The organism is Mycobacterium sp. NGS33 (assembly GCF_059812885.1).
The window spans coordinates 849,758-905,124 of record NZ_JCALDN010000001.1 but is presented as its reverse complement, the minus strand read 5'-3'; the positions used below and the strand labels follow the sequence as shown (position 1 = coordinate 905,124).

Below are 55,367 nucleotides of genomic sequence, written 5' to 3'. Positions count from 1 at the left end.
GCTGTTCTGCGCAGTGCGCAACTACCACGACATCGAACCCAAGGCCGCCGCGTTCCTGGGCGGCAACGGCTACTCGCTCAACAGCCACACCCAGGCGCTGTCCGGATTGGGGCTGATCGCCAACCCCCTGTCGCTGGTCGCGGTCGCCGCGCTCACGCTGGGGCTGGGCGCCGCGGCCGGCCTGGTCGGTGGCGCGCCGAACCCCTACGTCTGGCCGGAGAACCTGCCACGGGTCAACGCGCGCGGCGGGCCCGGCGGTGCGCCGGGTTGCTGGCAACCGCTCACCCACGACCTGTGGCCCGCGCCGGAACTGGTGATGGACTCCGGCAACAGCATCGCGCCGTACAACCACCTGGACACCGGGTCGCCGTATGCGATCGAGTACGTCTGGGGCCGCCAGGTAGGGGATAACACGATCAACCCATGAAAATCACCGGAACTCTTGTCAAGCTCAGCATCTTCTCGGTGGTGCTGCTGATCTTCACTGTGATGATCATCGTGGTGTTCGGTCAGATGCGCTTCGACCGCACCAGCAAGTACTCCGCGGAGTTCAGCAACGTCAGCGGCCTGCGCGCGGGCCAGTTCGTTCGCGCCTCCGGGGTCGAGGTCGGCAAGGTCGACACGGTGGAGCTGGTCGACGGCGGCAAGCGGGCACGGGTGAAATTCAACGTCGACCGCTCGATCCCGCTGTACCAGTCGACGACCGCCCAGATCCGTTACCTCGACCTGATCGGTAACCGCTACCTGGAGCTCAAGCGCGGTCAGGGCGAAGGCGCCGACAAGGTGCTGCCGCCCGGCGGGTTCATCCCGCTCGCGCGCACCCAGCCGGCGCTCGACCTCGACGCCCTGATCGGTGGGTTCAAGCCGTTGTTCCGGGCGCTGGACCCGCAGAAGGTCAACGGCATCGCGACCGCACTGGTGACCGTCTTCCAGGGTCAGGGTGGCACCATCAACGACGTCCTCGACCAGACCGCGCAACTGACCAGCCAGCTCGGTGAGCGCGACCAGGCGATCGGCGAGGTCATCAAAAACCTGAACACGGTGCTGGACACGACCGTGCGCCACCGGCAGCAGTTCGACCAGACCATCAACAACCTGGAGGTGTTGATCACCGGTCTGAAGGATCACGGCGACCAACTGGCCGGGGGGACCGCACACATCAGCAACGCCGCGGGCACGCTCGCCGACCTGCTGGCCGAGGACCGCGGGTTGCTGCACAAGACGATCAACTACCTGGACGCCGTCCAGCAGCCGCTGATCGACCAGCAGGACCAACTGCAGGACTATCTCAAGAAGGTGCCGACCGCGTTGAACATGATCGGGCGCGCCATCGGGTCCTACGGGGACTTCGTGAACTTCTACGCCTGTGACATCACCCTGAAGATCAACGGTTTGCAGGCCGGCGGCCCGGTCCGCACGGTCCGGCTGTTCCAGCAGCCCACGGGTAGGTGCACGCCGCAATGAGAACACTCGAACCCCCGAACCGCGTCCGCATCGGCCTGATGGGCATCGTCGTGACGGTGCTCGTGATCGGCGTCGGCCAAAGCTTCACCAGCGTGCCGATGTTGATGGCCAAACCGCATTACTACGGGCAGTTCAGCGACACCGGCGGCCTGAGCAAGGGCGACAAGGTGCGCATCGCCGGCGTGGACGTCGGCAAGGTGGAGGGGATCAAGATCGACGGCGATCACATCGTGGTCCAGTTCAACGCCGGCACCGCGACGTTCGGCACCGAGAGCCGGATCGCGGTCAAGACCGACACCATCCTCGGCAAGAAGGTCCTCGATCTCGAGGCCCGCGGCAGCCAGCCGCTGCGGCCCGGCGCGACGCTGCCGATCGGCCAGAGCACCACGCCCTACCAGATCTACGACGCCTTCTTCGACGTCACCAAGGCCGCCCAGGGCTGGGACATCGACACCGTCAAGCAATCGCTGCACGTCCTGTCGCAGACCATCGACCAGACCTACCCGCACCTGAGCCCGGCGCTCGAAGGGGTGGCCAAGTTCTCCGACACCATCGGCAAGCGCGACGAAGAGGTCAAGCACCTGCTCGCCCAGGCCAACCAGGTCGCCGGCATCCTCGGTGATCGCAGCGACCAGATCGACCGGGCGCTGGTCAACGCCAAGACGCTGCTGGCCGCCTTCAACGAACGCGGCCAGGCCATCAACGCCCTGCTGGGCAACGTCGCGGCATTCTCCGAACAGGTGAAGGGCCTGATCAACGACAACCCGAACCTGAACCACGTGCTCGAGCAGCTGCGCACCGTCAGCGACATCCTGGTGCAGCGCAAAGACGACCTGGCCAACGGTTTCACCGAGGTCGGCAAGTTCCTGCCGTCGCTGAACGAGGCCATCGCCTCGGGGCCGTTCTTCAAGGTGGTTCTGCACAACCTGGCGCTGTACCAGATTTCGCAGCCGTGGGTGGACGCAGCCTTCAAGAAGCGCGGCATCGATCCGGAGAACTTCTGGCGCAGCGCGGGGCTGCCGGCCTACCGGTTCCCCGACCCCAACGGCACGCGGTTCCCCAACGGTGCGCCGCCGCCGGCGCCGCCGGTGCTCGAGGGCACGCCCGATCACCCGGGTCCGGCCGTCCCGCCGGGATCGCCGTGCTCGTACACGCCGGCCAATCCGGGCGGCAACGTCACCGTCGGCGACGAGGGTCTGCCGCGGCCGTGGAACCCGTTGCCCTGTGCGGGCGCGACGACAGGCCCGTTCGGAGGGCCGGGCTTCCCGGCTCCGGTCGACGTGATGACGTCGCCGCCCAACCCCGCCGGCCTGCCGCCCACGCCGGGCATCCCGATCGCGGGCCGGCCGGGCGACCCGCCGCCCGACGTGCCGGGCACCCCGGTGCCGTTGCCGGCGCAGGCGCCCCCGGGTGCGCGCACCGAGAACCTGGCGCCGGCCGGACCGACGCCACCACCGTCGACGTTCGCGCCGGGCTTCCCGCCGGGGCCGGCCGCGCCACCCGGACCGGGCAACCAGCTGCCGGCACCGTTCATCAACCCGGGCGGATCCGGAGGTAGCGGTGCAGCGGGGGGAGGTAGCCAGAATTGAGCACCATCTTTGACATCCGCAGCATTCGGCTCCCGAGGCTGACCCGGGCTTCGGTGATCATCGGGTCGCTGGTCATCGTGTTGGCCCTCGTCGTCGGATTCGTCGGCTGGCGGCTGTACGAGAAGCTGACCAACAACACCGTGGTGGCCTATTTCCCGGCGGCGAATGCGCTGTATCCCGGGGACAAGGTGCAGATCATGGGGCTGCGGGTGGGCGCGATCGACAAGATCGAACCCAGCGGCAACAAGATGAAGGTCACCTTCCACTACGAGAACAAGTACCGGGTTCCGGCCAATGCCTCGGCGGTGATCCTCAACCCGACCCTGGTCGCGTCGCGGGCCATCCAGCTCGAGCCGGCCTACAAGGGCGGTCCGGTGCTGGCCGACAACGCGGTGATCCCCGAAGAGCGCACCCAGGTGCCGGTGGAGTGGGACCAGCTGCGCAACAGCATCACCAACATCATCTCCAAGCTGGGTCCCACGCCCGAGCAGCCGACCGGCCCGTTCGGTGAGGTCATCGAGTCGTTCGCCAACGGGCTGGCCGGCAAGGGCAAGCAGATCAACACCACGCTGACCAACCTGTCGCAGGCGTTGACCGCCCTGAACGAGGGGCGCGGCGACTTCTTCGCGGTGGTGCGCAGCCTGGCGCTGTTCGTCAACGCGCTGCACCAGGACGACCAGCAGTTCGTGGCGCTCAACCAGAACCTGGCGGATTTCACCACCCGGCTGGCGCACAACGACAACGACCTGGCCAACGCGATTCAGCAGTTCGACAGCCTGCTCACCACCGTGCGTCCCTGGCTGGACCAGAACCGCGGCGTGCTGACCCAGGACATCAACAACCTCGAGACCGCGACGAACGCTCTGCTGCAACCGGATCCGTTGAACGGCGTGGAGACCGCGCTGCACGTGCTGCCGACGGCCGCGGCGAACATCAACCAGATCTATCACCCGTCGCACGGTTCACTGGTCGCCATCACGGCAATCACCAACTTCGCCAACCCGATGCAGTTCATCTGCAGCGCGATTCAGGCCGGCAGCCGGTTGGGCTACCAGGAGTCGGCCGAGCTGTGCGCGCAGTACCTCTCGCCGATCCTGGATGCGATCAAGTTCAACTACCCGCCGTTCGGCCTGAACCTGTTCAGCACGGCGGAGACGCTGCCCAAGGAAATCGCCTACTCGGAGGACCGGCTGCACCCGCCGAACGGCTACAAGGACACCACCGTCCCGGGCATCTGGGTGCCGGACACCCCGACGTCGCACCGCAACACCCAGCCGGGCTGGATCGTGGCCCCGGGTATGCAGGGTCAGCAGGTCGGCCCCATCACCGCGGGCCTGATGACCCCCGAATCGCTGTCCGAACTGATGGGTGGCCCCAACATCGAACCCGTCCAGTCGAACCTGCAGACCCCGCCGGGTCCGCCGAACGCCTATGACGAAAACCCGATCGTGCCGCCCATCGGGCTGAACGCTCCCGTGCCGATCCAGCCGCCGCCGCCCGGGCCGGACGTGGTCCCCGGTCCGGTCGCGCCGACGCCGGCTCCGGTGTCCGCGCCCGCGCCGAACGCGGGCGGGCCGCCGGTACCCGCTGACTTTGGAGGTGGCCAGTGAGGGGCGCGACGAGCGCGTTTCGCGCGAGGAGCAAGCCGAACAATCGGCCCGTGAGGGGCGCGACGAGCGCGTTTCGCGCGAGGAGCAAGCCGAACAATCGGCCCGTGATTGCGCGCCGGATCCGCCATCGGACCTGGCAAGGGTTGACCTTGCTGGTGGCCGCGATGGTGTTGAGCTCGTGCGGGTGGAAGGGCATTTCCAACGTCGCGATTCCGGGTGGTCCCGGCAGCGGGTCGAAATCCATGACCCTCTACGTGCAGGTGCCCGACACCCTGGCGATCAACGGCAACAGCAAGGTGATGGTCGCCGACGTGTTCGTCGGCTCGATCAAAGCCATCAACCTGAAGAACTGGATCGCCACCCTGACGCTCGGCGTGGACAAGAACGTCAAGTTGCCGAAGAACGCCACCGCCAGGATCGGCCAGACGTCGCTGCTGGGTTCCCAGCACGTCGAGCTCGCCGCGCCCCCGAACCCGTCGCCCGAACTCCTCAAGAGCGGCGACACCATCCCGCTGAAGAACTCCACCTCGTATCCCACCACCGAGCAGACCCTGGCCAGCCTGTCGCTGATCCTGCGCGGCGGCGGCATCCCCAACCTGGAGGTGCTGCAGAACGAGGTCTACAACATCTTCAACGGGCGCGGTGAACAGATCCGGGCTCTGCTCGGCAAGCTGGACACCTTCACCAACCAGCTCAACGCGCAGCGCGACGACATCACGCACGCCATCGACTCGACCAACCGGCTGCTGACCTACGTGGGCGGCCGGGCCGACGTCCTGGATCGCGTGCTCACCGACATCCCGCCGCTGATCAAGCATTTCGCCGACACCAAGAACCTGCTGATCAACGCCGTCGACTCGGTGGGACGGCTCAGCCAGGCCGCCGACCAGTACCTGTCGGAGGCGCGCGGGCCGCTGCACACCGATCTGCAGGCGCTGCAGTGCCCGCTGAAGGAGCTCGGCCGGGCCTCGCCGTACCTGCTCGGCGCGCTGAAGCTGATCCTCACCCAGCCGTTCGACATCGACACGGTCCCGAAGATCTTCCGCGGCGACTACCTCAACATCTCGCTGACGCTCGACCTGACCTACAGCGCGGTCGACAACGCGTTCCTCACCGGGACCGGATTGTCGGGAGCCCTGCGGGCACTCGAGCAGTCGTTCGGGCGCGACCCGGAGACGATGATCCCCGACGTGCGCTACACGCCCAACCCGAATGACGCACCGGGTGGACCGCTGGTGGAAAGGGGGGACAGGAATTGCTGACTCCCTTCATCCGACGCCAGCTGATCGCCTTCGGGATCCTGACCGTCATCTCGCTGCTCGTGCTCGGCATCTACTACCTGCAGATCCCGAGCCTGATGGGCGTCGGGCGCTACACGCTGAAGGCCGACCTGCCCGCCTCGGGCGGGCTGTATCCCACGGCCAATGTCACCTACCGCGGCATCACCATCGGCAAGGTCACCGACGTCGAACCGACCGAGCGCGGCGCCCAGGCGACCATGAGCATCGACAGTCGCTACAAGATCCCGATCGATGCCACGGCCAACGTGCACTCGGTCTCGGCCGTCGGTGAGCAGTACCTGGACCTGACCTCGAGCGGCAGCATGGCCAGCAGGTATCTGGCCGACGGGCAGACCATCACCAAGGGCACCGTGCCCGCCGAGATCGGGCCGGCCCTGGACACGGCCAACCGCGGACTGTCGGTGCTGCCCAAGGAGAAGATCGGCCAGCTGCTCGACGAGACGGCGCAGTCCGTCGGCGGATTGGGCCCCAACCTGCAGCGGTTGGTCGACGCCACGCAGGCGATCGTCGGCGACTTCAAGAACCAGATCACCGACGTCAACGACATCATCCAGAACTCCGGCCCGGTGCTGGACAGCCAGGTGGAATCCGGCGACAACATCGAGCGCTGGGCGCGCAACCTGAACAGGCTGGGCGCGCAGTCCGCGCGGGAGGACCAGCACCTGAGAAGCCTGCTGCGCCAGGCGGCGCCGACGGCCGATCAGGTCAACTCGGTGTTCAGCGACGTCAAGGATTCGCTGCCGCAGACCCTGGCCAATCTCGAGGTCGTCTTCGACCTGCTCAAGCGCTACCACACCGGCGTCGAGCAGGTCCTGGTGTTCCTACCGCAGGGCGCGTCGATCGCCCAGACGGTGGGGGCGCCGTTCCCGAACATGGCCGCACTGGACCTGGCGCTGTCGATCAACCAGCCGCCGCCGTGTTTGACCGGCTTCATTCCGGCGTCGGAGTGGCGGTCCCCGGCCGACACCAGCATGCAGCCGCTGCCCACCGGCACGTACTGCAAGATCCCGATGGAAACACCGGCGAACAGCGTGCGCGGTTCGCGCAACATTCCCTGCACCGACATTCCGGGCAAACGGGCGGCGACGCCGCGGGAGTGCCGCGACCCCAAGCCGTATGTGCCGGCCGGCACCAACCCCTGGTACGGCGACCCGAACCAGATCCTGACCTGCCCCGCGCCCGCGGCGCGCTGTGATCAGCCGGTGAAGCCGGGCATGGTAATCCCCGCGCCGTCGGTGGACAACGGACTCAACCCGGCGCCCTCGGACCGGGTGTCGGGCACACCCCCGCCCACCAGCGACCCGTTGTCCCGGCCGGGGTCGGGTACCGTGCAGTGCAATGGCCAGCAGCCGAACCCCTGTGTCTACAAACCCAGCGGGCCTCCCTCGGCGATCTACAGTCCCCAAAGCGGTGAACTGGTAGGGCCAGACGGAGTTAAATACTCCGTCGAAAACTCGACCAGAACAGGAGACGATGGATGGAAGGAGATGCTGGCACCGGCCGGCTGAACCCCATCGACACGGACGATTCGTTGACCACCCACGACAAGAACGAGGACTCGACGGCACCCGAGAACGGAGCCGAGCCGACCGGTCCGCAGGACGCCTCCGAGGATCTGGCCGACTCCACCGACGATGCCGCCGGCGACGTCGACGCCGGCCAACCCGAGCCCGACGGCGCGGCCGAGGATGAAACGGCGGCCGGCGAGTCCGTCGCGGCCGCCCAGCGTGGGCCGTCCCGGGTGGGCCGGGGGTGGCTGGCCGCGATCGCCGCGGTGCTGCTGCTGTGCGCGGTCGGCGTCGGCTTCGGCGGCTACCTCGCGCTGCACTACCACCACCAGAGCCAGCAGATCGCCCGCAACAACGCGCTGGCGCTGAAGGCGGCGGTGGAATGCGTCTCCGCGACCCAGGCGCCGGACACCAACGCGATGACCGCGAGCGAGCAGAAGATCGTCGACTGCGGCACCGACGCCTTCCGCTCGCAGGCGTTGCTCTACACCAGCATGATGGTGCAGGCGTATCAGGCCGCGAACATCCACGTTCAGGTGTCGGATGTCCGGGCGGCGGTCGAGCGCAACAACCCCGACGGGTCGATCGACATCCTCGTCGCGCTGCGGGTCAAGGTGGCCAGCGACCAGAACCAGAGCGAGGCCGGCTACCGGCTGCGCGTGAAGATGGCGTTTGCCGAGGGGCAGTACAAGATATCCAAGCTCGACCAGGTGACGAAGTGACGGTGGTGGTCGAACAGACTGCGCCCCCGGCGATCCAGGAGTCACCACGGGAAGCCTTGGCGCCCTGGCATTCTCGCGTCGGCGCGTTCGCGGTCGACGCGGTGGCGGGCCTCGCGGTCATCCTCACGATGGCCGTGGTGCTGCGCACCGTGCCGGCACAGAGTGTGTGGTGGTGGCTGAGCATTTCCGTCCTCGGCGTCGTCACCCTGCTGGTGCTGGCCAACCGGCTGCTGCTGCCGGCGATCACCGGCTGGAGCCTGGGCCGCGCCCTGGCGGGCGTCGCGGTGACGCGCCCCACCGGAGACGCTCCGGGCCCGTGGACCCTGCTGCTGCGCGACATCGCCCACCTGCTCGACACCGCGTCGGTGGTGGGATGGCTTTGGCCCCTGTGGGATTCGCGCCGACGCACCTTCGCCGACATCCTGTTGCGCACCGAGGTCAGGCGCCGCCCACCGGACGCGTCGCCGCCCCACATCCGGCGGTGGAGCGCGGCCGCGGTGCTGAGCGCGGCGGTGTTGTGCCTGGCCGGGGCAGCGATGAGCTTTTTCGGGGCGTACTGGCCGGACCGGGCGACCGACCAGACCCGCGCCCAGCTCGCGACGCAGGGGCCCAAAATGGTGGCCGAGATGCTGACCTACGACCCCAAGTCGCTGCACGACGACTTCGCCCGGGCGCTGTCGCTGGCCACCGACAAGTACCGGCCCCAGCTGTCGGCCCAGCAGGATCTGGTGCAAAAGGGGCACCCGGTCATCAACGAGTACTGGGTGACCAACAGCTCGATCGAATCGGCCGCACCGTCGCGGGCGACGATGTTGATCTTCATGCAGGGACGGCGCGGCACCGGGCCCGAACAGCGCTACATCAGCGCGACGGTGCGGGTCGCGTTCGCCAAGGACAGCGGAAACGCTTGGCGGGTAGACGATCTGACCGTGCTGACCAAGCCGAGACAGCCGGGGAGCGGCAAGTGAGTCCCCGCCGCAGGTTTGCGCCGGGCGAGCGGCCATTGCTGATGGCGCGCCCGGTCGAGGCGCGCCGCCCATGGCTGATGCCGCTGGCCGGCACGGTCGCCGCGGCGCTCATGGTCGTGGCGATCACCGCCTGCACGCTGATGCTCGTCGCGCACGAATCCCGGGCCAGGGCCGCGTCGAAGGACCGCGAGGTGCTCACCTACGTGACGGGGTTCATGACGCAGTTCACCTCCATCGATCCCTTTCACGCCAACGACTATGTGAACCGGATCCTGGCGCAGGCGACCGGGGACTTCGCCAAGCAGTACGAGAAGAACGCCAACGAGATCCTGCTGCAGGTCGCCCGCGCCGAACCGGCCACCGGCAACGTGCTGGACGCCGGCCTGGAGCGATGGAACGACGACGGCAGCGCCAATGTCATGGTCGCGACGGCGATCACCACCAAGTCGCCGGACGCGAAACAGGTGGTGGAGAACGCCAATCGGTGGGCGGCCACCGCGACGCGGGAAGGGAAGCAGTGGAAGATCAGCAACCTGCAGCAGGTGATGTGACCGCCGAGGAGAAGCCGGGCGCCCCGCACAACGACGCGACCGGCGCGGCAGCGGACGCCGTACCGGAGCGGCACGACGAAGAGCTCGATGCCGCAACCGAATCCGCCGCCGCCGACGACGCTACCGAATCGGACGGCGCCGACGACGAGGCCACCGCCGAGGGCGCGGAGCGGGTGGCGGACGCGCCGCAGGGGGCCGCCGCACGCAAGAAGCGGCGGGCCGGAAAGGCCTGGGCCGTCGTGGCCACCCTCGCCGCCCTGGTGTTCGTCGGCTCCGCCGCGTTCGCCGGCGCGATGCTGCAGCCGTATCTGGCCGACCGGGCCACCGCCGCAACGAAACTGAACGTCGCGCGGACCGCCGCCAACGCGATCACCACGCTGTGGACGTACACGCCGGAAAACATGGACACCCTGGCCGATCGCGCATCCCGGTATCTCAGCGGCGATTTCGAGGCGCAGTACCGCAAATTCGTCGACGCCATCGTGGCCCCCAACAAGCAGGCCAAGGTCACCAACCACACCGACGTGACGGGCGCCGCGGTCGAAACGCTCGACGACTCCACCGCCGTGGTCATCGTCTACACCAATACGACCTCCACCAGCCCACTGACCAAGAACGTCCCGTCGCTGAAGTATTTGTCCTACCGGCTGTTCCTGAAGCGTTCCAACAACCGTTGGCTGGTGACCAGGATGACGACGATCACATCGCTGGATCTGACGCCCAAGGTCTAGCGGCGAGGAGACCGGGCGCATGGCTGTCACGTCACCGGTATCCGAGCGCTGGACCGTAGCGGCGTTGCTGCTCTTGACCTTCGCCACCGGGTTGGCCGACTCGATCAGCATTCTGGTTCTGGGTCACGTGTTCGTCGCCAACATGACCGGCAACGTGATCTTCCTCGGATTCTGGCTGGCCCCAAGGACTATCGTCGACCTGACCGCCGTCGCGGTCGCCATGCCGACCTTCATCTGCACCACGATCGCCAGCGGCCGATTGTCCCGGTATTTCGGCTCGCGCACGCGAACGTGGATCACCACGGTGCTGACGATCGAGATCGCGCTGCTGCTGACACTGGCGGTCCTGGCGGGCGCGGGAGTGCTGCGCTATCAGGCGACCTCGAAGCTGATCATGATCGGCATGCTCGCGGTGACGTTCGGCTTACAACACTCCAGCGCGCGCCAGTTCGGCATTCAAGAGCTCTCCACAACGGTGCTCACCTCGACGATCGTCAGCTTCGGGCTGGACAGCCGACTGGCCGGGGGCACCGGCGAACGGCAACGGCTGCGCGTCGGCGTGGTCGCCACCATGTGCGCCGGCGCCCTCGTCGGCGCGACGATGTCGAGGTACGTCATCGCCCCGGTGTTCGTGGTCACCGCGGGGGTGATCGCCACCAGCCTGCTGATCTTCCGCTTCGGACCGCCGGCCGCGAAACCCGCCCTCCCCGTTGCTAGTTGAATGCCAGCCAGCTCGGCAGCGCCCGCTCGTGTGAATCGCAGAGGACCTGCCGGGTGTCGCACGATCCCCGCGGCGATCCGGCGCCGGCCCACATGCCCCCGGTGTCGCGGCGCAGCACGATCGCCGACGAGCCGCCGCCGTCGAGCAGCACGGCGTTGTCACTGCCCAGCCCGCGGAACAGGTCCTGCATGTTGTCCGGGGTGTAGTTGCCGCCCTCGAAGACGTACATCTCGTCCTTTTGCCTGGAGTAGGCCAACGCCGTTCGGGCCGCGCTGGGACCGCCGTCGTGCAGCTGCCCGGTGTTGCCCGGCGCCAACAGCCCGATGCCCGAGACCGCGACGAACTTCTCGTTCTTGTTGAGCAGGTCGGCGACCACCGGGGTCGCGGCGTCGTAGTCGCTCTTTGTCCTGGGCCACACCACGTATGGCGCGCCACCGGACGGCAGGATCATCGTCGACAGTGCGCTCCAGCTTTCACCGCCACCGGAGAGACCCTGCTTACCGGGGTAGGCGACGGTGCCGGTGACCGCCTGGTTGGCGCGACCCTGGCCCTGAGTGTTGTCGACGAAGGCGCCCAGCGGTGAGCTGCAACCGGTCTGGCGCCACGAGCCGCCCTTTTGTCCGCGGACGTCGAAGAAGTTGGCGTTGATGGCGATGGTCGGCTGGCCCATGCGTTGCCACGCCTGCAGCGGTGCGTAGAGCTCCGAGGCCTGCCAGAGACCCTCGCCGGTGCGCGCCCCGGGGTTGTTCTCGCAGCGGGCCTGATCGCCGCGGTGCGTGTCGACCAGCAGGTGCGGGGACAGCCGTCCCGCCGCGTTCTTGATGATCATTAGATGGCCGCCGTTGTTCATCTCGTACCAGCTGCCCCCGGCGTTGAGCATCGGCGCGGGATGGCCGGGGCCGAAGTTGTAGACCAGATAGGAACCACGGGTGCTGCCGATGGCATTGGCGAGCAGATCGCGGCCGTCGGCGGCCCGGGCGAGGGGCTGTCCGGAGGTGACCGCGAGGGTGAAGCAGGCAACGAGGGCGGCGCACGACGCTGCCAGCCGGCGGAAGCTGGCGCGTCGGGTCAGCACGATAGCCCTTTCCGCCCGAAACTAATGCAACTCAAACATCATCAGCCTCATTAGTCACACTGTCAACAAGGTCACGGCGGGGTGACGATGGGGCCACGCGCGAATTACGCTTGCTCGCTTGAGCTTTCGTGCTCGTCGGCGGCGGGCCCGGTGGCTGTCGGCCCGGGGGCGGCCGGCTCGGCGTGTTTGCCGCGGCGGGCCTGGTGCTGCGACTGGTGTTCCTGGGCGATGGCCAGTTCGACCGCGCCCGGGATCCGGTGGAAGCCCTTGCGGTCATAGAGGTGAGTGACGATGCCGCCCAGCAGCAGGCCGATGATGAGGCCGATCGTCGTCATGGTCAGCGACTGCGTCAGCCCGGCGTCGCCGCGGCCGCCGAAGTACAGCAGCGACCGGGCACCGAGGAAGACCTGATGCATCGGTTCGAATTCGGCCAGCCAGCGGAAGAACGACGGTGTCGCCTCCAACGGCACCGTGGCGCCGGCCGACGGCAGCCCGAGGATCACGAAGATGAGCAAGCTGACCAGCATTCCGGCCGTGCCCAGCACCGAGAGCAACGAACTGGAGGTGATGCCCACCGCGGCGATCGCGAAGACGCCGAACGCCCAGAGTCGCCAGCTGTGATTGATGGGCATGCCGAGCCCGTCGGCGATCGCCAGATACACCGCCGAGGTGAGCAGCCCCAGCAGCACCATCATGACCCACTTCAGCAGCAGCGTCTGGAATCTGGAGATCTTGACCTGCTCGGCGAACCGGTACACCGGACCGAATTCGGCAGGCACGTAACCGAGCAGCGCGTCCACCAGCGTGCTCACCACGATGCTGCCGGTGAATCCGGCCAGCAACAGCAACAGCGCGTAGTAGAAGGCGGACAGGCCGTTGCCGGTGCCGTTCGGCAGCGGGTTGTACACGTTCGACTGGATGTCGATGGGTGCACTCAGACCCACCTGGGTCGCCCCGGCCAGCGGCGCACCACCGGTCTGCGCGGCCACCTCCGCCATAACCCGTTGCCCGGCAATCCCGTTGGCGATCCCCATCGCCGTGTTGAGGGTTTGGCCGGCGATGCTCGCGCCGAGCGTGCCGGCCCTCGGATTGGTGGAGACCGTGATCGACGGGCGGTCCGCGCGGGCCGGCGACACCGCGCTGGTGGCGAAGTCCCGCAACCTCGACGAGAAGCTCGGCGGTATCAGCACCTGGCCGTACACACGGCCGGTATCCATTTGGTGCCTGGCCTCGCCACGGGAGAGCACACGGACGTCGAACTTGTTCTTGTCCAACCCATTGACCAGCCGGTCGGCGATCTGTGCGCCGCCGGGTCCGGCGTCCTCGTTAACCACCGCGATGGGGAAATGATGCAGGTTGGCCGCCGGGTTCAAGATGCCGCCGAGATAGAGCGCGCACAACGCCGACATCAGCGCCACGGTGATCACCAGGGGGGCCGCCCAGAATCGCACGGTGCGGACCGCCTTGATGTTCCGGTCGGGGTTGGGCGCCGCGTGCTGCGGGTGCGAGTGAGGCATGCCGACTCCTGTTCTGTCGTGCCCACTGTATGGGCTGGCGCGCCGACCCTCTATGGCCTCAGTCACCCAGCTTCGCGTGCATCTCCCAGATCAGCAGCTCCGCCGGTTCGCTCGCGGTCACGCGCCGGCCGTCGGCGTCGGTGAAACGCACCGCATCGCCCTCGCCGACCGCCCCGATCCCCTCCACGCCGACCCGACCTCGAGCCACGAAGAGATGCAGGTAAGGGGCGCGCGGAAGGTTCACCGCTGCGCCGGCCGGCAACCGGGTGCCGTGCAGCGCGGCATTGCGGTTGTGCAGGGTGATCGCGGCGTCGTGCGCGGGCCGCCCCGAGGCGATGGTCACGAGATTGCCCGCCATCAGCTTCTCGTCGATCTCGTGCTGTTGATAGCTCGGATCGATGCCGGCCTCATCCGGCACGACCCACATCTGCACGAAGTGAACCGGCTCGCCGGGGGAGTCGTTGCGCTCCGAGTGCAGGATCCCGCCGCCGGCGGACATGCGTTGCGCCAGACCGGGATAGATCACGCCGTGATTGCCGGCCGAGTCGTGATGCGACAGCTCGCCGCGCAGCACCCAGGTCACGATCTCCATGTCCCGGTGCGGGTGGGTGTCGAATCCCGTTCCGGGCGCGACGATGTCGTCGTTGTTCACCAGCAACAGCCCGAAGTGCGTGTTGTCCGGGTCGTAGTGGTCGCCGAAGGAGAAGGAGTGCCGCGACGTCAGCCATCCGGTGGTGGTGACCGCCCGGCTTGCGGCGCTCCTGATCTCCGTGACCGCGGTCATGATCCCAGCCTAATGTTGCGCCGTGTCAGGTCACCGCGTCGGCGAGCAATCCCTGGGCGTGCCGAAGCGCGGCATCGAGCTCCGGCATGCTCAATCCGGTCGAGTGGCCCAGGTGAATCTCGATCTGGTACTCCGGCTGCCCGTCGTGGGCGAATATCGGAAGGACGACGAATTCGGTTGTGGCGAGCTCTGTTTCGAGCGAGTCGGTGACCGATTGCAGGGTCACCATCGTCATCAAGGTGGTGAGCTGACGGGTGACTTGGGCCGTGGGCTCCAGCGAGGCCAGCACGTCGGCCAGTCGAGTGTGCAACGACCGGTGGGTGTCGTCGAACCGCCACGCGCCGTATCCGCGAGCGCGAATATCGGCCAGCACCCGCTGGTGCTCGGCGATCTCGGTCCGGGTCAGCCGGGGCAGCACGCGGTGCAGCCACGCCTGGACGAAGTCGTCGTCACGCCAGGCCATGGCCACCAGACCGAACGGCGGGTCGATGGGAAAGCGCTGCCCGACGGCATGCTCGCCGTCGGTGCCGTGGCCGACCGCGTCGACGGTGGTCAGATGACGGGGCCCGATTTTGGACATCGAACAGCCCGCCCCGAGCGTGTCGTGCAGGAAACGCAGCGCGTCGCGCCCGCGGTCCAGCAGCGGAAACTGTTGGCGCAGCCCATGGACCAGTCCGAACAACCCGCTGCCCAGCACGTAGCGGCGATCGCCCCGCCGCGCGACCCAGCCCCGCCGATCCAGCTCGGCCAGCACCAGCGCGCAGGTCGAGGTGCTGATGGTGCACCGCTTCGCCAACTCGGCCGAGGCCAGGCCGTGGGGTGACTTCGCCAGCGCGGCAAGCACATCCATCACCCGCGCGGTGGGCGGCGACTTGGCGCCCGAGTCGCCGCGCGCCGCGGCCATTGACGTATCCACCGCCACCTCCCTACGATCCGTCCAAAATGCAAGGATAGACGTCCTAATATTAGGAGATAGTCGTGTTGAAGGTGGGAGTGTGGGGGCCCGGTTCGATGGGCGTGGTCGCCCTGCGCGGGGTGATCGACCATCCGGAGCTGCAACTGGTCGACCTCGTCGTGCACAGCGACGCGAAAGCCGGCCGCGACGCCGGGGAGTTGTGTGGCGTCGCGCCGGTCGGGGTGCGGGCCACCCAGGATCCGGCCGCCCTGCTGGCCGGTGACGCCGACGCGGTGGTGTACGCGGCCGGCGCCAATCTGCGGCCGCTGGAGGCCGTCGCGGACATGGTGTCGATCCTGCGGGCGGGCAAGAACGTGGTGTCGTGTTCGGTGGTGCCGCTGGTCTTTCCCGACGCCGTCGACACCGCCTTCACCGATCCGCTGCGGGAGGCCGCGATCGAGGGCGGCGTCTCGTTCTTCACCACCGGCATCGACTCCGGGTTCGCCAATGACGTTCTGCCGCTCGCTCTTACCGGCGTGTCCCGGGCGATCGAGTCGGTGCGGGTGACCGAGATGTTCAATTACGCGACGTACCCGGACCGCTCCGCAGTCTATGAGATCCTCGGCTTCGGCCAGCAGCCGGACTACCCCGCCTTCGCGGCCCAACCGGGGATCTTCACCTTCGGCTGGGGGCCGGTGCTCCACCAGCTGGCCGCCGGGCTGGGCGTCAAAATCGACAACATCGAGGAGAGCAACGAGCGCGTGCCGGCCGGCGAGTCCTTCGACACGCCCACCGGTCACATCGCGGCCGGGACGATCGCCGCGATGCGCTCGACGCTGACCGGGTACGTGGACGGGAGACCGACCTTCGTGCTCGACCACGTGACCCGCATGCGTGATGACATCGCCCCCGACTGGCCGCAGCCACACATCAGCATTCCACCGAAGGACCTCGGCTACGGGCAGGCGTCCGGACGCGGCCTGTACCGGGTGGAGATCGAGGGTTCCCCGAGCATGCGCTGTGAATTCGAGATGGCCGAGGATGCGGACCACGACCTGGGTGCCCGCATCGCCGGCTCGTCGCGGATGGTCAACGCGATCCCCGCGGTGTGCGCGGCGCCGCCCGGTCTGCTGTCCGCGCTGGACCTGCCGCTGATCACCGGCACCGGCCTGGTGCGCCCGGTGCCGGGACCGTCGCCGGACAGCCGGCTGTTCTAGCCCGGCAATCGGATCTAGCCCGGCTCGCCGGGATACGTTGCGGCGGCGAGCTGCAGGATCTCGCTGCGATCGGCCGCCAGGATGAACCCGGAGCCGATCGCCGCGTCGAGCGCCGCGGTGAAGCTTTCCAGGTATTGCGCGCGGCCACCGGGGTAGAGCCGCCGAATTGTGTTGGCGTCGAAGGGTTCCCCGGAACCGAAGATCGCCGACATCGCGCTCTCCTGGCCGCCCAGGCCCGACGTCCTTGCGGTCGGCACGTCCACCCACGGGGTTCTGATGCCACCGCGGGCGAGCCCGTTACCGTCCAGGACGGGTTGGGGCCCCGCGCTTTCGCGAACCTCGAGCGGGTCGGCGCGTGGGGCCGGCTCGCCGGTGGCCACCCAGGCGTTCAGCGCCGCGACGGCCGCCTGGACCACATAGTGGTGCTGGGGGCCGAAGTTGATGTAGTGCGCGAGTTGCTGGCCCATCAACCTGTCGGTCGGCGCGTAGCCGGCCACGATGGCCTCCAGCGGTGCCGAGCCGCTGTCGATGAACGCCACCTGGATCGTGTAGTTGTCGGCGTGGGCGGCACCGGCGATCTCCCACACCCGCAGCCTGTCGTTGTCGGGCTGTCTGGCGAAGTAGTAGCCGTCGCGCGGCCCGCCGAAGACGTCGGTTTCGGTGACGACCGTCAGTAGCGGAACTCGCAGATCGGGACGGAACGGAACCGCCTGCCGCGCACCAGATTCGGTGAAGATCGAGCTGCCGTCCAGCGGCGCGGCCGGACCGAACCGGGAATGGACGAGGAAGCCGTCGTAGCTCGAGGTCAGCGGGTCGACGGCGTTGATGTAGGTGGTGAGGAACATCGCGGATTGCGATTCGCCCACCGCGATGAGGCGCCGGGCGGGCAGGTCGCGCAGGATCGCGCCGTGCTTACCACTTCTGAGCAGCCCGCCCACCTGGGCGAAGATGTCGTAGGAGAACGCGTCGCCGGGGTGGCGCAGGGACGCGTAACGTTGGGGGTCTTGGCTTTTCAGCGACATGTCCGCGCCGAGCAGGCTTTCGCCGCCCTCGACACCCACCCGCTGGGCCGACACGGCGACGTAGGCGTAGCCGGCGCGCAGGATTTCGCGGTGCGCCATCATCCACACCGCGGCGGCGTCGATACCGCCGCTGACGTTGAGCCACTCGACGAGCACCGTGCCGTTGAACCGGGACGGATCGGACGGTGTCAGCGCCACGATGCGCGTCGTGTAATCGCTCGAGCCCGAAGGGGTTACGTCCCCGCTGCCGTCGGGGCCCGGCTCGCCCACCGGGGCATAGGAGGACGCCGTGGCGGAGACGAAGAACTCCTCGACGGCGTAGCCCACGTCGGCGAGGTCGAAAGCGCTCAGCAGCAGCGCCGGCTTCCCGGGGGCGAGCGTCACCGAGGTGGCGTTCGTCATGCAGCGGTCCCGCTAGCTTTCGCCCGCGGGCAGCGAACTGGGCAGCCCGAATTTCGCGAACAGGGTGTCGTCGAGGAAGGCCACCACGTGGGATACCTTGCCGCCCTGCACGTCCAGCACGTGCAGCTGGAAGGGGACATGCACGTCGCCGGCGCGCATGTACATGGCCGCGGCGAGTTGGCCGTTGGCGATCAGCGGCAGCATGCGCATGTCGCCGCTGCCCTCCGCCGGGCACTGCTGATGGATGAGGGTGACGATGTCCGCCGCGCCCTGGTACCAGCCGGTGTAGGGCGGCATCTCCCAGACGGCCTCGGCGGTGAACAGCTCGACGAGCCGGTCGATGTCATAGGTCTCGAACGCGGCGATGTAGCGCGCCAGCAGGTCCTGGGCTTCGGGCGAATCCGGCTGCGCCAGTGGGTCTTCGGAGCTGGGCCCGACGGCCTCCAGCTGGGACCGGGCGCGCTGCAGCAGGCTGTTGACGGCGGTCGTGGTGGTGCCGACCGCCTCGGCCACTTCGGCCGAGCGCCACCCCAACACGTCACGCAACAGCAGCACCGCGCGCTGGCGCGGCGGAAGATATTGCAGCGCAGCGACAAACGCCAGCCGCACCGACTCGCGCGAGCCGACGACGACCGACGGGTCGGCCGGGTGCTCGGTCAGCGACGGCAGCGGCTCCAGCCACGGCACCTCGCGCCGCTCCACCAGCTCGGCGGCCGGGTCCGAGCTGGGCGCGCCCAAGCCCACCGGCAACGGCCTGCGCTGACGTCCCTCCAGCGCGCTCAGGCAGGTGTTGGTGGCGATGCGATGCAGCCAGGTCCGCATCGAGGACTTGCCCTCGAAACGGTCGTACGCCTTCCAGGCCCGCAGCAAGGTCTCTTGCACCAGGTCCTCGGCGTCGTGCAGGGATCCGGTCATTCGGTAGCAGTGGGTCAGCAGTTCGCGCCGATACGGTTCGGCGTGCGCCGAGAAATCCCCGTCGGCCACCGGGTCACCTTCAGAGTTCTGCGCGAGAAGGCTCATCCGCAAGAGCCTACGCAGTGTCGGGGGCCACGGCCCACCCCAGCAGCCATTACGCTGCCCGTAATGACTAGGAGCCCCGGAGCGAACCGCACCGAACGCAGTTTCGACGGGTACGGCGGCGTGCGCATCGTCTACGACGTCTGGACACCCGAGACCGCGCCGCACGCCGTCGTGGTGCTGTCCCACGGCCTCGGGGAGTACGCCCGCCGCTACGACCACGTCGCCCGGCGCTTCGGCGAGGCGGGCCTGGTCACCTACGCGCTGGACCATCGCGGGCACGGCCGCTCGGGCGGCAAGCGGGTGCTGGTGCGCGACATCCACGAGTACACCGCCGACTTCGACACCCTTGTCGGGACGGCCACGAGGGAACACCACGGCCTCAAGTGCGTCGTGCTGGGGCACAGCATGGGCGGCGGAATCGTGTTCGCCTACGGCGTCGAACGCCCCGACAACTACGACCTGATGGTGTTGTCGGGTCCCGCGGTCGCCGCCCAGGATCAGGTGTCGCCGCTGCTGGCGCTGGCCGCCAAGGTGCTCGGCGCCGTCGTGCCCGGGTTGCCGGCCCAAGACCTCGACGTCGACGCCATCTCCCGGGATCCCGCGGTGGTGGCCGCCTACAAAGAGGATCCGCTGGTGTACCACGGCAAGGTGCCGGCCGGCATCGGCCGCGCGCTGCTGCAGGTCGGCGAGACGATGCCGCAGCGGGCACCGGCCCTGACCGCGCCGCTGCTGGTCGTGCACGGGGAGAAGGACCGGCTGATCTCCGTGGCCGGCAGCCGCCGCCTGGTGGAGTGCGTGGGGTCCACCGACGTCGAGCTGAAAATCTATCCGGGGCTCTACCACGAGGTTTTCAACGAGCCCGAGCGCCAGCAGGTCCTCGACGACGTGGTCTCCTGGATCACCGCCCGGCTGTGAGGCGGGGCGTGTCGGATCGCTTGAGTAGTTTGGCGCCATGACTCGCGCCGACGACGATGCAGAGTGCAGCGATGGGGAGAAGTGGCGCCATGACTGACGACAAGATGCTGTCGCGCATCGCCGCGCTGCTGCGTCAGGCCGAAGGCACCGACAACAGCCACGAAGCCGAGGCGTTCATGTCCGCCGCGCAGCGGCTCGCGACGGCCGCGTCCATCGACCTCGCGGTGGCCCGCTCGCATTCGGCCCAGCGGTCGGCGGCGCAGACGCCGACGCAGCGCACCATCACCATCGGGGCGGCGGGCACCAAGGGCCTACGCACCTACGTGCAGCTGTTCGTGCTGATCGCCGCGGCCAACGACGTGCGCTGCGACGTGGCCTCGAATTCGACGTTCGTCTACGCCTACGGGTTCGTCGAGGACATCGACGCCAGCCACGCCCTGTATGCCAGCCTGGTGGTCCAGATGGTCCGGGCATCGGACGCCTACCTGGCCTCGGGCGCGCACCGTCCCACGCCGACGATCACCGCCCGGCTCAACTTTCAGCTGGCCTTCGGGGCGCGGGTCGGCCAGCGGCTGACCGAGGCCCGCGACCAGGCCCGCCAGGAAGCCACCAAGGATCGTCGCCGATCGCCGGGCACCGCTATCGCCCTGCGGGACAAGGAAATCGAGTTGGTGGACTACTACCGGGGCGCGTCGAAGGCGCGCGGCACCTGGCAGGCCAGCCGGGCGTCGGCGGGATATTCGTCGGCGGCGCGGCGCGCGGGTGACCGGGCCGGCAAGCGAGCGCGGCTCGGCAACAGCCCCGAACTGCCCGGGGCGCGGAGCGCGCTGAGCGGGTGACGGCGGGGAACTCCCCACGGCGGGATTCTCAACGCTCCAAGGTTTATGCGGCCGAGGAGTTCGTCCGGACGCTGTTCGACCGTGCCGCCCAGCACGGCTCACCCGTGGTGGACTTCTTCGGTACGCAATTGACGCTGCCGCCGGAGGGACGGTTCGGTTCGGTGGAAGCCGCGCAGCGCTACGTGAACGACGTGCTGGCGCTCGCGGCGGTGCGGCAACGGTGGCCGGGGGTAGCGCCGCTGCGGGTGCGTCCGCGGCGGGCCGCCACCGCCGCGCACTACGAAAACCGCGATGGCACAGGCGTTATCGCGGTGCCCGACCGTGACACCGCAGACTGGGCGCTGCGCGAGCTGGTGGTGCTGCACGAAGTGGCGCATCATTTGTGCCAGGCCGAGCCGCCGCACGGCCCCGAGTTCGTGGCGACGATCTGTGAGTTGACGGAGCTGGTGATGGGACCCGAGCTGGGGCACGTGCTGCGCGTCGTCTACGCCAAACAGGGCGTGCGGTGAACCCCGATCCCGACGCGCGGGCGCGCGAGGTCGAAGCCCGGATGACCGACGACGAGCGCTTCGCGCTGCTGGTCTCGGTGATGGGGGCCGGCGACATGTGGCCGGTGCGCGACGAGCGCATCCCCGCGGACGCGCCGATGAGCGCGGGATACGTGCCGGGCGTTCCCCGCCTCGGTGTGCCCGCCTTGCTGATGAGCGATGCCGGGCTGGGCGTCACCAACCCCGGCTACCGGCCGGGCGACACGGCCACCGCGCTGCCCGCCGGGCTGGCGCTGGCCGCCACCTTCGACCCGCCGCTGGCCCGGGCCGCCGGCGAAGTGATCGGTAGCGAAGCGCGCAGCCGCGGGTTCAACGTGCAACTGGCCGGCGCGATGAACCTGGCCCGCGACCCGCGCAACGGCCGCAACTTCGAATACCTCTCCGAGGACCCGCTGCTGACCGCCACCATCGCCGCCGAGTCGATCCGCGGCATCCAGCACCACGGCGTCATCTCGACCGTCAAGCATTACTCGCTGAACTGCAACGAAACCAATCGGCACTTCCTGAACGCCGTCATCGATCCCGACGCGCACCGCGAATCCGACCTGCTGGCCTTCGAGTTGGCGATCGAGCGCGCGCAACCCGGCGCCGTGATGACCGCCTACAACAAGGTCAACGGTGACTACGCCGCGGCCAACGCCGCTCTGATCAACGACGTGCTGAAAGGCGCCTGGGCATACCGCGGCTGGGTCATGTCGGATTGGGGTGCCACGCCGAGTTGGGAGTGCGCCCTGGCGGGTCTCGACCAGGAGTGCGGCGCACAGATCGACGCGCTGTTGTGGCAGGCCGAGTCCTTCGGCGCGCCGCTGCGCGACGCCTACGCCGACGGCAGGCTGCCCAGGCAGCGCCTGTCGGACATGGTGCGCCGCATCCTGCGGTCGGTGTACGCCGTCGGAGTCGAGCACACCGATCCGGCCCCGACACCGGATCTGTCGGCGCACAACGACATTGCGCTGCGCATAGCGCGACAGGGAACAGTGCTGCTGGCCAACCGCGGGTTGCTACCGGTGGCCGCCGGGTCGAGCGCGCGCATCGCCGTCATCGGCGGGTATGCGCACGTGGGTGTGCCGGCCGGCTTCGGTTCGAGCACCGTCGTCCCCGCGGGCGGCTACGCGGGCGTGGTACCCATCGGCGGCTCGGGCCTCGAGGCCGGGCTGCGCAACCTGTACCTGCTGCCGTCAAGTCCGCTGGACGAGTTGCGAAAGCAGTTGCCGCACGTCCAGATCGAATTCGATCCCGGGATCAGCCCGGCCGAGGCGGTGCGTGCGGCGCGAGCGGCCGACATCGCGATCGTGTTCGCCGTGCGCGCCGAGGGCGAGGGCTTCGATCTGGCCGACCTCTCGCTGCCGTGGGGTCAGGACGAGCTGATCGCGGCGGTGTCGGGCGCCAACCCGAACACCGTGGTGGTGCTACAGACGGGCAATCCGGTAACCATGCCATGGCTCGGTTCGGTGAATGCCGTTGTGCAAGCATGGTTCCCGGGCCAGGCCGGCGCCCGGGCCATCGCGGAGATCCTGAGCGGCACGGTGAACCCGTCGGGTCGGCTGCCGATCACCTTCCCGGCCGATCTCGCCCAGACACCGCGCCCGCGGCTGCCCGACGCCGGCGAACCGTGGGGGACACCGACCACGATCGACTACGTGGAAGGAGCCGACGTCGGTTACCGCTGGTTTGCCCGATGCGGCCACCAGCCGATGTTCGCCTTCGGGCATGGCTTGTCCTACACCAGCTTTGACTACCGCGACCTGGTGCTCGACGGCGAGCAGACCATCACCGCCACTTTCCTGGTCGTCAACGTCGGGGACCGCGCCGGCGCCGATGTACCGCAGCTCTACCTGACGGCCGCGGCCGGTGAACCGTGCCTACGGCTGCTGGGTTTTCAGCGTGTCGAGCTCGAGCCCGGTGCGACGCGGCGAGTGACCATCGAGGCGGATCCGCGCCTGCTCGCCCGCTATGACGGCGGCGTCGGGAGCTGGCGGATCGACCCGGGCGCCTACACGGCGGCGGTGGGCGCGTCGGCGACCGCGATGCGGCTGCGCGCCACGGTCGAGCTGAGCGGCCGTACGTTCGGGCGCTAAGTCTTGCGGGTTGTGCGCCCGAACGTACGACCGACCCGACGGATTACTTGACGGGGGTCAGCGCGTCGCCGCACGTGCAGCGGTAGGGCTCACCCGAACCCGAGCAGTGGCAGGGGACTTCGATGCGGACGCGACAGCCGCAGCCTTCGTGACCGCACGTCAGCTCGGTTCCGGCCTCGTATGTTGCCATTTGTCTCACCCTTTTCTCTGTGTGGTGACTCGTGCGGTGCGGGTCGACCGCACCCCCACTATATACCCCCCATGGGTATACGGTAAATGGCCGCGACCGGTGCGATACCACGCCGGCACCCGGTGCCGGCGCCGTCGGGCGCGGCTAGCGTGGGCGTGATGACCGAGAAACCAACCCCCCACGACGTCGACGCCTTCTTGGACACCACGGTGGTCGACGACGATCCGTCCTTGACCGCGGCCCTGGAGGCCAGCAGCGCCGCCGGATTGCCCCCGATTGCGGTGTCGGTGCAGCAGGGAAAGTTCTTGAGCCTGCTCGCCGGTGCCATCGGTGCCCGCAACATTCTCGAGCTCGGGACGCTGGGCGGCTTCAGCACCATCTGGCTGGCGCGCGGTGCCGGCCCGCAGGGGCGGGTGGTGACCCTCGAATACGAGCCCAAGCATGCGGAGGTGGCGCGGGCCAACCTGGACCGGGCCGGCCTGGCCGACCGGGTGGAGGTGATCGTCGGGGCCGCGCTGGACACGCTGCCGACGGTGACGGGCCCCTTCGACCTGATCTTCATCGACGCCGACAAAGAGAACTATCCCGCCTACCTCGACTGGGCGGTGCGGCTCGCCCGTCCCGGCGCGATCATCGTGGCGGACAACGTGGTTCGGCAGGGCCAGATCCTAGATCCGGAGGCCAACGCCCAAGCGCGCGCGGTGCGCCAAACCCTGCAGGCGATGGGCGAGGATCCGCGGCTGGACACGGCCGTGATCCAGACCGTGGGCGCCAAACAGTGGGACGGCTTCGCGTTCGCCGTGGTGCGATAGGGCGTCAGCGGGGGTTCAGGTCGGCGACGGCCTGCTCGGCGGAGGTGAGTTCGCCGATCCGCAAGGCGGTTTCGCCGGCGTACAGGGCCGCGCTGTCCAGCCAGGAATCGGGCACGCCGGCCACCGGCGCCAGCGGTGTGAACAACGGTAGGGCCGGCGTCTGGAGCCGCATCAGTGACCCGGCGTCGCAATAGCCCAACACCGACAGCGGTCGGCTGGCCGCGTTCAGGGCGGCGGGAAGCATCCTGGCCTTCCCGTCGTCGCCGCACCAGCGGCGGGTGGCCGCGTTGGGCACGACACGGTGGCGCAAGGGCCAGCTCAGGCCGAACAGATTGGTTTCGATCGTCCTGTCCGCCTGCAGGATTCGGCGCTGATACTCGCGGCTCGCGTTGGCCTCGTGCGTCAGCAGGAATCGGGTACCGGCGATGACGCCGCTGGCACCGGCGTCCAGCGCGGCGCGCGTGTCGGCGGCGGTGGCGATGCCCCCGGCCACCAACACCGGACGCGTGGCCGCCGCGCCGAGGGCCAGCGGCAGGAACTCCAAAGCCGGCATGGTCCCGACGAGGTGGCCGCCGGCCTCGCGTCCCTGGGCAATCAAACCGTCGGCGCCACAAGCGATCGCGGCCCGGGCCGCCGCCTCGGTACCCACCATCACGAAGACGAAGATCCCCGCATCGCGCAGGTGCTCGATGAGCCCCCGCTTTTCGCCGAACGCCACCACGACGGCGTCCACCCGGGCGTCGACGCAGACCGCGACGTGCCGGCGATGAACGAAGGGCATCAACAGGTTCACCGCGACGGCGCGGCCCGGGGCCCGTTCTCGCACTTCATCTATCGACGCCCGTAGCCGGCGGGGGGTGTCGATTCCCAGTGCGCCCAGTCCACCCGCCCGGGCGACGGCGCCCGCCAGTGCCGCGCCCGCCAGCCCGCCACCCATGCCGGCCTGCCCGATCGGCACGTCCAGGCGCAGCCGGTCCGCGATGTCCATGACTCAAGACGCTACGCGGACCACCGAAAATGTCCTACCGTCCGGCGTTGCCGTGGCGTCAGTTTTCGTTGCTGGCCAACGGCGTGCGGGCGTAATCTGGACAGCAGATGGATGGGTGCGACAACGCCCAAAAGGCTTGCCGCATAACAGAAAGGTCACAAAATGAGTACAGTCCATTCATCAATCGATCACCACCCCGATTTGTTGGCTCTTCGCGCGCGCTACGAACGCGTCGCCGAGTCGATGAGTGCCCATGTCACGTTCGGTCTGGTCCTGCTGACGGGCCTGTACGTGGCGGCATCGCCGTGGATCGTCGGGTTCAGCGCGACGGGATCGCTTGCCACGTCCGACCTGATCGTCGGCATCGCGGCGGCGTTCTTGGCCTACGGGTTCGCGACGACGCTGGATCGCGCGCACGGTATGACCTGGACGCTGCCGGTGTTGGGCGTGTGGGTCATCGTCTCGACGTGGATCCTGCCGCACGTCACGCTGACCACCGGCATGACGTGGTCGAATGTCGTTGCGGGCGCGTTGTTGACGTTCCTGGGTCTCAACGCGACCTACTTCGGCATGCGCACCCGCGCGGCGGGCACGCACGCGTAGCCCCGAACCCGGTTAGGCGCCAGGGCAATTCGCCGGCCCCGGGCCGACTCCAAGCGGCCCGGGACGGCGATCAGCCGCAGACCGCGCCGATTGCGGCCGAGCTGACCAGCTTCACGTACTTGGCCAGCACGCCGGTCTTGTAGCGCGGCTCCGGCGGGGTGAAACCCTTGCGCCGGGCGTCGAATTCGGCCGGATCGGCCAGCACGTCGAGCACGTGGTTGGCCACGTCCAGCCGGATCCGGTCGCCGTCGCGCAGGAAGGCGATCGGCCCGGCGTCGACCGCCTCGGGCGCAATGTGGCCGACGCACAGGCCGGTGGTCCCGCCGGAGAACCGGCCGTCGGTCAGCAACAGCACGTCTTTGCCCAGACCGGCGCCCTTGATGGCGCCGGTGATGGCCAGCATCTCGCGCATGCCGGGGCCGCCCTTGGGGCCTTCGTAGCGGATCACCACCGCGTCGCCCTTGGTGATGGTGCCGTCCTCCAGGGCGTCCAGCGCGGCGCGTTCGCCGTCGAAAACCCTTGCGGTGCCCTCGAACACGTCGGATTCGAAGCCGGCCGACTTGACCACCGCACCCTCGGGTGCCAGCGATCCGCGCAGGATGGTGATCCCGCCGGTCGGGTGGATGGGGTTGCTCAGCGCGCGCAGCACCTTGCCGTCGGGGTCGGGCGGGGCGATCTCGGCCAGGTTCTCGGCCACCGTCGCGCCGGTCACCGTCAGGCAGTCGCCGCGCAGCAGCCCGGCGTCCAGCAGCGCCTTCATCACCACGGGCACGCCGCCGATGTGGTCGACGTGCGACATGACGTGGCGGCCGAACGGCTTGACGTCGGCCAGGTGGGGGACCTTCGACCCGATCCGGCTGAAGTCGTCGAGCGACAGCTCGACGCCGGCCTCGTGGGCGATGGCCAGCAGGTGCAGCACCGCGTTGGTCGAGCCGCCGAACGCCATCACCACCGCGATGGCGTTCTCGAACGCCTCCTTGGTCAGGATGTCGCGGGCGGTGATGCCGCGCCGCAGCAGTTCGACGACGGCCGCCCCGCTGCGCCGGGCGAACCCGTCGCGGCGGCGGTCGGTCGCCGGGGGCGCGGCGCTGCCCGGCAACGACATCCCGAGCGCCTCGGCGGCGCTGGCCATGGTGTTGGCCGTGTACATGCCGCCGCACGCCCCCTCACCGGGGCAGATCGCCCGCTCGATGGCGTCGACGTCCTCACGCGGCATCAGGCCCCGGGCGCACGCGCCCACCGCCTCGAACGCGTCGATGATGGTGACCTCGCGCTCGCTGCCGTCGGAGAGCTTGGCGACCCCGGGCAGGATGGAGCCGGCGTAGAGGAACACCGACGCCAGGTCCAGCCGCGCGGCAGCCATCAGCATCCCGGGCAGGGACTTGTCGCAGCCGGCCAGCAGCACCGAGCCGTCGAGGCGCTCGGCCTGCATCACCGTCTCGACGCTGTCGGCAATCACCTCGCGCGACACCAGCGAGAAGTGCATGCCCTCGTGGCCCATCGAGATGCCGTCGGACACCGAGATGGTGCCGAACTCGAGCGGATATCCACCGGCCGAGAACACGCCCTCCTTGACGGCCTTGGCGAGCCGGTCCAGGGAGAGGTTGCACGGGGTGATCTCGTTCCAGGACGACGCGACCCCGATCTGCGGCTTGGCGAAGTCCTCGTCTCCCATGCCTACGGCCCGCAGCATGCCCCGGGCGGCGGCCTTCTCCAGGCCGTCGGTGACGTCACGACTACGCGGCTTGATGTCGGCGGTTGCGGCCGAATCGGTGGTGGGCATTGTTCGAGTATGCGCTGGCCAGTCGCGATCCCAACTTCCGGGGTGATACCCCGATGGGGTATAAGCTGGAGTTCGGCGCGACGCCGCCGCCGGGCGGCCGACTGAGCAGGGGTGCAGATGACGAACGACCACGGGTACTCGCAGCAGAAGGACAACTACGCCAAGCGGCTGCGGCGCATCGAGGGCCAGGTCCGCGGCATCGCCCGGATGATCGAGGAAGACAAGTACTGCATCGACGTCCTCACCCAGGTCAGCGCCGTCAACAGCGCCCTGCGCTCGGTCGCCCTGAATTTGCTGGACGAGCACCTGAACCACTGTGTCACCCGCGCCGTCGCCGAGGGCGGCGACGACGCGCAAGCCAAGCTCGACGAGGCGTCGGCCGCGATCGCGCGGTTGGTTCGTTCCTGATTGGTGACGTAGTTGAGACCTGTCTATCGGCCCTGATTCAGGGGCGGGCGTAGTTGCGGTCCGTACGGTAAGGCAGTGTGATCGCATTAGGCGCGACAACCCAGGAAGTGGGTAGTCCGGCCGATACCGAAGCCATGACTGCCGAAACCAATGCCGTTGCGCGAACGTGGACCCCACGGATCGCGGCTCAGTTGGCTGTGCTGGCGGCCGCGGCCTTCACCTACGTCACCGCCGAGATCCTGCCGGTGGGCGCGCTGCCGGCCATCGCCCGCGACCTGCACGTCAGTTTGTTTGCGGTGGGCACGCTGCTGACCTGGTACGCCTTCGTGGCGGCGCTGACGACGTTTCCGCTGGTGCGCTGGACCGCGCATTGGCCCCGTCGGCGCGCGCTCATGCTCAGCCTGACCTGCCTGACCGCCTCGCAGGTCATCTCGGCGCTGGCCCCCAACTTCGCGGTGCTGGCGGCCGGGCGGGTGCTCTGCGCGATCACCCACGGCCTGCTGTGGGCGGTCATCGCCCCGATCGCCACCCGGCTGGTGCCGCCCAGCCATGCCGGGCGCGCGACCATGTCGATCTACGTCGGCACCAGCCTCGCGCTGGTGGTGGGGAGCCCGCTGACCGCGGCGTTGAGCCTGATGTGGGGCTGGCGCCTGGCCGTCGTCTGCGTCACCATCGCGGCCGCCGGCGTCACGATGGCAGCCCGCGCGATGCTGCCGGAGATGGTGCTGACCTCCGACCAGCTCGCCCACGTCGGTCCGCGGTCGCGACACCACCGCAACCCCCGGCTGATCCTGGTCAGCGTGCTGGCGATGATCGCCGTCACCGGCCATTTCGTCTCCTACACCTACATCGTCGAGATCATCCGCAACGTGCTCGGCGTGCGCGGGCCGAACCTCGCCTTCGTGCTGGCCGCCTACGGGCTGGCCGGGCTGCTGTCGTTGCCGCTGGTGGCGCGCCCGCTGGACCACCGGCCCAAAAGCGCGATCATCCTGTGCATCACAGGGTTGACGGCGGCCTTCGTGGCGCTGACCGGGCTGGCGATCGGGGGCAGGACCGGCGTGGCCACCGCCCTGATCGGGACCGCCGCGATCGTGCTATGGGGCGCGATGGCCACCGCGGTCTCGCCGATGATGCAGTCCGCAGCGATGCGCAACGGGGCCGACGACCCCGACGGCGCGTCGGGGCTCTACGTCACCGCGTTCCAGGTCGGCATCATGGCGGGCTCGCTGGCCGGTGGCCTGCTCTTCGAGCGCAGCGTCACGATGATGCTCACCGCTTCGGCGGCCCTGATGGCCGTCGCGCTGGCCGGAATCGCGGCCAATCGGCGGATGCTCGATGTTGCTCCGACAAGCTCACCCGATTCATAGCCGCCCAGCTCAACCGCGCAATCCCGCCCTTTTCGGGCCCGGCTCGGTCGCGGCTGACGGTAGCTGGCGCGCGCGCTATGCCACACTGTGTCGAGACCACGAGTGGAGGTATGCGTATGTCGGGCAGGACGAGGGCCAGGACTGGGAAGGGCCTCTTCGCCGCTCTGAACACCGCCGGCTTGGCGTCCGTCGTGGGCCTGGCGCTGGTGCTGAGTGCGGCTCCCGCACAGGCGGATCCGGACCCGGCCCCCGCTGACCCGGGCGCGGTCGCGGCCCCGCCGGCGCCCGCGCCACCCGACCCGTTCGCGCCGCCGCCCCCGGCCGACCCGCTGGCGGCCCCGCCGCCACCCAACCCGTTGGCGCCGCCGCCCTGGCTCCCGCCGGGCGCGCAACCCGCCGCCGCGGCCCCGGCCGACGGGCAGAACAACACGCCGTTCACCGGCACGGCGCCGTTCGGGCCGCCGTCGCTCGTCCCGAAGAGCGGCTCGACCGTGGGTGTGGGCCAGCCGATCATCATCAACTTCCCGGGCACGGTCGAGAACGCCGACGCGGCCATCGGCGCCGTGCACGTCTCGTCGGTCCCGCCGGTCCCGGGCAAGTTCTACTGGATGACCCCGACCCAGCTGCGCTGGCGGCCGATCAACTTCTGGCCCGCCCACACCGCGGTGACGGTCGACGCCGGCGGCACCGTGTCCACCTTCCAGACTGGCGACACCCTGATCGCCACCGCCGACGACGCCACGCACCAGCTGACCATCACCCGCAACGGCACCGTGGAGAAGACGTTCCCGATGTCGATGGGCATGACGTCGGGCAATCACCAAACCCCCAACGGCACCTACTACGTGCAGGACAAGAAGGCGTCGGTGGTGATGGACTCCTCGACCTACGGGGTGCCGGTCAACTCGACCTACGGCTACAAGGTGACGGTGGAGGACGCGGTCCGCTTCGACAACGTCGGCGACTACGTGCACAGCGCCCCGTGGTCGGTGGACGACCAGGGCAAGCGCGACGTCAGCCACGGCTGCATCAACATCAGCCCCACCAATGCCAAGTGGTTCTTCGACAACTTCGGTCCCGGCGACCCGATCGTCGTGAAGAACTCCAGCGGCGGCAATTACAAGAAGAACGACGGCTCCGCCGACTGGATGAACTAGCCACCAGCGACAGCGCGCAATCGCCCATTCCCGAGCGGGATGGGCGATTGTGCGTTTTGGGGTGGGGCATCGCTGGTTGGGGGTATCGCGCCGGCCCGAATTATGTATAGCATCATACATACCTACATGGCCGAGGAGCCGCGATGCGTAGTCCCCGCGAGCGGATGGTCGTGTCCGCCGCGCTGTTGATTCGAGAGCGGGGCGCCCGGGCCACCGCCATCTCCGACGTGCTCGAACACAGCGGCGCACCCCGCGGCTCGGCCTACCACTACTTCCCCGGCGGCCGCACGCAGCTGCTCTGCGAGGCCGTCGACTTCGCCGGCGAGCACGTCGCCGCCGTGATCGCCGGCGCGGCCGACGGCCTGCACTTGATCGACACGCTGATCGACAAGTACCGACGGCAGCTGCTCGAGACCGATTTCCGCGCCGGCTGCCCCATCGTCGCGGTCTCGGTGGAGGCGGGCGAGCAACAGGACGCCGAGCGCATGGGCCCGGTAGTCGAACGCGCCGCCGCCGCCTTCGACCGATGGACCGAACTGATCGCCGAACGGTTGATCGCCGACGGCATACCGCGGGAGCGGGCGGGCGAGCTGGCCGTCCTGGCGACCACCGCGCTCGAGGGTGCGATCGTGCTGGCCCGGGTGCGACGCGACCTGATGCCCCTCGACGTCGTGCATCGCCAGCTGCGCGAGCTGCTGGTGGCCACCTCGCCCTATCAGGCAGCCGGAAAGGACACCCCGCAATGACCTGGCAACCCAGCGCTTGCATCCTGTGCGAATGCAACTGCGGCATCGTCGTCCAAGTCGAGGATCGCCGGCTGGCCCGCATCCGCGGTGACAAGGCCCACCCCGGGTCGCAGGGCTACACCTGCAACAAGGCGTTGCGGCTGGACCACTACCAGAACAGCCGCGCCCGGCTGACCTCCCCGTTGCGCCGCCGCCCCGACGGCAGCTACGAGGAGATCGACTGGGACACCGCGATTGTGGAGATCGCCGAGGGCTTCAAGCGCATCCGCGACAGCTATGGCGGAGACAAGATCTTCTACTACGGCGGCGGCGGGCAGGGCAACCACCTGGGCGGGGCTTACAGCGGCGCCTTCCTGAAGGCGCTGGGTTCGCGGTACCGGTCGAATGCGTTGGCGCAGGAGAAAACCGGTGAGGCATGGGTCGACGGGCAGCTGTACGGCGGGCACACCAGGGGCGAGTTCGAGCACGCCGAGGTGGCGGTGTTCGTGGGCAAGAACCCGTGGATGTCGCAGAGCTTTCCGCGGGCCCGGGTGGTGCTCAACGAGATCGCCAAGGACCCGAACCGCTCGATGATCGTCATCGACCCCGTCGTCACCGACACCGCCAAGATGTCCGACTTTCACCTGCGGGTGCGGCCCGGCACCGACGCGTGGTGCCTGGCCGCGCTGGCCGCCGTCCTGGTCCAGGAAAACCTTTGCGACGAGGCGTTTCTCGCCGAGCACGTGCGCGGCGCCGACACCGTCCGGGCCGCGTTGCGCGACGTACCGGTGGCGGGCTACGCGCAGCAGTGCGGGGTCGACGAGGAACTGTTGCGCGCGGCGGCGCGGCGCATCGCCGCCGCGGCCAGCGTCTCGGTGTTCGAGGACCTCGGGGTGCAGCAGGCGCCCAACAGCACGCTGTGCTCCTACCTGAACAAGCTGCTCTGGATCTTCACCGGCAATTTCGCGAAACAGGGTGGCCAGCACCTGCATTCGTCGTTCGCCCCGCTGTTCGGCCAGTTCTCCGGGCGCACACCGGTGACCGGCGCCCCGATCATCTCCGGGCTGGTGCCCAGCAATGTGGTGCCCGAAGAGATTTTGACCGACCACCCGGATCGCTTTCGGGCGATGATCGTCGAAAGCAGCAATCCGGCTCACTCCCTGGCGAATTCGGCAGCCTGCCGCGAGGCGTTCGGCGCGCTGGAGCTGATGGTGGTCATCGACGTCGCGATGACCGAGACGGCCAGGCTCGCGCATTACGTGCTTCCCGCCGCCTCTCAGTTCGAGAAGCCGGAGGCCACGTTCTTCAACCTGGAATTCCCGCACAACACATTCCAGCTGCGCCGCCCGTTGCTCGAGCCGCTGCCCGGCACCCTGCCCGAACCCGAGATCTGGGCGCGGCTGGTGCGGGCGCTCGGCGTGGTGGACGACGCGGACCTGCGGCCCCTGCGCGAGGCGGCCCAGCGGGGCAGGCAGGCCTACACCGAGGCGTTCCTGTCCGCGGCCGCCGCCAATCCGACTGTGGCGCAGCTGCTTCCGTATGTTCTCTACGAGACGCTGGGGCCCACCCTGCCGGACGGACTGCGCGGCGCCGCCGCCCTGTGGGGCCTCGCCCAGAAGACCGCGATGAGCTACCCGGACGCCGTGCGACGCGCCGGTCACGCCGACGGCAACGCGCTGTTCGACGCGATCATGGACAACCCGTCGGGCGTGACGTTCACCGTGCACAATTACGAGGACGACTTCGCGTTGATCAGCCACGCCGACCGCAAGATCGCCCTCGAGATCCCCGCGGTGCTCGACGAGTTGGGGGCGCTGACCCGGACTCCGCCCCGGCTGACCACGCCGGACTTCCCGATCGTGCTGTCGGTGGGGGAGCGGCGCGCCTATACCGCCAACGACATCTTCCGTGACCCGTCCTGGCGCAAACGCGACGCCGACGGAGCGCTGCGGGTCAGCGTCGAGGACGCCCAGGCGCTGGGTCTCGTCGACGGCTGCCGGGCCCGCATCAGCACCGCGGCCGGCAGCGCCGAGGCCACCGTCGAGATCACCGAGACCATGCTGCCCGGTCATGCCGCCCTGCCCAACGGATTCGGGCTCGACTACATCGGCGACGACGGGCGCACGGTCACTCCGGGCGTCGCCCCGAACGTGCTCACCTCGACCGAATGGCGCGATCCCTATGCCGGCACGCCGTGGCACAAGCACGTACCGGCCCGGATCGAGGCCGCCCAGGTGGGCGTCAGTTCCAGATCTTGACCCGGTTGCCCGGTTCCAGGAACAGCGCACCGGCATCGGCGCCGTCGAAGGCGTCGTAGAAGGCGTCCATGTTGCGCAGCACGCCGTTGCAGCGGAACTCCGGCGGCGAGTGCGGATCCACCGCCAGGCGCCGGATCGCCTCTGCCTCACGAGATTTGGTGCGCCATACCTGGGCCCACCCGTAGAACACGCGCTGCACGCCGGTGAGGCCGTCGATGACTGGAGCGGGCTGCCCGTTCAGTGACAACTGGTAGGCCAGCAACGCGATCGACAAGCCGCCCAGGTCGCCGATGTTCTCCCCGACGGTGAACGCGCCGTTGACGTGATGTTCGCTCGCCAGGCCGCGCGGCGTGTAGGCGTCATACTGCTCGATGAGAGCCTTTGTGCGGGTGCCGAACTCGGCGCGGTCGGCGTCGGTCCACCAGTCGACCAGATTGCCGTCGCCGTCGTATTTGGCGCCCTGGTCGTCGAAGCCGTGGCCGATCTCGTGGCCGATCACCGCGCCGATGCCACCGTAGTTGGCCGCGTCGTCGGCCTCGGCGTCGAAGAACGGCGGCTGCAAAATGGCTGCCGGGAACACGATTTCGTTCATCCCCGGGTTGTAGTAGGCGTTGACGGTCTGCGGGGTCATGAACCACTCGTCCTTGTCCACCGGCCCGCCCAGCTTGGCCAGCTCACGGTCGTGGTTGACGGCGTACCCGCGCTGATAGTTGCCGTACAGATCGGCGCGGTCGATCACCAGCGCCGAGTAGTCACGCCACTTCGCCGGGTAGCCGACCTTGGCGGTGAACTTGTCCAGCTTGGTCAGCGCCCGCTCCCGGGTCTCCGGTGTCATCCAGTCCAGGTCGCTGATGCTGATCCGGTAGGCCGCCCGCAGGTTGGCCACCAGCTCGTCGATGCGGGCCTTGGCCCCGGGCGGGAAATGCCGTTGCACATAGAGCTTTCCGACGGCGTCACCCATCAGGTTCTCCACCAGCGACACCGCGCGCTTCCACCGATCGCGGATCTGCTCGGTGCCGGTCAGCAGGCGGCCGTAGAAGTCGAAGTCCGCCGACACCAGCTCGTCGGTAAGCCAGGCGGCCCTGGCGCGGATCAACCGCCAACGCGCCCAGCTCTTCCACACCTCGAGGTCTTCGTTGCGCCACAGCTCGGCGAAGGTGCGCAGGTAATCAGGTTGGCGCACAATTACTTCCGCGAGTGACTCCGGGTCGGCACCAAGCGCGCCGGCCCAGCCGGCCCAGTCGAACCCCACCGCCTCGTCGCGAAGTTCGGCGAACGTGCGCAGGTTGTAGGTGAGGTCCGCGTCGCGCCGCTTGACCACATCCCAGTGCGCCTCGGCCAGCTTGGCCTCCAGCGCGACGATGCGGTCGGCGGTCTGGATGTGGTCGGCCGGATCGCCGCCGAACACCAGGGCGAACATCCGCGCGATGTGCGCCGGGTAAGCCGCAAGCACCTGCGCGTGCCGCTCTTCGCGGTAATAGGACTCATCGGGCAGCCCGAGGCCGGACTGGGTGAAGTGCACCAGGTAGCGCGCCGAGTTTTTGGCGTCGGTGTCCACGTACACCCCGACGCCGCCGCCCGCGCCGGTGCGCTGCAGGGCGCCGATGGCCCGGGCCAGCGCCTCGGCGTCGGCGGCGTCGTCGATGACGGCCATCTCCTCGAGCAGCGGCCGCACGCCGCGGCGCTGCACGGTGTCCTCGTCGAGGAAGCTGGCATACAGGTCGCCGATGCGCTGCGCGTCGTCGTCCCCGGCCGCCGAACCCTGCCGGCTGGCCTCGACGATCAGGTCGCGCACCTGCTCCTCGGCGCGGTCATACAGCTGCCGGAACGCCCCGTCGGTCGCACGGTCCGCCGGTATCTCGTACTCGGCCAGCCAGCGACCGTTGACGTGACCGAACAGGTCGTCTTGGGGGCGGATGCTGTCGTCGACAAAGCTCAGGTCGATGCCCGAGCGGATGGCCGTATTCGTCACCCCGCCATCCTTCCATCTTTCCCGGGTGCAACGATCGGGCCATGTCCGACGGCGAGCGAACCGAGCCACCTGCCGAACAAGACGCCGTCGACGTTGACCCCGACGTCGATGCCGACGCCGAGGCGAACGACGACGCCGACGGCGACGAATCCGAAAGCGACGGCGTCTTTTCCCATTACGGCGTCGCGTCCGCGGTGCTCGGCGTGCTGTCTGTGGCCGCGGTGGTGCTCGGCGTCATCATCTGGTCCGACCACCGCGATCAGGTCGCCGAACGCGGCTACCTGAGCCGGGCCATGCAGACCGCCGCGGAGTGGGCGAACGTCCTGATCAACATGAACAGCGGCAACGTCGACGCCAGCCTGCAGCGGCTGCACGACGGCACGGTCGGGGAACTCAACACCGACTTCGATGCCGCCGTACAGCCGTACAAGGCGGTGGTGGAGAAGCTGCAGTCCAAGAGCGCCGGGCGCATCCAAGCGGTGGCGATCGAAACCGTGCACCACGACCTGGACACCCAGCCCGGCGTCGCCCGGCCGGTGGTCACCACCAAGCTGCCGCCGTTCGCCAGCCGAACCGACTCGGTGATGCTGATCGCCACATCGGTCAGCGAAAACGTCGGAGCCAAGCCGCAAACCGTGCACTGGAACCTGCGGCTGGACGTCTCCGACGTGGAGGGCAAGCTGATGATCTCCGGATTGGCGTCGATCCGATGAGGAACATCTGGCGCCTGTTCGCCTTCGACGTCGCGGCCCCGCTGGCCGCGATCGCGGCGCTGCTGGCCATCGGGCTGGTGCTGGGCTGGCCGCTGTGGTGGGTGTCGGCGTGTTCGGTGCTGATCCTGCTGATCGTCGAAGGCGTGGCGATCAACTTCTGGCTGCTGCGCCGCGATTCGGTCAGCCTCGGCACCGACGACGACGCGCCGGGGCTGCGCATGGCGGTCGTGCTGTTGTGCGCGGCGGCGCTGACGGCGGCCGTGGCGACCGGCTACACCCACTGGACCAGGGCGGACAGCGACTTCACCAACGACTCCCGCAAGGTGGTTCAGACCGCCACCGGCATGGCGGAGGCGATGGCGTCGTTCAGCCCCACCGCACCGACCGGTGCCATCGACCAGGCCACGGCGATGATCGTCCCGGAGCATGCGGCCGCGTTCAAGGAGCAGTACACCAAATCCAGCGCCGATCTCGCCCAGCACAACGTCACCGCCCAGGCCACCACGGTGTCGGCCGGAGTCGAGGCGCTCGGGCCGTCGGCCGCCAGCGTGGCGGTGGTCCTGCGGGTCACCCAGAACGCCCCGGGACAGCCGCCCAGTCAGGCGGCGCCGGCATTGCGGGTGACGCTGACCAAGCGGGGCAACGACTGGCTGGTCGCCGACGTGCTGCCGGTGCGATGACCGATCAGTTGGCTTCGGCTGACCGCGCGGACTTCACCTTGACGAACCGGTCCGACAAGCGGCGGATCCGGATCATCAGGGCGGCCGTCGGGCTGGTGCTGCCGTCGAGGTAACCGTCCAACTCCTCGGCGGTGACCCCGATGCGGGACGCGAATTCCTGCGGGGCCAGCCCCGATCGGTCGATCAGCAGCCGCACGTGGCGAGCGACCTCGGCGCGTTCGTTGGCCTCGAGGTGGGTGCGGGCCCGCTCGAGCACCTCCCACAGCGCCTTGGCGATGCCGTAGGGCCGGGTGCCCTCGAGGACCTCTTCGACCTGGCGGGCGGTGCGCCCGTACGGGTCGCGCTTCAGCGCGCCGGCGATGCGCTTCCAGGTCGCGATGTCACCGCCCTGCAGGGCTGAACGGATGGCGGCAGTCGGCCAGAACTCCACCGGCTGCTCGGGGTCCTGGAAGGAGCCGGACGGCCCTCCGTTCGGCCCACCGCCGCGTTGACGCTGTTCGGGGCCCGGCCGGTGGGGCGGCGGCGCGGGGCGTCGGTCGGGTGCCAACGTCACCTCGCCTCCTCCAGCATCGCCACGGCCACTGACAGGCAGCGCTGTCGGATTTCCTCCCAGTCCGAGCCCGCCTCGGCGTCCGGTCCCTGGTCTTCCGGGTGGTCGCAGGGGTGGGGATCTGCGAGTCGACGGACCAACTGGGTGGCAATCCACTGCCGCCTGGATGATTTACAACAGTAATACCTGTCCATTCCGGCCAGCACCACCGCGGCGGTCTCGGGCTCCAACGAATCGACCATGTCTGCAAAGTCGGCATAATCGCGCCGACTGTTACGGCTCATGATCAGGTAGCCCTTCAGCCGCAGCGTCTCGGCCCCGGTAGGCACCAGCAGCCGGTCACCGGTGGGCAGCTGCACGTTGGTGGTCTCCAGCGGGCTGCGCCGTTCGTATTCGGGCCCGCCGCCCGCGGCGGCGGCGGTGTCGTTTTCCAGCGCGTCGATCGCGACGGACAAGCGTCCCCGCCACAGCGTCACCGGATGCACCGGCCGGTCGGTCCCGGCGATGGCCTTGGCGATGCCGTTGCGCGAGGCCAGGCCTCCGACCAGCTTCTTGGCCGCCAGGGAGCCGTTGGTGTGGCCGTTGGAGCCGGGTTTCTTGTCGGCGGCGCCGACGCCCACACTGACCCGCTCCTCGCTGAGCGCGACCTGATGGGGGATCTGCCCCGGTCCCAGTCCGCGGGCCTGATCCTCGTCGGGGCCGGAGACCGCCTGGGCGGCGTTGCGGCCACAGCCGGTGAAGGCGAGCGGGTCGGCCACGCAGATGGCGTCGGGGGCCAGATGCTTGAGCTTCGCCGCGGACTTGAGCACCATGCGCAGGTCGGCGCTGGGCGCCACCAGCGCCGAGATATCGTCGGGGATGATGACGACGTCGCCCAGGTCGACCTCGGGCAGCGGCCGGTCGAAGTCGACCGACGGCAGCACGCGGGACAGCCAGGACGGCAGCCACCAGTTCCACTGGGCGAACATCGCCATCAGCGCCGGCACCATCACCAACCGCACCACGGTGGCGTCCACCGCGATCGCGACCGCGCAGGCGACGCCGATCTCGGCCACCAGCGGCATGCCCGCGAACGCGAACCCGACGAACACCGCGATCATGATCAGCGCGGCGCTGGTGATGGTGCGCGCGCTCGTGCTGACGCCGTAGGCCACCGCGTCGCGGGTGTTCCCGGAGTGCAGGAAGCGCTCCCGGATGCGGGTGAGCAGGAAAATCTCGTAGTCCATCGACAGCCCGAAGGTCATGGCGAGCACCAGCGGGGGAACGGTGCTGTCGATCGAGCTGATCTGGGCGAAGCCGAGGTCCTTCAGCCAGCCCCACTGGAACACCATCACCAAACTGCCGTAGGCGGCGGCGACGGACAGCAGCGTCATCAGCACGCCCTTGAGCGCCAGGAACACCGAGTGGACGGAGACCAGCAGCATCACGAACGCGATCAGCGCCACGATCGCCAGCACCAGCGGCTCGGTCTTGGACACCTGGTCGTCGAAGTCCTTGATCAGCGCGGTCGGGCCGCCGACGTCCACGCGCGCCGTGCCGGCCTCGGGCACCTTGGGCAGCTGGGCGCGCATCCAGCCGACGGTCTCGCGGGCCTTCATGTCCTCGGGGTCCACCGACAACACCGCGGATAGCAGCGCGCTGCCGTTGTCCTCCGCGAACTGCGGCGGCGACACCGACACGATGTTGGGCGCCTGCGACATCCGCTGGCGGATCGCGCCGACGGTGTGGCTGTGCTCGGGGGAGGCCGCGCCGCCGTCGGGGAAGTTGATCAGCACCCGGATCGGGCCGAGCGCGCCGGGGCCCAGCGCCTGGGCCGCCGCGCCCACCCCGGCGCGGATCTCGTGCGACGAGTCGAACTGGCGCAGCAGGCTGTTACCCAGCACCATCGACGCGGCCGGCGCGGCCATCACCAGCAGCACCAGCGACGCCGCCAGCGCGGATATCCACGGCCGGCGCATCACCCAGCCGACCCAGCGGTTCCAGAACCGCGACTGGGTGCTTTCCGGCCGGCGCGACCAGTGCAGCAGGGCCGACCGCTTGGCGGCCGCGCGGCCGAACGTCGCCAGCGCCGCCGGCGTCAGCGTCGTCGACGTCAGCATGGCCACGGCGACGGCCAGGATGGCGCCGGTGGCCATCGACTTCAGCGCCGGGGTGTTGATCACGTAGATCCCGGTGAGCGAGGCGATCACCGTCATCCCGGACAGCACCACGGCCAGCCCGGAGGTGGCCATCGCGGCGTCGACGGCCTCGCGGGGCTGGCGGCCGGTCCGCAGTTCCTCCCGGAATCGCATCAGGATGAACAGCGAGTAGTCGACGGCGAGCGCGATGCCGAACATCGACACCGTCGAGGTCACGAAGACCGACATGGTGGTGTAGGCGGACAAGAAATAGACCAGGCCCATGGTGACCACGACCGTGCAGATGCCCAGCGCCAGGGGGATCGCCGCGGCGGCCAGCGAGCCGAACACGGCGAGCAGCACGATCAGGATGACCGGCAGGTTCCATTTCTCGGCCGCCGCGATGTCGTGCTTGGTGTTGGCCGCGGCGGCGGCGGACAGCGCGCCCTGCCCGATGACGTAGAGCCGGACCCGGCCGTTCGCGGTCTGGCCGGGTTGATCGCCCTTGATGCCGACCTTGGTGCGCAGCTGCTTGGCCACGTCGCTGGTGTTACGGGAGTCCAGCCGCACCGACAGCACGTACGGCCGGTCGGGCTGCGGCGGCCGCTGGGCGGGGTTGGGGATCTCCCCGGTGCCGGGGATGCCGGCGGCGATCTGCCGCAGCTGCGCGACGGCGTCGTTCATGTCCTGGTAGCTGGCGTCGGGGCGGGGGGCGGCCACCAGGGCCAGCGACGACCCACCCTGGTCGTGGTAGAGATCCTCGAGTTGGTCGTGGACCGCCAGCGACTGCGATCCGGCCACGTCGAAGCCGCCGCCGGTGAGATTGCCCGACTGTGTCAGCGCCAGGTAGACGGCGGGAACCAATGCCAGCAACCAGCCTGTGAAGACCAACCAGCGGTACTTACGCAGGCTGCGGCTGAGGCGCATCATTAACTGCTGGATTTTTCTCGCTCCCCGGTGCTCGCGTAACGCGTGCTGGCGACGATACCGCAGCAGGCTGTGGATTATGTGGGCTTATCTGGTTCCTGAGCTGCGGCGACGGTGTTGTTGCCAAGACGCTGCGAAGATGTTGTGAACCGGTGACCAAGGGGCCCGCGACGACCCACCCGCTGACGGGTCCGCCACGCCGCAACACCGTCGGCTAGGGCTGGCTGTCGTTCTCCGGATGCCGCTCGGCCGGATCACGGTCCGGCGGTAGCGGCCCCTGCAGGGCGGCCTCGGTGGAGTCGGCCGCGGGCTCGCCGGCGAGCGGAATGACCGGCAGCGGGCCCGTGATCGGATCCTCGTCGGAATCGGTGACGTTCTCGGTGCGGAACACGAAGAAGAACACCACCCAGCCGATCGCCGAGATGAGCAACCAGCTGATCAGCCGGTAGATCAGCATCGCCGAGATCGCGTTGGGCAGTGACATGCCGCTGGACACCAGGCCGGGCACCAGCACCGCCTCGACGATCAACAACCCGCCGGGCATCAGCGGGATCGTGCCGACCGCGCGGGCGGCCGCGTAGGCCACCGTCAACCCCGCCACCGACGCGTGGTCCCCGGCGGCGTAGGCGGCGAAGCCCAGGCAGGCGACGTCGGCGATCCAGTTGAACATCGACCAGCCGAACGCCACGCTCAGGTCGCGCCGGCCCAGGCTCACCGACTCCAGCTGCATCAGCGTCTCGCGCCACTTGTCCAGGCCGGCCTCGGCGGGCCTGCCCCGAACCGAGTTGACCCACGCCAGGACCCGGCTGCCGATGCCGTCGATCAGCTCCGGGCGCGACGCGACGGCCTGCGCCAGCAGCAGCAACGCCACGAAGCCGCCGAGGGTGAACAGCAACGAGAACGGGTTGTTCTTCGCGCCCAGCAGGAAGGCGCCGCCCAGGCCGAGCAAAGCCAACCCGACCGCCTGCAGCACCCCCGACATCACCAGCTGCCACGACGCCACCACCGTCGAGGCGCCCCACAGCCGCTGCTGGCGGAACAGGAAGGTCGCCGACAGCACGGGCCCGCCGGGCAGCGTGGTGCTCAGCGAATTCGCGGCGTAGAAGGCCGCCTCGGAGCGCAGCTGCTTGACGTGCACGCCCGCCGACTTGAGCAACGTGCGCTGGATCTGGGCAAAGCTGTGCATCGACGCCGCCGCCGCGGCCACCGAGGCGAGCAACCACCACCAGTTCGCCTCGTACAGGCTCATCCAGGCCTTGGCCAGCTGATCCCAGCCCAGCGAAACCTCGACGGCAAGCACGATGGCCACCGCGCCCAGGATCACCCAGCGCGCCCACCAGTACTTCCCGCGCGGGGTCTCTTCGCGCGGGAAGTCGAGATTGCGGGCGGGTGCGTCGTGCGGCACGTGATTTAGGGTAACGGTGCAGGTGGCGCGGCGATCGCTGCGCATCGCCTACCGTGTCTCGGACGTTCTGGGGTCGTAACCGGATCGTGCCGACGGTATGGGCTCCGGCGACGCCCAGCCGCCCGCGGACACGGCTGAGACACGTTTGGCGGCACCCCGCTGCGGATAGGCTGGCGAGATGTCAGCAAACCTCGACGACGCCTCGGTCGAACCCCTTGTCCGCAAGACCGCAGCCTGGGCCTGGCGTTTGCTGGTCATCCTGATCGCCCTGCTCGCCCTGCTGTGGGTGGTGCAGAAGCTGGAAATCATCGTCGTTCCGGTGCTGGTGGCGCTGCTGTTGAGCGCGCTGCTGGTGCCGGTGGTGGACTGGCTGGACACGAGGGGCATGCCCCGCGGCGGCGCGGTGGCGCTGGTGTTGCTGGGTGGCTTTGCCATCCTGGGCGGCATCCTGGCGTTCGTCATCCTGCAGTTCATCGACGGTCTGCCCGGCCTGACCGAACAGGTGGCGCACAGCATCGAGTCGACGCGGCGCTGGCTGGTCCACGGCCCGGCGCATCTGCGCAACGAACAGATCGACAGCGCGGGCAACGCCGCCATCGAAGCGCTGCACAACAATCAGGCGAAACTGACCAGCGGCGCGCTGTCCACCGCGGCCACCGTCACCGAGCTGGTGACGGCGGCGGTGCTGGTGCTGTTCACGCTGATCTTCTTCCTCTACGGCGGGCGCAACATCTGGCAGTACGTCGTGCAGATCATCCCGTCCGACGTCCGTCAGCGGGTGCATGAGGCCGGCAACGCCGGATACGGATCGCTGATCGGATACGTGCGGGCCACCTTCCTGGTCGCCCTGACCGACGCCGCCGGGGTCGGCACCGGTTTGGCGATCATGGGCATCCCGCTCGCGCTGCCGCTGGCCTCGCTGGTGTTCCTGGGGGCGTTCATCCCGCTGGTCGGTGCGCTGATCTCGGGCCTGGTGGCCGTCGTGGTCGCGCTGCTGGCCAAGGGCATCGTGTACGCGCTGATCACGCTGGGCCTGCTGATCGCGGTCAATCAGATCGAGGCCCATCTGCTGCAACCGCTGGTGATGGGTCGCGCGGTCTCGATTCACCCGCTCGGGGTGGTGCTCGCCATCTCCACCGGCGGCGTGCTGGCCGGCATCGTCGGCGCCCTGCTGGCGGTCCCCACCGTCGCGTTCCTCAACAACGCGATTCAGGTGCTGCTGGCGCCGGACCCGTCCGCCGAAGCCGAAAAACAGACCGAGGAAGCCGACGAGCAGAACACGATCCTGCAGGCCGAACCCGACCAGCCCGAGAACGAATCCGCCTGAGGCTCAAGGCTTCCCGATTGCGCCGGGTAGACGGTTACAGCCGTCCCTCGCGACGCAGCAGATCTTGGGCGGACAGCCCGCCGCCGGAGCGCCGGCGTTGCCGGGCCGGGTCGCCGTTTTCGCCCTGCCCGCGCGCGTTCGCCTGATCGGTGGCCGCGTTGGGATCACCGGGGCCCGAGCCTTCCGGCCGCATTCTCGGCAGGGCGGTGGTGGGCTCGGCGGTGTCGCCGTCGTCGGAACGGTTGCCGGGCACCGGGATTGCCCGCGTCTGATCGCCGGACGGCGGTGCCGCCGGACCGGTCGCCGGGGGCCGCTGGGGGGCCGGCGGCGCGGAATTGGTTGCGGGGCGCGCGTCGGCCGGCCGGTCACGCCCGGGCGCCGCGAAGCGCGTCGTCTGGGCCTCGGTCGGCTGGTTGGGCCGCACCGGGATGCGCGTGGTGCTCGCCGCCGGTTCCTGCGCGGGCCGCGGCTCCGCCGACGCGGGGCGCGCGGGCCGCGACGGCTCCAGCGCGGCCGGGTGGGTGGGGTCGTGCGGCGGGCGCGGTGCCGCGGCGACCAGGCTGGCCGCCACCGGCGGGCGCGCGGGCCGGCCGTTGAGCGTGGGCCGCTTGCGCTCGTCGGGCAGGTCGATCTCACCCAGCCCGATCTTGTTCTGCAGGCGCCGGGCCCAGCGCGGTGCCCACCAGCAGTCGTCGCCGAGCAGCTTCATCACCGACGGCACCAGGAACATCCGGACGACGGTGGCGTCCAGCAGCAGCGCCGCCATCAGGCCGAAGGCCAGATACTTCATCAACACCAGGTCGGAGAAAACGAACGAACTGGCCACCACCGCCAGCACCAGCGCGGCGGCCGTGATCAGGCGCCCGGTGGTCGCGGTGCCGATCCGGATGGCCTCGGCCGTCGACATGCCGCGTTCGCGGGCCTCGACCATGCGCGACACCAGGAACACCTCGTAGTCGGTGGCCAGGCCGAAGCCGACGGCGACGACGAGCGCGATCACCACCACCATCAGCGGCGTCGGCGTGAAGTTCAGGACGCCCGACAGGTGCCCGTCGACGAAGATCCAGGTAAGGATGCCCATCGTCGATCCCAGCGTCAGCGCGCTCATCAGCACCGCCTTGATCGGCAGCACCACCGACCCGAACGCCAGGAACATCAGCAGCAGCGTGGCGCCCAGCAGCAGCACCAGCATCAACGGCGCCTTGTCGAACAGGCTGTGGATGCTGTCCTGCTCCAAAGCCGGCGTGCCGCCGACGTAGAGGTTCAACCCCTTCGGGGGATTCACCGCCCGCAGTTCGGCGATCTTCTTGGCCGCGTCATTGCGGTTGGCCAGGCCGTTCTGGATCACCCGCACCGAGCCGTCCTTGGGGACCGTGGTCCCGTTCGGGCCCGCGACGCAGGGGTTGCCTGCGATGGTCGGACAGGCTCGCTCCTGCCAGGTCTTGTCGGTGAACCCGCCGATCGAAGAAATCCTGTTGCGGATGTCTGCCACCTGCTGGTCGGTGACCTTGCTGTGGTTGTCGCTCTGGATCACCACGGTGAGCTGTTCGGTCCGGTAGCCGGGGAATTGCTTGTCGAAATGTTCCTGCGCCAGGCGCACGGGGTTGTCCGGGGGCAGATACTTCTCGCTCATCCCGCCGAACGACAGGTTGCCCAGCGGGATGACCAGCAGGATCATGCCGACGGCGATCGGGATGGCAAACGCCAACGGCTTCTTCATCACCCAGTTGACGAGCTTGCCCCAGAAGCCGGCCTCGACCTCTTCGCGGGTCTTGGTCTTCTGCAGCCGATCGGCCAGCCAGTTCAGGTAGGCGCGCGAATACTTCCAGTTCCGCAGGAACGGCACCCGGAAGGCGGTCCGCACCCCCAGCGCGTCGACGTGGCGGCCGAGGATGCCCAGGCAGGCCGGCAGGAACGTGATCGACAGCAACGCGGCGAGGCCCACCGCGGCGAAGATGGCGTAGGTCAGCGAATGCACGAAGCCCTGCGGCAGCACCAGCAGGCTGGCGCTGGACGCGATGATGAGCACCGCGGAGAACGTCACGGTGCGACCGGCCGTCATCACGGTTCTTCGCACCGCGGCCTCGGTGTCGTAGCCCTCGGCGATCTCCTCCCGGAACCGGCTCACCACGAACAGTCCGTAGTCGATGGCGATGCCCAGGCCGATCAGCGAGACCACCGGCTGGGCGAAATAGTGCACCGGCCCGAACGCGGCGACCAGCCGCAGGATGCCCAGTGAACCCGCGATGCTCAGGCCACCGACGATGGCCGGCAGGCCGGCGGCGACCGCGCCCCCGAAGACGAGGAACAGGACCACCGCCACCATCGGCACGGCGAGGACCTCCATGCGGCGCTGGTCGGTGGCGATGGTGCCGGTCAGGGCGTTGGCGATCGGCTCGAGGCCGGCGAGTTCCACGGTCCCGCCGTTGAGCTTCTGCAGATCCGGTGCGATGGCCTTGTAGTTGTTGAGGATGCTGTCGTCGTCGTCGCCCTTGAGCGGGATGGACACGAACGTGTGCTTCTTGTCCTCGCTCACCATCCCCTTGATGAGCGGGGGCGCGTCGGCGGGATTCGCCAGCGCCAGCCAGCCGGCCCACCCGACGACCTGGTCGGGATGGTCGGTCTTGAACTTGTTGAGCTCGGCGACGACCTTGTTCCGCCACGCCGGGTCGTCGACCGTTTTTCCGTCGGGAGCGGTGAAGGTGGCCACCACGTGGCTGGTGCGGTCACGGCCGTAGGTCTGGTCGCCCAGCACCGACGCCTTCACGGATTGGCTGCCGTCGTCGTAGAAGCCGCTCTGTGTAACATGCTTGCCCAAGCTGATTCCGAAGACGCCACCCAGCAGACACAGAGCTACCGTGACCCCGATCACGATGTACCGATATCGGTACACAGTTCGACCCCACCAGGCGAACACGCAAGCTCCTTACTGGATCGTTAACGACCCGCGCATCGGTTTTCCAGTGTCACACACGCGCGGTCAACAGCGCGGACAGCGGCCGGAACGGCTGCAGCCACGCTCCCTGGTCAGGCAGCGAATCTAGGCCGATCCGCGGCAACGGTTCCCGGAAGACACCAGCGATGTCCTCCAGATCAACGAAGTCCAAGGTATCCGACGCTAGCGCCCAACTCGCATGTTCGCGAAATCCGATCACCTGGACGCCGACCCCGGATCGTGCGATGTCTTCCAGCGGGTGGCGAAACGCCTGACCGTCGGCGGAGGCCACCACCAGCGCCGCCAGCCCCTCGGTGCGGCGCAGCTCGATGTGGGCCAGCATGTCGCGGTCGACGTCGCTGTCCTCGTCGATCTTCGGCTTGGCGAACACCGCGAACCCCACGTTACGGAGCGCGTCCACCCAGGGCCGGACGACGTCGGCGCTGCCCGGCGCGATGTTGGTGAAGACGGTGGCCTCGGGTTCCACCATGACGCCCGGGCGCGCGGCGCTGACCTCGGCCGTGCGCGCCAGCAACCAGCGGCCCAGGGCGTCGAACCGCGGACGCTCCAAAGCCGTCGGGCGTCTGCCCAGGATGGATCCCAGGCCCATGTCGAGGTTCGGGGCGTCCCACACCAGCAACACGCGTCCGCCCGGTGGAGAGAAGCCGCCCAGCGCGTCGCCGGTCAGCACGGCCGGCGGCGCGACGGGTTCGGCCCCCGCCGCGGTCTCTTCGGTCAGGCTCATAGTCATCGCCTACTCATCGTCTAAGCCAAATGAATTCGGTGACGGCGCTGCCCGCTTCTTGAGCCTTCGTCTCGTACTTGGTGGTGGGGCGCTTGACCGAGATCGCCAATGCGCCGTCGGGATCGGCAGGGCGCAGCCGGGGTTCGCCCGCGCCGACCTCGGCGATGTGCTCGGCGTAGCCGGCGTGGTCCGTCGCAATGTGCAGGACACCACCAGGGAGTAGCCGGTCGGCTATCAAGCCAATCGTGCCCGGCTGCAGGAACCTGCGTTTGTGGTGGCGCGCCTTCGGCCATGGATCGGGGAAGAAGACCCGAACCCCGGTCAGCGAGCCGGGCGCGATGAGTCGTTGCAGGACGTCGACGGCGTTGCCCCGGATCAGCCGGATGTTGCTCACCTTGTCGCGGTCGATCGCGCACAGCAGCTGCGCCAGCCCGCGCCGGTAGACCTCCACCGCGACCACGTCGATGCCGGGCTCTTCCTTGGCCATCGCCAGCGTGGAAATGCCACTACCACAACCGATTTCGAGCACCACCGGCGCCTGACGCCCGAACCAGGCGCGGGTATCCAGCGAGGGGTCGGGGTGGTCGGCCTCGTCGGCCGCGGAGCCGATCGACAGCCCGAGCTCGGGCCAGCGGCGCTCCCAGGTCTGGCGCTGGGCATCGGACAGGGCCGCTCGGCGGGCCCGGAACGCCGTGGCCGGGAGATAGCGCTGGTCCGGGCGGTTCGAGTCCCCCGAGGGTGTCTCGGCAGACATCGCCACCCCGCGCTGCGCATGCATTTGTCCATGGTGGCCTATAAACCTGGGATGTAGCCGCCCCTGGTCCGGATTGATACCCAACAGTTGTCTTCAACTGGTAACTGATTAACGGTGGCTCGCTTCTTGGTGACGCGGATGCCACCATTCGGTGGGACCGCACGGCCTCGGTGCTGCGCCCAGTAGTTTCGACGCGGCCGGGCGAGGGGTCAGCTGGACCGAACAGGCGGGATATGAGGGGACAAGGACACCAGAGTTTCGTCGACGAGCTGGCGCGGTTTGCGGCCGGCCAGGTCGACCCGCGGGTGGCGGCGATCGCGCAGCGCACCGCCGCACCGCTGCGCGTGGCCGTGCGCGGCCGCCGGGGGGTCGGCTGCCGCACCGTGCGCCGCGCCCTGGACGGCGCCGGGCGCGCGGCGGGGATCGCGGTGGCGGACCCAGTGAGCGAAGGCGATGTCGACGCGGTGGTCCACGTGATCGCGGAGGTGGTCAAGCCCGAGGACACCCAGGCGATCGCGCGGGCATCGGCGGCCGGGCACCCGGTGCTGGCGGTGCTGAACAAGGCCGATCTCGCGGGCTCGCTGTCCGGTCGGGGCGACGGGCCCGTCGCGGCGGCGCGGGCGAGGTGCACCGAGTTCTCGGCGCCCTTCGGCGTGCCGTTCGAGCCGATGACCGGGCTGCTCGCGGTCGCCGCCCTCGACGACCTGGACAGCACCCTGTGGACGGCGCTGTCGACGCTCGCCGCCCACCCCGGCGCCACCGCCTGCTTCGAGGGCTCCTTCGCCGGGTTCCTGACCGCCGACGTCCCGGTGCCGACCGACGTGCGGCAGCGCCTGCTGGAAACCCTCGACCTGTTCGGCACCGCCCTGGCGGTCGCCGCCTTTCGGCAGGGCCGGACCCCGACCCAGGTGCTGACCCTGCTGCACCGGATGAGCGGCGTCGAGGGCGTGCTGGCCAGGCTCGGCGCGCTCGGCGCCGCGGCGCGCTACCAGCGGGTGCGCGACGCCGTCACCGAACTCGAGGCGCTGGCCGCCGGCGGGGGCGGGCTGGGCGAGCGCATCAGCGGGTTCCTGTCGTGCGACGACACCGTGGTCGCCCGGATGGCGGCCGCGGTGGATCTGGCCGAGGCGGCCGGGCTGGACCCGGACGACCGGCGGCCCCGCGACGCTCGTCGTGATCCGGCCGCACACCTGCCGCGGGCGGTGCGCTGGCAGCGCTACAGCCGCGCGTCGGCCAGCGAACTGCACCGCGCCTGCGGCGCAGACATCGCCCGGGGATCGCTGCGGTTGTGGTCTCAGGCCTGTGCCTCGCTGCCGGGGGAATCCTGGTGAGCGGCGAATCCGGCGACGATCCCGTCGCCGTGGTGGACGCGCTGGTGGCGGCGGCCGGGCCCGGGCTGGATCCGCCGGCCATCCAGCGCCTCGACGCCGTGCTGGTGACCGGCCCGTGGATGGCCGGGGTCAGCGCGGTGGCCGACGCGCTGCGTAAGCGGCTCCCGCAGCGCACGTTCGTGGAGTCGACGGACCTCGGTCCCCGCGAGGTGCCGATGGCGGTGGTGTTCGTCGTGTCCGCGGCGGCGAACCTGACCTCGTCGGACTGCGCGCTGCTGGACGCCGCGACCGAGCACACCGACGCGGTCGTCGGGGTGGTGTCCAAGATCGACGTGCACCTGAACTGGCGGGAGATCGTCGCCGCCAACCGCGACGCGCTGGGCGCGCACGCGCCGCGCTACGCGCGGGCGCCCTGGGTGGGCGCGGCGGCCCTGCCCGATCTGGGGGACCCGGACGTCGACGACCTGGTCGAGACCGTCTCGGCGCAACTCGAGGACCCCGATCTGGCACGGCGAAACCGGTTGCGGGCGTGGCAATCCCGGCTGCAGACGCTGAGCCGGCGGTTCGATCGCGAGGTCGAGGGGTCGGGCCGGCGGGCCCGGGTGGAGGCGCTGCGCGAAGAGCGCAGCGCCGCCCTGCAGCAGCGGCGGCAGGCGAAAAGCGAGCGCACCATCACGCTGCGCGGCCAGATCCAGCAGGCCCGGGTGGCGCTGTCGCACTCCGCGCGCAACCGGTGCGCGTCGGTGCGCACCGAACTGCAGGAAAACGCGGCGGGGCTGTCGCGGCGCAAGTTGCCCGGCTTCGAGACGGACGCCTACGAGGCGCTCGAGGAGGCGGTCGCCGAGGTCAGCCGCGACACCGACACGAAACTCGCCGAGGTGGCGCAGGTGGTGGACGTGCCGATGGAGCTGCCGCCGCTCGAGCAGCTGCCCACGGTCGACGTGTCACCGCCGCCGCTGAAGTCCCGCCGGCACGAGACCTGGCTGATGATCCTGCTGGGCGTCGGGTTCGGGCTCGGCGTGGCGCTGACGTTGAGCCGGCTGATGAGCGGGCTGGCCACGCGGCTGAGCCCCGCGCTGTCCGCCGTCGCCGGCCTGGCGTGCGTGGCGATCTCGGTGGCGCTCACCTACATGGTGATCAACCTCCGGGCGCTGCTGCACGACCGGTCGCTGCTGGACCGCTGGGCCGGTGACGTAACGGCCTCGCTGCAATCGGTCGTCGAGGAGCTGGTCGCCACCCGCGTGCTGGTCGCCGAGTCGGTGTTGAGCAAAGCGCTGCTGGCCCACGACGAGGCGGAGAACGCGCAGGTGTCGGCCGCGGTGGGCGTCATCGACGCCGAATTGCGCGAGCACGCCCTGGCGGCCGCGCGCGCCGCCGCCGCGCGGGATCGGGACATGCCGGCGGTGACGGCCGCCCTGGCAGCGGTGCGTGCAGAACTGGGTGAACCGGGTATACGAGAGGACGAAAGTCACGCCGAACAAGCCAGCGCTGACGAGACCCAAAAACCCGCTTCAAGGAGCGAAGATGGCGACCCGTCGGGATCTTCTGAATCGTTGTTGTGAGAAGGCTTATACCTGCCCGAGACTTCCCCGACAAGATCCTCAGGATAACCTGTAGTTAACGCCACCAATTCCTTAATTGTGTGGGCGAGAGCATAGCGAGCAACACCAGCCCGATACGCAGAAGAATCCAGGAGAGTTCGATGACCTCAGCGACCATTCCCGGCTTGGACACAGCACCCACGAATCACCAGGGCCTGCTGTCATGGGTGCAGGAGGTTGCCGAGCTCACCCAGCCCGATCGGGTGGTTTTCGCTGACGGCTCCGACGAGGAGTTCCACCGGCTGGCGGCCCAGCTGGTCGAGGCCGGCACGCTGAAGAAGCTCAACGAGAAGAAGCACCCCAACTCCTACCTGGCGCTGTCGGATCCGTCCGACGTGGCGCGGGTGGAGTCCCGGACCTTCATCTGTTCCGAGCGCCAGATCGACGCGGGCCCGACCAACAACTGGATGGACCCGTCCGAGATGCGGTCCACCATGACCGACCTGTACCGCGGCTGCATGCGCGGACGCACCATGTGGGTGGTGCCGTTCTGCATGGGCCCGCTGGGCGCCGACGACCCCAAGCTGGGTGTGGAGATCACCGACTCGGAGTACGTCGTCATCTCCATGAAGGTGATGACCCGGATGGGCAAGGCCGCGCTGGAGAAGATCGGCGACGACGGGTTCTTCGTCAAGGCGATGCACTCGGTGGGCGCGCCGCTGGAACCGGGCCAAAAGGACGTGCCGTGGCCGTGCAACGACACCAAGTACATCACCCACTTCCCGGAGACCCGCGAGATCATGAGCTACGGCTCCGGTTACGGCGGTAACGCGCTGCTGGGCAAGAAGTGCTACTCGCTGCGCATCGCCTCGGCGATGGCCCACGACGAGGGCTGGCTCGCCGAGCACATGCTGATCCTCAAGCTCATCTCCCCGGAGAACAAGGCCTACTACTTCGCCGCGGCATTCCCGTCGGCGTGCGGCAAGACCAACCTCGCGATGCTGCAGCCGACCATCCCGGGCTGGCGCGCCGAGACGCTCGGCGACGACATCGCCTGGATGCGGTTCGGCAAGGACGGCCGCCTGTACGCGGTCAACCCCGAGTTCGGCTTCTTCGGCGTCGCGCCGGGCACCAACTGGAAGTCCAACCCCAACGCCATGCGCACCATCGAGGGCGGCAACACCGTCTTCACCAACGTGGCGCTCACCGACGACAACGACGTGTGGTGGGAGGGCCTGGAGGGCGAGCCGCAGCACCTGATCGACTGGAAGGGCCGCGACTGGACGCCCGACTCGGGCGAGAAGGCCGCCCACCCCAACTCGCGGTACTGCACCCCGATGTCGCAGTGCCCGATCCTGGCGCCCGAATGGGACGACCCGCAGGGCGTGCCGATCTCCGGCATCCTGTTCGGCGCCCGGCGCAAGACCACGGTTCCGCTGGTGACCCAGGCCCGCGACTGGCAGCACGGCGTGTTCATGGGGGCCACCATGGGCAGCGAGCAGACCGCCGCCGCCGAGGGCAAGGTCGGCACCGTGCGCCGCGACCCGATGGCTATGCTGCCGTTCCTGGGTTACCACGTCGGTGACTACTTCCAGCACTGGATCGACCTGGGCAAGAACTCCGACGAGTCCAAGCTGCCCAAGGTGTTCTTCGTCAACTGGTTCCGCCGCGACGAAGACGGCGGCTTCCTGTGGCCGGGCTTCGGCGAGAACAGCCGGGTGCTCAAGTGGATCGTGGACCGCATCGAGCACCAGGCCGGCGGCCAGGACACCCCGATCGGCATCGTGCCGACGGCCGACGACCTGGACCTGGACGGTCTCGACGTCGACGGCGGTGACGTGGCCAAGGCGCTGGCGGTCAACCCGGCCGAGTGGCGCGAGGAACTGCCCTTGATCGAGGAGTGGTTCGAGTTCGTCGGCGACAAGCTGCCCACCGGCGTGCGCGACGAGTTCGAGGCCCTCAAGCAGCGGCTGTCCGAAGCCGGCTGAGCGACGCGGCCGGCGACCACTTAACACCCGTCAAGTTTGGCGGCGGTACAGTCTGCGCATGCAGATCCGCCCCTACATCGGCGCCGACAAACCTGCTGTCATCCTGTACCCGTCCGGGACGGTCGTCACCTTCGACGACCTCGAAGCGCGAGCCAATCGACTGGCGCACCGGTTCCGCCAGGCGGGTCTGCGTGAGGGCGACACCGTCGCAATCCTGATGGAGAACAACGAGCACATCCATGCGGTGATGTGGGCGGCTCGTCGCAGCGGTTTGTACTACGTGCCGATCAATACCCACCTGACCGCGGCCGAGGCGGCGTACATCATCGACAACAGCAGCGCCAAGGCCATCATCGGCTCGGCGGCGCTGCGCGACACCCTCGCGGGGTTGGCCGAGCACTTGCCCGGCGGCCTACCCGGGCTGCTGCTGATCGCCGATGGTGAGCTGTCCGGCTGGGAGCGTTACCCGGAATGCGTTGCCGGACTGCCCGATTCCCCGATCGACGACGAGATCGAGGGCGACCTGCTGCAGTACTCGTCGGGCACCACGGGGCGGCCCAAGGGCATCAAACGCGAATTGCCGCACGTGCCACCGGCCGAGGCGCCCGGCATGATGTCGGCGTTGGTCAGTTTCTGGATGACGCCCGATTCGGTCTATCTCAGCCCGGCGCCGCTGTACCACACGGCGCCGTCGGTGTGGTCGATGAGCGCGCAGGCCGGCGGCATCACCACCGTCGTCATGGAGAAGTTCGACGCCGAAGGCTGCCTCGACGTCATCGCACGCCACCGGGTCACGCACGGCCAGTTCGTGCCGGCAATGTTCACCCGCATGCTGAAACTGCCTGAGCAGGTGCGTCATTCGTACGACCTGTCCAGCCTGCAGCGGGTGATGCACGCGGCGGCCCCGTGCCCGGTGGAGATCAAGAAGCAGATGATCGACTGGTGGGGGCCGATCATCGACGAGTACTACGCGTCCTCCGAAGCGCACGGCTCGACGCTGATCACCGCCGAAGAGTGGCTGGCCCATCCGGGTTCGGTTGGCAAACCCATGGGCGGCGCCGTGCACATCGTCGACGAGCACGGCAACGAGCTGCCGCCGGGACAGGCCGGCGAGATCTACTTCGAGGGCGGCTACGCGTTCGAATACCTCAACGACCCAACCAAAACCGCCTCCTCGCGCGACAAGCACGGCTGGGCCACCGTCGGCGACATCGGTTACCTGGACGACGAGGGCTACCTGTACCTGACCGACCGGCGCCACCACATGATCATCTCCGGCGGGGTGAACATCTATCCGCAGGAGGCCGAGAACCTGCTGGTCACCCATCCGAAGGTGCTGGACGCCGCGGTGTTCGGGGTGCCCGACGACGAGATGGGCCAGCGCGTGGTGGCGGCCGTGCAGACCGTCGAGGCCGCCGACGCCACCGACGAATTCGCCGAGGAGCTCACGGCGTGGCTGCGAGACCGCTTGGCGCACTACAAATGCCCGCGATCGATCGCCTTCGAAGCGCAGCTGCCACGCACCGACACCGGCAAGCTCTACAAGAACGTGCTGATCGAGAAGTACTCGGTGTGAGCCATGCTCCGGGTGGTCGACCTGTCGAGTGCGCCGCACGACGGCCCGGGGTCGCCGCCCGGGGTGATCGTCTGCATAGGTTCGGCCGCCGACCTCGCCGCGTCCGAATCCTGGCTTGACGCGGCAACTTTCACGCTCACCGAGGAACCCTGCGCCGACCGGCGGGTGGTCACCGTCGAGTCGGTGCCGGCGACCCTGGACGAGCTGACGGCACGCTGCGGACGGTGGCCGCACGCCAGCGCCGTCTGTGACGACGTGCTGCGCGCGGTGGACCCGCTCGGCCCGACGCTGCCCGGGGTGATGACCGAGTCGTTGGCGTACTCGACCCTGCAGGCCGGCCCGGAGTTCGCGCGGTGGCTCCGCGAGCGGGGCCCGGCTCGCGTGCCCGAGATCGCCGACCCGGTGCGGGCGACGCGCGACGGCGACGTCGTGCGCATCGCGTTCAACCGTCCCCAGCGGCACAATGCGTTCTCCACCGATGCGCGCGCGGCGCTGTTGGAGGCCCTGGCCGTGGCGCAGCTGGACCCGTCGGTCACCGGCATGGTGTTGAGCGGCAACGGCCCGTCGTTCTGCAGCGGCGGGGACCTCGCCGAATTCGGCACCTTCGCCGAACCGGCGAGTGCGCATCTGGCCCGCACCCGCTACAGCCCGGCCCTGGCGCTCGATGCGCTGACGGTCAGGCTCGGCCGGGCGTGCCGGGCGGAGGTGCACGGCCGGGTGCTGGGCAGCGGACTGGAGATGGCGGCGTTCTGCGGGTGGGTCACCGCCCGCGACGACGCGGTGTTCGGGCTACCCGAATTGGCGTTGGGGCTGCTCCCCGGCGCCGGTGGCACCGTCAGCGTCACACGGCGGATAGGCCGTTGGCGCACAGCGTATCTCGTGTTGTCCGGGCGCGCCGTGGGCGCGCCCACCGCGCTGGACTGGGGGCTGGTGGACGAGGTCGGGGTTCAGAAGCCCGAATAGGTGGTGGTGGTCGTGGACGGGATGGACGACACGATCGCGGCGAACATGGCGAACCACAGCACCACACCGATCACC

At 69.1% G+C, this 55,367-nt stretch carries 46 protein-coding genes and 2 pseudogenes (1 of these 48 cut by a window edge); 31 read left to right on the top strand and 17 right to left on the bottom strand.

Features of this window, described 5'->3' with window-relative positions:
- The 11 genes and pseudogenes from AC5Y5B_RS04075 to AC5Y5B_RS04025 all read left to right on the top strand — a co-directional run.
- Positions 1-427: pseudogene (locus AC5Y5B_RS04075) on the top strand (MCE-family protein MCE1A); the annotation flags it as partial.
- Positions 424-1,464 (top strand): virulence factor Mce family protein, encoded by a 1,041-nt coding sequence (locus AC5Y5B_RS04070; RefSeq protein ID WP_500003766.1) that lies wholly within the window; start codon positions 424-426, stop codon positions 1,462-1,464. The pseudogene AC5Y5B_RS04075 and the gene AC5Y5B_RS04070, both read left to right, overlap by 4 nt.
- Positions 1,461-3,053, top strand: a complete 1,593-nt coding sequence (locus AC5Y5B_RS04065; RefSeq protein ID WP_500003762.1) for a virulence factor Mce family protein — start codon at positions 1,461-1,463, stop codon at positions 3,051-3,053. Before AC5Y5B_RS04070 ends, AC5Y5B_RS04065 begins: the two co-directional genes overlap by 4 nt.
- Positions 3,050-4,663 (top strand): virulence factor Mce family protein, encoded by a 1,614-nt coding sequence (locus tag AC5Y5B_RS04060; protein ID WP_500003760.1) that lies wholly within the window; start codon positions 3,050-3,052, stop codon positions 4,661-4,663. The genes AC5Y5B_RS04065 and AC5Y5B_RS04060 overlap by 4 nt, the downstream gene beginning before the upstream one ends.
- A 104-nt stretch (positions 4,664-4,767) precedes the next feature.
- Positions 4,768-5,925: a virulence factor Mce family protein gene (locus AC5Y5B_RS04055; RefSeq protein ID WP_112634680.1), complete on the top strand. Its 1,158-nt coding sequence runs from the start codon at positions 4,768-4,770 to the stop codon at positions 5,923-5,925.
- Positions 5,919-7,472: a virulence factor Mce family protein gene (locus AC5Y5B_RS04050; protein ID WP_112634679.1), complete on the top strand. Its 1,554-nt coding sequence runs from the start codon at positions 5,919-5,921 to the stop codon at positions 7,470-7,472. The genes AC5Y5B_RS04055 and AC5Y5B_RS04050 overlap by 7 nt, the downstream gene beginning before the upstream one ends.
- On the top strand, positions 7,442-8,194 hold the full coding sequence (locus AC5Y5B_RS04045; RefSeq protein ID WP_112634678.1) for an Rv1363c family protein: 753 nt from the start codon (positions 7,442-7,444) through the stop codon (positions 8,192-8,194). Before AC5Y5B_RS04050 ends, AC5Y5B_RS04045 begins: the two co-directional genes overlap by 31 nt.
- On the top strand, positions 8,191-9,162 hold the full coding sequence (locus tag AC5Y5B_RS04040; RefSeq protein ID WP_112634677.1) for an RDD family protein: 972 nt from the start codon (positions 8,191-8,193) through the stop codon (positions 9,160-9,162). Before AC5Y5B_RS04045 ends, AC5Y5B_RS04040 begins: the two co-directional genes overlap by 4 nt.
- On the top strand, positions 9,159-9,713 hold the full coding sequence (locus tag AC5Y5B_RS04035) for an Rv1363c family protein (protein WP_112634676.1): 555 nt from the start codon (positions 9,159-9,161) through the stop codon (positions 9,711-9,713). Before AC5Y5B_RS04040 ends, AC5Y5B_RS04035 begins: the two co-directional genes overlap by 4 nt.
- Entirely contained in the window at positions 9,680-10,444 is a 765-nt protein-coding gene (locus tag AC5Y5B_RS04030; protein WP_112634675.1) for a mammalian cell entry protein, read from the top strand. The genes AC5Y5B_RS04035 and AC5Y5B_RS04030 overlap by 34 nt, the downstream gene beginning before the upstream one ends.
- 19 nt (positions 10,445-10,463) lie before the next feature.
- Positions 10,464-11,165, top strand: a complete 702-nt coding sequence (locus AC5Y5B_RS04025; protein ID WP_112634674.1) for a YoaK family protein — start codon at positions 10,464-10,466, stop codon at positions 11,163-11,165.
- Here AC5Y5B_RS04025 and AC5Y5B_RS04020 read toward each other — a convergent pair.
- The 4 genes from AC5Y5B_RS04020 to AC5Y5B_RS04005 all read right to left on the bottom strand — a co-directional run bounded on the left by AC5Y5B_RS04020 (position 11,158) and on the right by AC5Y5B_RS04005 (position 15,445).
- Positions 11,158-12,240: a phosphodiester glycosidase family protein gene (locus AC5Y5B_RS04020; RefSeq protein ID WP_112634673.1), complete on the bottom strand. Its 1,083-nt coding sequence runs from the start codon at positions 12,238-12,240 to the stop codon at positions 11,158-11,160. The genes AC5Y5B_RS04025 and AC5Y5B_RS04020 overlap by 8 nt on opposite strands.
- Before the next feature lie 104 nt (positions 12,241-12,344).
- On the bottom strand, positions 12,345-13,757 hold the full coding sequence (locus AC5Y5B_RS04015; RefSeq protein ID WP_112634672.1) for a YhgE/Pip domain-containing protein: 1,413 nt from the start codon (positions 13,755-13,757) through the stop codon (positions 12,345-12,347).
- A 58-nt stretch (positions 13,758-13,815) separates the two neighbouring features.
- The gene (locus AC5Y5B_RS04010) at positions 13,816-14,541 is read right to left on the bottom strand and encodes a pirin family protein (RefSeq protein ID WP_112634671.1); all 726 of its coding nucleotides are present in this window, start codon (positions 14,539-14,541) and stop codon (positions 13,816-13,818) included.
- A gap of 25 nt (positions 14,542-14,566) precedes the next feature.
- Positions 14,567-15,445 (bottom strand): MarR family transcriptional regulator, encoded by an 879-nt coding sequence (locus AC5Y5B_RS04005; RefSeq protein ID WP_112634670.1) that lies wholly within the window; start codon positions 15,443-15,445, stop codon positions 14,567-14,569.
- A gap of 74 nt (positions 15,446-15,519) precedes the next feature.
- On the opposite strand from AC5Y5B_RS04005, the gene AC5Y5B_RS04000 reads away from it, so the two are divergent.
- Positions 15,520-16,653 (top strand): NAD(P)H-dependent amine dehydrogenase family protein, encoded by a 1,134-nt coding sequence (locus AC5Y5B_RS04000; protein ID WP_112634669.1) that lies wholly within the window; start codon positions 15,520-15,522, stop codon positions 16,651-16,653.
- Between the two features lie 14 nt (positions 16,654-16,667).
- Here AC5Y5B_RS04000 and AC5Y5B_RS03995 read toward each other — a convergent pair whose 3' ends face one another.
- Positions 16,668-18,077 carry an alpha/beta hydrolase domain-containing protein gene (locus AC5Y5B_RS03995; RefSeq protein ID WP_112634668.1) on the bottom strand — a complete coding sequence of 470 codons (1,410 nt, stop codon included), beginning with the start codon at positions 18,075-18,077 and terminating at the stop codon, positions 16,668-16,670.
- A gap of 12 nt (positions 18,078-18,089) precedes the next feature.
- Positions 18,090-19,225: pseudogene (locus AC5Y5B_RS03990) on the bottom strand (sigma-70 family RNA polymerase sigma factor).
- On the opposite strand from AC5Y5B_RS03990, the gene AC5Y5B_RS03985 reads away from it, so the two are divergent.
- From AC5Y5B_RS03985 to AC5Y5B_RS03970, 4 genes are all read left to right on the top strand, one after another.
- Positions 19,161-20,012 (top strand): alpha/beta hydrolase, encoded by an 852-nt coding sequence (locus AC5Y5B_RS03985; protein WP_112634666.1) that lies wholly within the window; start codon positions 19,161-19,163, stop codon positions 20,010-20,012. The pseudogene AC5Y5B_RS03990 and the gene AC5Y5B_RS03985 sit on opposite strands and share 65 nt — an antisense overlap.
- A gap of 89 nt (positions 20,013-20,101) precedes the next feature.
- Positions 20,102-20,851, top strand: coding sequence for a DUF2786 domain-containing protein (locus AC5Y5B_RS03980; protein WP_112634665.1), 750 nt, complete (start codon positions 20,102-20,104; stop codon positions 20,849-20,851).
- Positions 20,848-21,360: a TIGR04338 family metallohydrolase gene (locus AC5Y5B_RS03975; RefSeq protein WP_112634664.1), complete on the top strand. Its 513-nt coding sequence runs from the start codon at positions 20,848-20,850 to the stop codon at positions 21,358-21,360. Before AC5Y5B_RS03980 ends, AC5Y5B_RS03975 begins: the two co-directional genes overlap by 4 nt.
- Before the next feature lie 41 nt (positions 21,361-21,401).
- The gene (locus AC5Y5B_RS03970; RefSeq protein ID WP_500003864.1) at positions 21,402-23,477 is read left to right on the top strand and encodes a beta-glucosidase; all 2,076 of its coding nucleotides are present in this window, start codon (positions 21,402-21,404) and stop codon (positions 23,475-23,477) included.
- A 43-nt stretch (positions 23,478-23,520) separates the two neighbouring features.
- On the opposite strand, the gene mymT is transcribed toward AC5Y5B_RS03970, so the two are convergent.
- A complete protein-coding gene (gene mymT / locus AC5Y5B_RS03965) occupies positions 23,521-23,667 on the bottom strand; it encodes a copper-binding metallothionein MymT (RefSeq protein ID WP_067124138.1) in 147 nt (48 codons plus the stop codon).
- 158 nt (positions 23,668-23,825) lie between these two features.
- Between mymT and AC5Y5B_RS03960 the strand changes: the two genes are divergently transcribed.
- The gene (locus AC5Y5B_RS03960; protein ID WP_112634683.1) at positions 23,826-24,479 is read left to right on the top strand and encodes an O-methyltransferase; all 654 of its coding nucleotides are present in this window, start codon (positions 23,826-23,828) and stop codon (positions 24,477-24,479) included.
- 4 nt (positions 24,480-24,483) lie between these two features.
- On the opposite strand, the gene AC5Y5B_RS03955 is transcribed toward AC5Y5B_RS03960, so the two are convergent.
- Positions 24,484-25,467 carry a nitronate monooxygenase gene (locus AC5Y5B_RS03955; RefSeq protein WP_500003746.1) on the bottom strand — a complete coding sequence of 328 codons (984 nt, stop codon included), beginning with the start codon at positions 25,465-25,467 and terminating at the stop codon, positions 24,484-24,486.
- 162 nt (positions 25,468-25,629) lie between these two features.
- On the opposite strand from AC5Y5B_RS03955, the gene AC5Y5B_RS03950 reads away from it, so the two are divergent.
- Positions 25,630-26,070: an SPW repeat protein gene (locus AC5Y5B_RS03950; RefSeq protein ID WP_112634662.1), complete on the top strand. Its 441-nt coding sequence runs from the start codon at positions 25,630-25,632 to the stop codon at positions 26,068-26,070.
- A gap of 70 nt (positions 26,071-26,140) precedes the next feature.
- On the opposite strand, the gene ilvD is transcribed toward AC5Y5B_RS03950, so the two are convergent.
- Positions 26,141-27,853, bottom strand: coding sequence for a dihydroxy-acid dehydratase (gene ilvD, locus AC5Y5B_RS03945; protein WP_112634661.1), 1,713 nt, complete (start codon positions 27,851-27,853; stop codon positions 26,141-26,143).
- 117 nt (positions 27,854-27,970) lie between these two features.
- Here ilvD and ricR point away from each other — a divergent pair, with 117 nt between their 5' ends.
- From ricR to AC5Y5B_RS03920, 5 genes are all read left to right on the top strand, one after another.
- Entirely contained in the window at positions 27,971-28,261 is a 291-nt protein-coding gene (gene ricR, locus AC5Y5B_RS03940) for a copper-sensing transcriptional repressor RicR (RefSeq protein WP_112634682.1), read from the top strand.
- Between the two features lie 134 nt (positions 28,262-28,395).
- Positions 28,396-29,628: an MFS transporter gene (locus AC5Y5B_RS03935; protein WP_112634660.1), complete on the top strand. Its 1,233-nt coding sequence runs from the start codon at positions 28,396-28,398 to the stop codon at positions 29,626-29,628.
- Positions 29,629-29,744: 116 nt separating this feature from the next.
- Complete coding sequence (locus tag AC5Y5B_RS03930; protein ID WP_500003735.1) at positions 29,745-30,785, top strand: L,D-transpeptidase; 1,041 nt, start codon at positions 29,745-29,747, stop codon at positions 30,783-30,785.
- 143 nt (positions 30,786-30,928) lie between these two features.
- Positions 30,929-31,531 (top strand): TetR/AcrR family transcriptional regulator, encoded by a 603-nt coding sequence (locus AC5Y5B_RS03925; protein ID WP_500003731.1) that lies wholly within the window; start codon positions 30,929-30,931, stop codon positions 31,529-31,531.
- Complete coding sequence (locus tag AC5Y5B_RS03920) at positions 31,528-33,768, top strand: molybdopterin oxidoreductase family protein (protein WP_500003728.1); 2,241 nt, start codon at positions 31,528-31,530, stop codon at positions 33,766-33,768. Before AC5Y5B_RS03925 ends, AC5Y5B_RS03920 begins: the two co-directional genes overlap by 4 nt.
- Here AC5Y5B_RS03920 and AC5Y5B_RS03915 read toward each other — a convergent pair.
- Complete coding sequence (locus AC5Y5B_RS03915; protein ID WP_112635216.1) at positions 33,752-35,740, bottom strand: M13 family metallopeptidase; 1,989 nt, start codon at positions 35,738-35,740, stop codon at positions 33,752-33,754. The genes AC5Y5B_RS03920 and AC5Y5B_RS03915 overlap by 17 nt on opposite strands.
- Positions 35,741-35,781: 41 nt before the next feature.
- Here AC5Y5B_RS03915 and AC5Y5B_RS03910 point away from each other — a divergent pair, with 41 nt between their 5' ends.
- Both AC5Y5B_RS03910 and AC5Y5B_RS03905 read left to right on the top strand, forming a co-directional pair.
- The gene (locus AC5Y5B_RS03910) at positions 35,782-36,453 is read left to right on the top strand and encodes a hypothetical protein (protein WP_112635214.1); all 672 of its coding nucleotides are present in this window, start codon (positions 35,782-35,784) and stop codon (positions 36,451-36,453) included.
- Positions 36,450-37,133, top strand: coding sequence for a hypothetical protein (locus AC5Y5B_RS03905; protein ID WP_500003726.1), 684 nt, complete (start codon positions 36,450-36,452; stop codon positions 37,131-37,133). Before AC5Y5B_RS03910 ends, AC5Y5B_RS03905 begins: the two co-directional genes overlap by 4 nt.
- 4 nt (positions 37,134-37,137) lie before the next feature.
- Here the strand turns inward: AC5Y5B_RS03905 and AC5Y5B_RS03900 are convergent, their stop codons facing one another.
- The 3 genes from AC5Y5B_RS03900 to AC5Y5B_RS03890 form a co-directional block, all read right to left on the bottom strand.
- On the bottom strand, positions 37,138-37,686 hold the full coding sequence (locus AC5Y5B_RS03900) for an XRE family transcriptional regulator (protein WP_500003724.1): 549 nt from the start codon (positions 37,684-37,686) through the stop codon (positions 37,138-37,140).
- Positions 37,683-40,730: an MMPL family transporter gene (locus tag AC5Y5B_RS03895; protein ID WP_500003721.1), complete on the bottom strand. Its 3,048-nt coding sequence runs from the start codon at positions 40,728-40,730 to the stop codon at positions 37,683-37,685. Before AC5Y5B_RS03895 ends, AC5Y5B_RS03900 begins: the two co-directional genes overlap by 4 nt.
- Before the next feature lie 211 nt (positions 40,731-40,941).
- Positions 40,942-42,132 carry a lysylphosphatidylglycerol synthase transmembrane domain-containing protein gene (locus AC5Y5B_RS03890; protein WP_500003717.1) on the bottom strand — a complete coding sequence of 397 codons (1,191 nt, stop codon included), beginning with the start codon at positions 42,130-42,132 and terminating at the stop codon, positions 40,942-40,944.
- Positions 42,133-42,310: 178 nt separating this feature from the next.
- On the opposite strand from AC5Y5B_RS03890, the gene AC5Y5B_RS03885 reads away from it, so the two are divergent.
- Complete coding sequence (locus tag AC5Y5B_RS03885) at positions 42,311-43,459, top strand: AI-2E family transporter (protein ID WP_112635205.1); 1,149 nt, start codon at positions 42,311-42,313, stop codon at positions 43,457-43,459.
- Between the two features lie 34 nt (positions 43,460-43,493).
- On the opposite strand, the gene mmpL3 is transcribed toward AC5Y5B_RS03885, so the two are convergent.
- From mmpL3 to trmB, 3 genes are read right to left on the bottom strand one after another with little or no spacing between them, the layout of a single operon-like run.
- Complete coding sequence (gene mmpL3 / locus AC5Y5B_RS03880; protein WP_289176447.1) at positions 43,494-46,376, bottom strand: trehalose monomycolate exporter MmpL3; 2,883 nt, start codon at positions 46,374-46,376, stop codon at positions 43,494-43,496.
- 49 nt (positions 46,377-46,425) lie between these two features.
- On the bottom strand, positions 46,426-47,139 hold the full coding sequence (locus AC5Y5B_RS03875) for an NYN domain-containing protein (protein ID WP_500003709.1): 714 nt from the start codon (positions 47,137-47,139) through the stop codon (positions 46,426-46,428).
- A gap of 13 nt (positions 47,140-47,152) precedes the next feature.
- Positions 47,153-47,893 (bottom strand): tRNA (guanosine(46)-N7)-methyltransferase TrmB, encoded by a 741-nt coding sequence (gene trmB / locus AC5Y5B_RS03870; RefSeq protein ID WP_500003860.1) that lies wholly within the window; start codon positions 47,891-47,893, stop codon positions 47,153-47,155.
- A 233-nt stretch (positions 47,894-48,126) separates the two neighbouring features.
- Between trmB and AC5Y5B_RS03865 the strand changes: the two genes are divergently transcribed.
- From AC5Y5B_RS03865 to AC5Y5B_RS03845, 5 genes are all read left to right on the top strand, one after another.
- Positions 48,127-49,224, top strand: coding sequence for a hypothetical protein (locus AC5Y5B_RS03865; protein ID WP_500003707.1), 1,098 nt, complete (start codon positions 48,127-48,129; stop codon positions 49,222-49,224).
- A complete protein-coding gene (locus tag AC5Y5B_RS03860) occupies positions 49,221-50,786 on the top strand; it encodes an AAA family ATPase (protein ID WP_500003704.1) in 1,566 nt (521 codons plus the stop codon). The genes AC5Y5B_RS03865 and AC5Y5B_RS03860 overlap by 4 nt, the downstream gene beginning before the upstream one ends.
- Positions 50,787-50,926: 140 nt before the next feature.
- On the top strand, positions 50,927-52,753 hold the full coding sequence (locus tag AC5Y5B_RS03855; protein ID WP_112635551.1) for a phosphoenolpyruvate carboxykinase (GTP): 1,827 nt from the start codon (positions 50,927-50,929) through the stop codon (positions 52,751-52,753).
- Between the two features lie 58 nt (positions 52,754-52,811).
- On the top strand, positions 52,812-54,329 hold the full coding sequence (gene fadD4, locus AC5Y5B_RS03850) for a fatty-acid--CoA ligase FadD4 (RefSeq protein ID WP_500003701.1): 1,518 nt from the start codon (positions 52,812-52,814) through the stop codon (positions 54,327-54,329).
- Between the two features lie 3 nt (positions 54,330-54,332).
- Positions 54,333-55,292, top strand: a complete 960-nt coding sequence (locus AC5Y5B_RS03845; protein WP_112635555.1) for an enoyl-CoA hydratase/isomerase family protein — start codon at positions 54,333-54,335, stop codon at positions 55,290-55,292.
- On the opposite strand, the gene AC5Y5B_RS03840 is transcribed toward AC5Y5B_RS03845, so the two are convergent.
- Positions 55,277-55,367, bottom strand: the final stretch of a protein-coding gene (locus tag AC5Y5B_RS03840) for a CD225/dispanin family protein (protein ID WP_500003698.1). The gene runs 377 nt beyond the window's last position; only the last 91 of its 468 coding nucleotides appear in the window; its start codon lies beyond the right edge, outside the window; it ends in the stop codon at positions 55,277-55,279. The two genes, AC5Y5B_RS03845 and AC5Y5B_RS03840, sit on opposite strands and share 16 nt — an antisense overlap.

Coding starts and splice junctions, on each gene's coding strand:
- AC5Y5B_RS04065 (WP_500003762.1), top strand. CDS start 1,461: ATGAGAACACTCGAACCCCCGAACCGCGTCCGCATCGGCCTGATGGGC.
- AC5Y5B_RS03980 (WP_112634665.1), top strand. CDS start 20,102: ATGACTGACGACAAGATGCTGTCGCGCATCGCCGCGCTGCTGCGTCAG.
- AC5Y5B_RS04005 (WP_112634670.1), bottom strand. CDS start 15,445: ATGGCCGCGGCGCGCGGCGACTCGGGCGCCAAGTCGCCGCCCACCGCG.
- AC5Y5B_RS04025 (WP_112634674.1), top strand. CDS start 10,464: ATGGCTGTCACGTCACCGGTATCCGAGCGCTGGACCGTAGCGGCGTTG.
- AC5Y5B_RS03955 (WP_500003746.1), bottom strand. CDS start 25,467: ATGGACATCGCGGACCGGCTGCGCCTGGACGTGCCGATCGGGCAGGCC.
- AC5Y5B_RS04070 (WP_500003766.1), top strand. CDS start 424: ATGAAAATCACCGGAACTCTTGTCAAGCTCAGCATCTTCTCGGTGGTG.
- ilvD (WP_112634661.1), bottom strand. CDS start 27,853: ATGCCCACCACCGATTCGGCCGCAACCGCCGACATCAAGCCGCGTAGT.
- AC5Y5B_RS03950 (WP_112634662.1), top strand. CDS start 25,630: ATGAGTACAGTCCATTCATCAATCGATCACCACCCCGATTTGTTGGCT.
- AC5Y5B_RS04015 (WP_112634672.1), bottom strand. CDS start 13,757: ATGCCTCACTCGCACCCGCAGCACGCGGCGCCCAACCCCGACCGGAAC.
- mymT (WP_067124138.1), bottom strand. CDS start 23,667: ATGGCAACATACGAGGCCGGAACCGAGCTGACGTGCGGTCACGAAGGC.
- AC5Y5B_RS03875 (WP_500003709.1), bottom strand. CDS start 47,139: ATGAGCCTGACCGAAGAGACCGCGGCGGGGGCCGAACCCGTCGCGCCG.
- AC5Y5B_RS03865 (WP_500003707.1), top strand. CDS start 48,127: ATGAGGGGACAAGGACACCAGAGTTTCGTCGACGAGCTGGCGCGGTTT.
- ricR (WP_112634682.1), top strand. CDS start 27,971: ATGACGAACGACCACGGGTACTCGCAGCAGAAGGACAACTACGCCAAG.
- AC5Y5B_RS03845 (WP_112635555.1), top strand. CDS start 54,333: ATGCTCCGGGTGGTCGACCTGTCGAGTGCGCCGCACGACGGCCCGGGG.
- trmB (WP_500003860.1), bottom strand. CDS start 47,893: ATGTCTGCCGAGACACCCTCGGGGGACTCGAACCGCCCGGACCAGCGC.
- AC5Y5B_RS03930 (WP_500003735.1), top strand. CDS start 29,745: ATGTCGGGCAGGACGAGGGCCAGGACTGGGAAGGGCCTCTTCGCCGCT.
- AC5Y5B_RS03995 (WP_112634668.1), bottom strand. CDS start 18,077: ATGACGAACGCCACCTCGGTGACGCTCGCCCCCGGGAAGCCGGCGCTG.
- AC5Y5B_RS03925 (WP_500003731.1), top strand. CDS start 30,929: ATGCGTAGTCCCCGCGAGCGGATGGTCGTGTCCGCCGCGCTGTTGATT.
- AC5Y5B_RS03905 (WP_500003726.1), top strand. CDS start 36,450: ATGAGGAACATCTGGCGCCTGTTCGCCTTCGACGTCGCGGCCCCGCTG.
- fadD4 (WP_500003701.1), top strand. CDS start 52,812: ATGCAGATCCGCCCCTACATCGGCGCCGACAAACCTGCTGTCATCCTG.
- AC5Y5B_RS03960 (WP_112634683.1), top strand. CDS start 23,826: ATGACCGAGAAACCAACCCCCCACGACGTCGACGCCTTCTTGGACACC.
- AC5Y5B_RS03895 (WP_500003721.1), bottom strand. CDS start 40,730: ATGATGCGCCTCAGCCGCAGCCTGCGTAAGTACCGCTGGTTGGTCTTC.
- AC5Y5B_RS03935 (WP_112634660.1), top strand. CDS start 28,396: ATGACTGCCGAAACCAATGCCGTTGCGCGAACGTGGACCCCACGGATC.
- AC5Y5B_RS03985 (WP_112634666.1), top strand. CDS start 19,161: ATGACTAGGAGCCCCGGAGCGAACCGCACCGAACGCAGTTTCGACGGG.
- AC5Y5B_RS03885 (WP_112635205.1), top strand. CDS start 42,311: ATGTCAGCAAACCTCGACGACGCCTCGGTCGAACCCCTTGTCCGCAAG.
- AC5Y5B_RS03970 (WP_500003864.1), top strand. CDS start 21,402: ATGACCGACGACGAGCGCTTCGCGCTGCTGGTCTCGGTGATGGGGGCC.
- AC5Y5B_RS04045 (WP_112634678.1), top strand. CDS start 7,442: ATGGAAGGAGATGCTGGCACCGGCCGGCTGAACCCCATCGACACGGAC.
- AC5Y5B_RS03855 (WP_112635551.1), top strand. CDS start 50,927: ATGACCTCAGCGACCATTCCCGGCTTGGACACAGCACCCACGAATCAC.
- AC5Y5B_RS03910 (WP_112635214.1), top strand. CDS start 35,782: ATGTCCGACGGCGAGCGAACCGAGCCACCTGCCGAACAAGACGCCGTC.
- AC5Y5B_RS04010 (WP_112634671.1), bottom strand. CDS start 14,541: ATGACCGCGGTCACGGAGATCAGGAGCGCCGCAAGCCGGGCGGTCACC.
- AC5Y5B_RS03920 (WP_500003728.1), top strand. CDS start 31,528: ATGACCTGGCAACCCAGCGCTTGCATCCTGTGCGAATGCAACTGCGGC.